The organism is Haloarchaeobius amylolyticus (genome assembly GCF_026616195.1).
Lineage (GTDB): Archaea > Halobacteriota > Halobacteria > Halobacteriales > Natrialbaceae > Haloarchaeobius > Haloarchaeobius amylolyticus.
In genome coordinates this window covers 2,153,129-2,204,591 of sequence record NZ_JANHDH010000001.1, presented here as the reverse complement: position 1 = coordinate 2,204,591, position 51,463 = coordinate 2,153,129, and the positions used below count along the sequence as shown (strand labels likewise).

Here is a 51,463-nt window from a genome sequence, read left to right as displayed (position 1 = left end):
CGGCGGTGACGCTCAGACCGTCAGCACCGGCCGGTCGGCCTCGGTGACGACGCGGTCCGCGACGCTCCCGATGCGCTTCCGGTGGCTCTGGCCCTGGTAGCCCATCACGACGAGGTCGGCGTCGACCACGTCGGCGTAGGAGAGGATCTCCTCGTGCGGGCGGCCGTGACAGAGCTTGCACTCGAAGTCGAGGCCGGCCTCGTGGGCCCTGCTGGCCATCTCGTTCAACAGCTCCGCCCCCCAGTCCTCGAGGTCGTCGATGACGAGTTCCGTACTGGAGAGTGCCGGTTCGTCGTAGACGGCGGTGTCGACGACGAACAGGGCGTGGACCGCCGAGTCGTAGCGCTCGGCGAGCTCGAGCGCGTACTCGGTGGCGCGTTCCGCGCCGGCACTGCCGTCGGTGGGGACGAGGATTCGCTGGTACATGCGAGATGTAGGACCCGAGAGAGGATAACCGCGTGGTTCGCCGGTCGGGGCCGGTCGAGGCCGGGATGCAGACAGGTAGAGACTCACGGGTCGGCGAGCGCTCAGGCGGGATGGAACTGGTGGTACTCCACGACGGTCTCGAACCCCATCGCCTCGTAGACCGGGTACCCCATCTCCGACGCCTGCAACACGCCGACCTCGGCGCCGTCCTCGCGGCCGGCCCGGAGCACGGCCCGGGTCATCGCCTCGCCGAACCCCCGGCGCCGGTACGGCTCGGTCACGCCGACGTTGTAGACGCCCGCCACGTCGTCGCTCCGGACGAGGAGCCCGCAGGCGACGGGCTCGCCGTCGAGCCGGCCGAGCAGGAGTTGCACCTGCTCGTCGGACAGCATCGACGCCGGGGCGACCTGCCGGGCGACGTCGACCGGCATCCCGAAGGCCGCCGCGGTGACCGTCACGAACCCGTCGATTCCGCCGGTGTCCGTCACCACCTCGATGTCGAGCGCGGACCCGGGCCGGGGGACGTCATCGAGCGACGGCAGCACCATCCCCGGTTGCGGGCTGTCGGCTCGCTCGAGCCCCAGGTCGCTCGCCACCGGTTCCGTCGCGCCCAGCGCGGAGTCGGCGACCACCACGCGGAGTGGGACGCCCTGGTCGGTCAGCCACGCGACCGCGCGGGACAGGTCGTCCCGGGTCGGCGGCTCGAAGACGAACACCGGGTTGAAGAAGGCGACCGGGACGTCGGTCGCGACGGCCGTCAGGTCGCCGAACGACCGGGACGTGCCAGACCCGGTGTGGTCCGAGAGGGCGACGAAGGCGGCCACCATGTTGGTGTCGACCGCGGTGGCGTGGGGACTGGTCATCGAGGACTAGTGACGGGATGGCGAGATAAATAGGTGACAGTGGGTGTGACAGTGAGTCCCGGTCGGAGCCGGTCGCGTACCCCCAGGCTCCCGTCAGTCGAACCGGCCCGTCTCCGCGCCGCAGTCGACACAGCGCGTGACGATGGCGTCCCGGGCCTCGGTCAACTCGATGTCCTGTTCGGTGCGCTCGCCGCAGTCGGGGCACTCCCGGACCATGTGCAGCTCGCCCGCGTCCTGTGGCGCACCCATGGCGAGGACGGTCGCGCGCTCGTCGCCCTCGTTCGTGCCGAGCTGGTGCTCGCCCGGCCCGAAGCGGATGACCTCGCCGGCGTCGACCGCCACGTCACCGTCCTCGGTCTCGAAGGTGACCGTCCCGGTCTGGACGTAGAACACCTCCTCCTGGGCGCCGTGGCTGTGGTAGCCGAAGCCCAGACTGTCGCCGGGTGCGAGTTCGTAGTAGTTCAGCGCCATGTCGGTCGCGCCGAGGGCGTCGGTCAGCCGGCGCTTGACCGCCGCGGGACCCATGCGCGAGTTCACGTCTGCAATGGTGACCTTCTCCATGGCGGAGGCGACGACGGGCGACGACAAAAACCCGGGCGACGATTTAGGTGGGCCGGTCCCGTCACCCTCTCCATGACCAGTCCGTTCGACGTGACCATCGAGGTCGCCGAGGTGCTGTCGGCCGAACCGTTCCCCGAGGCGAGAAAGCCCGAACTGTACAGACTCACGCTGGACCTGGGCGACCGCGAACTCCGGTCGGCCGCCCAGCTGGGCTACCACCACGACCCCGACGACCTCGTGGGCCAGCAGGTCCTGTGTGCCACCGACCTCGGGACCGTGACCATCGCGGGCTTCGAGTCCGAGGCGCTGACCGTGGGCGTCCCCGGCGACGACGGCAACCCGGTGCTCGTGACGCCGGCCGAGGACGTGCCACTCGGCGGCGAGCTGTACTGAGTCGGGTGGATGGAGCCGGGCGGTTTATCCCCTCCCCCGGTGAAGGTCCGTCCATGGCTATCGACCCGAACTTCCACGAGAACCGCGAGATCGTCGACGAGCACGACGGGCACAACGTCTGGGGCCCCGTCGACGAGCCCGAGAAACTGGGCATCCACGGCACCCACGTCGCGGTCGACTTCGACATCTGTCTGGCCGACGGGGCCTGCCTGGAGGACTGCCCGGTCGACGTGTTCTCCTGGGTCGACACCCCCGGGCACCCCGAGTCCGAGATCAAGGCCGACCCCGCCCGCGAGGCCCAGTGCATCGACTGCATGCTCTGTGTCGACGTCTGCCCGGTCGACGCCATCGACGTCGACGGCAGTCGGTCGGCCTGATATATCAGATAGAGGTACTTTATTGCTCCCGGCCGTCGGTCAGAACGGTCCATGAACCGCCTAGCCCTCCAGAGCCTCTGCTGTCTCGCACTCGTCGTCGTCGCGGCGGCGGGTGCCCCGGCCGTGACAGCAGACACGCAGGACGCATCGTTCGACAGTGACACCTACGAAACCACGATCGACGAGGAGGTGACGCTCACGCTCTCGCTGACCGACGCCGAGAACGCGACGGTCACGCTCGGGAGCGAGGACGCCGGCTACCAGATGAACGTCACCGTCCACGACAACGACACCGACGGCCAGGTCCAGCTCACGATATACACACAGCGACTCGGTATCCGGGCCCCGGCGAAGAGCGTCGCCGTGGCCGGGAACGACACCATCGTCTCGGCCGGTGGCGACACCCTCGGCGCGGCCATCGACCCCGGGAGCTACGGGCTCAGCCTGGCCGTGAACGGGACCGAGACGGACACCGCGACGCTGCAGGTCGACGAACCGGCGACGACGACGCAACCGCCGACCACGACGACCCAACCGCCGACCACCACGGCGCCACCGACCACCACGACCACCGCGGGTGGCGGCGGTGACGGCGACGGCGACGAAGGCGGAATCCCCGGCTTCGGCATCGGCGTCGCGGTCGTCGCGCTCGCGAGCGTGGCGCTCCTGGCGCACCGACAGCAGTAGAACGAGAGACGAGACGAAGACGACGACCGGCTCAGGTCCGGTCCACGTCGACCTGTTCTTTCAGCCGCTTCAGCTCGTCGGCCTCCGCGAGTTCCTCGAGCCGCTCGCGGAAGTGCTCCTCGCAGAGCCCGACCTTGATGCCGTCGGTTTCAGCGGCAAAGGCGGCAGTCCGGTCGCAGTAGTGGCACTTCATACCCGTCCTTTGGTCGTCAAGTGAGTTTAACCCTGCGTTCGAGGGTGTTCACCGACACGTTCCGGCTCGCGCCCCGGTTTCGGTCACTCGACGGCCGCGGCCACCGGCTCGTACTGGTCCGCGGAGAGCCCGGCGAGTCCGAGGTCGTAGTCGTGGGCGTCGCTGCCGCCCGTGACGAGCAGGTCGTACTCCCTGACGGCGCGCTCGACCGGGGTCGTGTCGACCTCGCGGCCGTAGTGGTAGTAGCGCTCGACCGCCGGGAGGTGCGCACAGAGTTCGAGGGCGGCGCCGGGGTCGGGGTACCGGAGCGGGTGCGCGAGCGAGACGAGGCCGCAGGCGTCGAGCAGCGCCTCGCGGCCGCGCTCGAACGTCGGCACGTCGCGGGCGACGTAGCACGGGCAGTCGTCGCCGATGAGGTGGTCGAAGGTCGCGGCGTAGTCGTAGTCGGCGTCGGGGTGGTCCGCGACGGCGCGGGCGATGTGCGGCCGGCCGAGGCCCTCACGGCCCTCGATGCCGAGCGAGACGTCGAGGCGGTCCTCCACGCAGTCGATGATGGCCTGCCCGCGCTCGATGCGGTCCTGCTGGATGTGCTCGACGAGCCCCGTCAGCGCGTGCGTCTCGCGGACGCCGTAGCCGAGCAGGTCGACGCGCTGGTCGCCCGCGTCGACCCGGAGTTCGATGCCGTGGAGGAGGGTCACGCCGTCGCGCTCCGTGACCGGCGCGTCGAGGGCGGGGCTGATCCGGTCGTGGTCCGTGATGGCGACGACCGAGACGCCCGCCTCGCGGGCGGCGGCCGGCACCTCGTCGAGTTCCAGCTGCCCGTCGGAGTTCGTCGTGTGGACGTGGAGGTCCGCATACACCATGCGCGGGGCTTCGAGAGGGGGGACCGAAACCTCTTCGACACGGTGTTTTATCACCATTAATGAGTCAAAGGTCCCTCCGAGACACCAAGGTCGATTATGGACAATGTTTATAATTATCTTTCATCCATGTACGCCCATGTTCCAGAACGGGACCGACGACCGCATCGACGCCCAGACCTACCCGATGACAGCCGGCGAACTCCGCGAGCGACTCGGCACGGAGGAGCTGGAGCTGTGTGAGGGGACCGAGACCGTCGAGGAGATCCTGGACCGCCTGCAGTGCGACGAGACGTTCGAGACGCCGGAGGACGTTCGCTTCACGCTGTACGGCGGCGTCTCCGAGCGTGCCATCGGCCGCAAGGGCTACTCCGACCGCGACCCGACGCCGACCGGCAGCCCGCACGCGCCGGACACGCTCTCCTTCTGAACTCGCCGCGGCTCACTCACTCGTCTCGGGGTTCTCACTCGCGCCGGGAGGTCTGCTTACACCCACTCGATAGCGTCGCCGAGGTCGAGTGGAACGTCGCCTTTCCGATAGCCCTCGACGTGCCCGCTGGGCCGGACGCGGTAGACGACCGCGGGCTTGTGCCGGACGTCCGGCTGCTCGCCGCGGACCGCCGCCCACTGGTCGTCGCGGAAGTTCGAGCAGTCGACGAACATGACGACGCCGCCGCCGTGGTTCGCGAGCTGGCCGCTCGTCTTCACCTGCGCCGTGTCCCGGACCGCCGCGACCGGCGTGTTCGCGCTCCGTCGCGAGGGCGAGCGGGGGCGGGTCACCTCGACGAGGACGTTCGTCCCGTCGGGGCCCTTCGCCCGGTAGTCGAGGAAGTGCCCGGTCGTCACCTCGATCTCGGGGGTGATGTCGTAGCCGGCGTCGGTGAGTATCTTCGCCGCGGCGAACTCCGAGATGGCCGAGGCCATCCGGGTCCGGTCGACGTGCTGGCTCGTCCCGAGTTTGCCCGCCATCTCGTGGCGGTAGTCGTCGAGGTCCCCCGGGTGCAGGACCGATTCGAGGTACGACAGCGCCTCGTCGGGGTCCGCGTCGGGGAAGCCACACGCGTACTCGCGGAGGAACTCGCGGGTGCTCTCGCGGCCGTCCTTTGACATGAGCACGGGCAGGAAGTACCAGGCCACGTGAGGGTAGTCGGCGAGCCACGGCTCCTCGACGCGGAGGTCGGCCAGCAGCTCGCGCTGGGCCCACCGGGCGATGAGGTAGGGGACCTCCTCCCAGTCGTACTTGTTCGTCCGCCAGAGCGCACTCGGCGTCTCGGTGTTGCCGAGCCAGTAGGCCTCGTCGTCGTTCCAGACGAACAGCGCGAAGTCGCCGTTGTCCATCTCGAACCTGACGCCCTCCCAGCCGTTCGGGGGTCTGTAGTGCGGTGTTCCCATCTCGGCCCCGATGTTCTGGTCGAGCGACGAGAGCAACTGCTGGCGAACGCGGTCGCGATGCCAGCGTTCGGGGGAGCGACGGAAACGGAGGGGTCGTGCCACGGCGTCGGCTACGAGGTCGTTTCTTAAACCTCGTTCGGGTCGCCAGACCGCGGTCCACCTCCCCTCTCATTTCAACCGACACCTGACAGGTCCGGGCGTTCGGGCCTCGTTTCGTGGTTCATCTCGCAGAGCGTGTTACGGAAACTACCGTATCTATCGGTAAGTGTCGTTTTCTGCGCCAGAATCACAGACATGCCCACAGTATCAACTATCGAGTCGAGACGTTCGTCCAGTAACCATCGAATCGGCGATACCTTCATATATGTCAATCACAAATTGTGGTTTCGAGTACCATGTCAATGGGTGCCTATGACGACGACGAGCACGAGCGGCGCGAGCAGAAGTCCACGCAGGTGGACACCGACTTCGACGACGAACGGACAGTCTACCACGGCAAGGTAGAGTACGACGCCGGCGACTCCACCGACGACCTGCTCGCGCAGTTCAAGGAGATCAAGGGCGACGATTAGGCGAACCTTCCGCGCAGACTCAGTCCTACCGAGAGCGACGTCGCGGCCGTGACGGCACAGACGTGTCCGACCAGTACTGCGGCCAGCACCGGCCGGTCCCAGACGAACGGGACGAGCACCAGCTGTGCGACCGCGAACCCGAGGTTCAGCAGGTCGGTCCGGGCGAACGCCCACGCGGTCCCGTGCGGGAAGTCGTAGACGTACGCCCGCCAGATGGCCGTGACGGCGGCCCACCAGCCGGTGCCGATGCGGTAGGCCACGTCCCAGAGGATGAGCAGCATCAGGTACACCGCCAGCACCGGCGGCTCCTGGCCGAACAGGTCGGTGAGGATGGGGTTCGCCGACCGGGCGGGGTCGAAGACGAACAGGTGCGTGACGAGCGCGATGAACGCGAGCACGCCGAGGACGACCTCGACGCTGGAGCCGAACAGCAGGCGCTGGTAGTGCGGCGGGGTCGGTAGCCGCCGGATGGAGTCGCCGAGGCGCAGCATCAGGGCGCTCCCGATGGCCGCGACGACGACCGCCGCGGTGCCCGGCAGGACGGCCTCCCAGAGGTCGTACAGCCACGCGATGAAGAGGAGCGACGCCTCGAAGACCAGTATCTGGATGGTGACCGCGGTCCGCTCGGAGATGTCGACGCCCGGCAGCGCCCCGACGATGCTCTCGTAGACCCACGTCTCGCCGAACTCCTCCGCCATCAGTTCGCCTCTGGCGCCGCGGCCTTCCGGGCCGCCGCGTCCTCGCCGAGTGCCTGTGCGACCGCCGCCTCGAAGGGCGTCAGCTCTACGTCGACGAACTCGTGGATGCGGTTCTCCGAGCAGACGACCGGGTTGCGCAGGCCGGTGATGAGCGGCCGCGCCACGCTCTTCGGGACGTCGGTGACGAGGTTGACCCAGTACGCCGAGAGCTCCGGCGAGAGCACCGGGATGGGGACGACCCGGAGACGCCGGCCCATCACCCGTGCGGTCTGCTCCAGCATCTCCTGGTAGGTGAGGATGTCCGGGCCGCCGATCTCGAAGGTCCGACCCTTCGTCTCCTCGGCGTCCAGGACGCCCACGAGGTACGCCACCACGTCGTCGATGGCGATGGGCTGGCAGGGGGTGCGGACCCACCGGGGCGTTATCATCACGGGGAGCCGGCTCACCAGCTGGCGGATCATGTCGAAACTGGCGCTCCCGGCCCCGACGATGATGGCCGCCCGCAGGGTCGTCAGGGCGTACGCCCCGCTCTCCAAGACGTGTTCGACCTCGCGACGCGACCGCAGGTGCTTCGAGAGGTGGTCGCGCTCCTCGCCCAGTCCGCCGAGGTAGACGACGCGCTCGACGTCCGCGCCGCTGGCGGCGTCGACGAAGTTCCTGGCCGCCCGCCGGTCGCGCTCCTCGAAGTCCTCGCCCGAGCGCATCGAGTGGACGAGGTAGTACGCCGCCTCGACGCCCTCGAACGCGGGAGGCAACGTCTCGTAGTCGAGCAGGTCGCCGACGACCACCTCGACGTCCGATGGCCCATCGTATCGGTCGGCGTCACGCACGAGGACGACCACGTCGTGGCCGGCGGCGACGAGTTCGGGGACCAGGCGGCTGCCGACGAACCCGGTCGCACCGGTGACGAGCACACGCATGTGCTAGCAAAGTTCACCGGGTGGTATAACAGTCACCCCCAACTGGACGGAGGGTCGGTGAGAGCCACGGTCGGCAACCCGGGACGGGATGACAGTCGGCCACGCTCGCCCGGCCGGGGGCGCCCGGCGGCCGGGTGACTGGTCACTCGACCGCGTCCCAGCCGGGGGTCGCCGGCGCGCCGCGGTCCTCCTCGACGGTGGTCCCGAGGACGCTGGTCGAGACGGGCGTGCCGACGCCGCCGGCGAGTGCCTCCCAGTCCCGGCTGGCCTGTCCGACCCAGGAGTCCGCGCCGAGGGCGAGGTCGCGGTAGCGTTCGTAGTGCGACTCGCTGCGCTCGGTGGTCCCCGGGGCGGATGCGGCGGCCGTCGCCACGAACTCGGCGCGGTCGGCCCGGGTCAGGCCCCGGGTGACGGCCCGCTGGACGACTCCGTCGAGGGAGTCGGGGTCGGGGTGGACGAACACCTTCTCCCCGAGTGCCTGCGGCCCGAGCAGCAGGCCCGCGGTCGATCCGGGTGGTTCGTCGTCGACGAGGCGGTCGCCACCGTAGGCGGCCTCGACGCGCTCGCACTCGGTCTCCCGATCCAGCACGAGGTTGTGCCCCGGGTACTCGGCGCACTCGGTCGGGTACAGCTCCGAGCCGTGGACGCGACACTGCAGGGTCGCCGGGTCGAGGAAGACGCAGGTGCGCAGCCAGCGCGCCCCGTCGATACCGAAGGGCGCGACGGGTTTCGGCGGCTTGCGCAGGCCGACGAAGAACGCCGGCTTCCCGCCGACCGCAGCGACCTGGTGCCCGTCGATGGTCACGGCGTGGTCGTCCTCGGCGAGCCACAGGCGAGGGACGAGCGCGTCGCCGAGCCCCTCCTCGCAGTACCGGCGCACCGTCTCGCGGGTCAGCGGGACCAGGTTGTACGTGTCGTCGAGCGGCCGGTGTGGCCCGCGTCGCTCGTGGTCCTGCCGGTCGGGTGCGGCCGCGAGCGGTCGCCAGTCGATGCAGCATCCGGCACACCCCTCGCAGTTCACCTCCATACCCCGTCGGTTCGGGCCGCCGGGGCAAAAGTCTCGACCCTGACCGGGGGGTGGCTCGACTCACCGATTCGAATGGTCCGTGGTCATTCTGCCGTCTCAGCCCGTCTGACGGCCGTCAGACGATGGGCGAATCGTATATAAATAGATTTCAATAGCCCTACGTTTTCGACCCAAAGACATTACTCAGTTGTGGAATAAGGGGGTGGTATGGTGGCGGCACGACCACGGACGGTGGACCCCCTGTTCAGCCGGGAGACGGTGGTGAGCTTCGCGCTGCTGGTGTCACTCATCGCCTTGGCACAGCTCACCACCGTCCAGGCACTCCAGGTTCCGGGTTCCCTGCTCATGGGTGGCTGGGAACTGCTGCAACAGGCATTGCCGACGTTCGAGTACGCGACGGTCACGGTCGCACTGCTGTTCGTGACCTACCTGTACGCGCTCGCGGTGGGGCTCGCCTGGTGCGTCCGCCGGGCCGGTCAGAAGGCCTAACCGGGTCGGGCACCTCGATTCGGGCGTGAGCAGAGACCCCTGCGACGGGTGTGGCAAGCCCGTCCCGATAAGCGGCGGTATCGCCAACCTCTGGAGTTTCTCCGGCGACGAGGCCGGCGGCATGACCCTCGAGTTCGACAGCGACGGCTCCGAGCACTTCCTCTGTTTCGACTGCATCGAACGCCTGCCCGACGACCCGAGCGCCGCGGACGTGGCGGCGCTGTCCGAGGCCGAGGCCCGCGACGACGACTGATTTTCGGGATGGCGCGTGCTGGCGAGTGTGCCGAGCACGAGGCGACGGAGTCGCCTCGCAATGTTAGGCCACGAGTCAGCGTCGCGCGAGGCCCGCACGAGCCTGCGAGTGCTGGCTCGTGAGAGCTTGCTCTCACGGTGGACGACCGGAGTGAAACGGAACGAGGTGAAGTGGAACGAGGGGAGTCGGCTGGGGAGGGTGAGGTGCGGGCGGTCCTGGGCGGGGTGCTGTGCGGGGCGGTCTCCTTGCCGCCAGCGCGAGTGAACTGCTCGTCGGCACAGACCACCGAAACGCAAAGTCAACCAACTCACCAGCCACAGCCCGCGACGTCCACCAGCCACGCCCACTGCACCCATCCAGCAGATTCCACGACCGACCGATGATTTTACACCCGTCCCACGGCTTCCACAGGACAGTGGACCCGTCCCGTATCTTCGAGGAGTTCCCCGCACCCTCCTACCGCGGCAACCAGGAGCAGGCGCTCGGCGACATCCGTGACGCCTTCGAGGCGGGGAACGACGTGGTGCTCGTGCGCGCGCCGACCGGCAGCGGCAAGTCCCTCCTCGCGCGGGCGGTCGCCGGCTGTGCCGCGAAGGCGGACGCGGTCGCCCCGAGCGAGGCCAGCGGCGCCTACTACACGACGCCGCAGGTCTCACAGCTCGACGACGTGGCGGGCGACGCGTTGCTGGACGACCTGAACATCATCCGCGGGAAGTCGAACTACAAGTGCATCCTGCCGGGCGAGCGCGATACCCCCGTGAACCGGGCGCCGTGCGTACGCGAGAAGGGGTACGACTGCTCGGTGCAGCACCGGTGTCCGTACTTCTCCGACCGGGCCATCGCCTCCAACCGGAACATCGCGGCGATGACGCTCGCGTACTTCATGCAGACCGCCGGGAGCGAGGTGTTCCGCAAGCGGGACGTGGTCGTCATCGACGAGGCCCACGGGCTGGCGGAGTGGGCGGAGATGTACGCGACCATCGAGCTGGGCCCGAGAACCGTCCCGGTGTGGGACGACCTGCAGGTGCCCGACCTCGATTCGGTCGAGCGCACCGCCAAGTACGCCGAGAACGTGATGCAGGCGCTGGTCCGCCGGAAGGACGAACTGCTCACGAAGCAGGCGCTCACCGCCGAGGAGGTGCACGTCCGGGACCGGCTGCAAGAGCGCATCGGTGAGCTGGACTGGTTCGTCTCGGACTACCGCGACCCCGGGTCGGCGACGGAGTGGCTGGTCGACCAGCCCGACGGCGAGGGCGGGGCGGTCACCATCAAGCCGATGAACCCCGAGAAGTACCTCCAGCACACGGTCTACGACCGCGGGAACAAGTTCGTCCTGCTGTCGGCGACCATCCTCAACAAGGACGCCTTCTGCCGGCAGGTCGGCCTCCCGCCCGAGCAGACCGCCCTGGTCGACGTCGAACACACCTTCCCCGTCGAGAACCGGCCGCTGTACGACGTGACCCAGGGGAAGATGACCTACGAGCACCGCGACGAGACCCTGCCGAAGATCGCCCGGGTCACGACGCGCATCATGCAGCAGCATCCCGACGAGAAGGGGCTCATCCACTGCCATTCGTACGGTATCCAGGAGCGCCTCGCCGACCTCCTCCGTGACTTCGGCGTCGGCGAGCGCCTGCGCATCCACGGCCGGGAGAATCGCGACGCCGAACTGGAGTCGTGGAAGGCCTGTGACGACCCGGAGGTGTTCCTCTCGGTGAAGATGGAGGAGGCACTCGACCTCGAGGGCGACCTCTGTCGCTGGCAGGTGCTCTGTAAGGCGCCGTTCCTGAACACCGGGGATTCGCGGGTCGCCCACCGACTGGAGCAGGGCCAGTGGGCGTGGTACTACCGCTCCGCGCTCCGGACCGTCATCCAGGCCTGCGGGCGGGTCATCCGCGCCCCCGACGACTACGGCGACACCTACCTCGCCGACACCAGCCTGCTCGACCTGTTCGAGCGCGCGAAGACCGACACGCCGCCGTGGTTCGCCGAGCAGGTCACCCGGCTCTCGGAGCCGGACCTCCCGGAGTTCCAGCCGACGGAGGCGCTCACGGCGTTCGACGGCGGCTCCATCCGCGGGAGTCGCCGCCAGGAGACGTGGCGCGAGAGCGGGGCTGGCGGCGGGAGCGGGAACAGTAGCAGCAGTACGAGTAGTAGCGGCGGCAGCAGCAGTGGCGCGAGTGCCAGCGCGGGCGGTGATGGAGACGGCGGTGACAGCAGTGGCGGCTCCTCGCGGCGGTCGCGCCGGCGTCGCTCGAAGCGGTCGCCGATGGCCGACGTGTGGGACACCGACGGCTGACCGGCGGTCAGAACGCGCCGATGACGCCCACGGCCGAGGAGAGGATCATCAGGCCGACGAAGACGATGGCGATGATCTGCTGGCGGGTGAGTCCGAACATTCGATTCTCTCTTTCGCCTCCGAGGGCTTCAACCCCTCGGCTGTGCGCCGGTGGGCGCACCCGGCGACCGGTTTCCGACCGTTTTTGCGCCGGCGACCCGAAGCCGCGAGCATGACAGACCGCCCGTCTGTACTCGAGATCTGGTCCAGCCTGGCCCGCCCGCTCGGGGCGGTGCTCACGCTGGCCGGGGTCGCCCATCTGGTGAAGGCTGACACCCTGCTCTCGCTCGCCAGCCGGAGCTACGACCTGCTACTGGACGTGGAGTTCGAGCCCCGCGACGGGGCGACGAACCGTGTTCGACTGCTCGGTCTGTTCTTCGTTGCAGCCGGTGCACACCTGCTGTACTACGGCGGCGTGCTGCCGAGCAGGGACTGAGCCGCGTCGCTCGAATTCAGTCCTGCGACCCCGACCGGGCCGCCCGGCGGACCACGTAGCCCAGCACGGCCAGCAGCCCGGTCCACTTCACGACCGTCCCGAGGAAGTCCGCGAACGCGGACACCTCGTCGGCGAGCGCGAAGATGGAGCCCCCATCGAGTGTGTGCCCGAGGGGGCGCAGGAACAGGTCGACGAACACGAGGTCGAGCGCGAAGTGGACGAGCCACGACGCGAACAGCACCAGTAGCACGCCCACGAGCATACGGGGAATCTCCGCACGGACCCAGTCGATGTCGTCTTGCGGGAGGGACATATCGCTCCCTGCGGTCGACGCCAGCAAAAACCCCGCCTCTCGTTCAGTTGCGTCCCGACGGTTCAGGACCGTTCAGCCGTCGTTCAATCGATTCGCGCGTCGACGACGACGTGCCAGACGCCCTCGCTGTGGCTCTTGACGCGCCGTCTGTCGAGTATCTCGACCGTGCGCCCGCGGGCGGCCGCGGCCTCGCGGATGCGCGAGACGGGGCGGTCCCAGAGCCGGTCCTCGGGCGTGGCCTCGTGCAGGTGCAGGATACCGCCCGGTTCGAGCGCGTCCAGGGCCGCGTCGAGGTACTCGTGGGCGTCGTAGTAGCCCATCACGACCCGGTCCGCGGTGGCCTCGACCTCCCGGCAGTCGCCGAGGACCAGCGAGACGCGGTCGAGGACCCCGTTGAGGTTCGCGTTCTCGCCGAGGAACCGGAACGACTCGGGGTTCTTCTCGACGGCCGTGACCTGCGCGCCGGCGCGGGCCATCGGGAGCGTGAAGTAGCCGATGCCGGCGAACATGTCCAGCACTTCCTCGTCCTCCGCCACGACGTCGCCCATCCGGGCGCGCTCGGCCTGATTGCCGGGCGAGAACATGACCTTCGCGAGGTCGAGCGAGTACCTCGTCCCGTGTTCGGTGTGGACCGTCTCGGTGTCGCCCAGGCCAGCCACGACCCGGGTGTCTGGCTGGCGGAGTTCGCCCGAGACGCCGCCGTGGGCACAGACGGTGTCGGCCTCGCCGTGGAGTTCCAGCAGGGCCTCGCCGATGTCCTGCTCTTGCTCGTCGGTCCAGTCGTCGAGCGAGACCAGGATGACGGAGCCGACGACCGCCCACGACGCCGGGGCGGCCGCGACCGCCTCGTCGTCCCATCCCTTCTCTCGAAGCAAGGTCTCGAGGTCGGGCGCCCGCGCCTCGGGGTCGGTCTGGCGCACCACGTCTAGCACGTCGGTCGACTGCGGCGGGTCGGTGACGGGAAGTGCCACCGTCTCCGCGCCGTACGCCTGCACCCGGCGCTCGTCGTCGTATATGCCCTCATCGCGGAGGCTCGCGATGGCGACCTCGGTGCCGGGCTTGGGGACGATGGCGGCGAGGTCGTCGGCGTCCTCGGCCGGGTCGCCGGTGGCGACCGGCAGGTCCCCGTCCGCGTCCGACGGTTCCTCACTCATCGGGCAGGACGTGGAGGCCGGCGCGGCTCTTGAACACCCGGACCGACTCCCCGTCGGGGTCGAAGTAGTCCGGGCGCGAGATGGTCTTCGCCTCGTAGGTCTCCGGGTCGAGCACCTGTACCGCGTGCTCGTCCTCGACCGTCACGAGCGAGGTCTCGACGCCGTCCTCGATGCTGCCGAGCTTGCGGGCGTTTGGCGCGTCGCCCTCCGAGTAACTGGCCTCGTAGCGCTCGCCGGTGGTGAGCCGGACGCCCTTGAGGTTCCCGTGGGCGCTCCGGACGAGGATGGGGCCGTCGGTGTCGTCGTCGTCGCGCAACTCGATGATGTCGCCGGGGATGAACGGCGGGAGCCGGACCGCGTAGGTGACGCGGTAGACCTCGTTGCCGTCCTCGTCCTCGGTGACGAGGGTCTCGTGGTCCTCCCACGAGCCGCCGAACTCCTCGGTGACCTTGTTGGCGATCTTCTTCCCGATGTTGTTCGTCGAGACCTTGATGTCGAGGCCGTCCTTCTCCTCGCCCATCTCCGTGATGAAGGCGTTGCGGTCGCCCGTCGCCTCCATGTCCGCGACGATCTTGTTGGCGATCTCCTTCGAGCGCTCTATCTCCTCGCTGGTGGGCTTGCGGTCCGCCGCCCGGACCTGCACGATGGAGGCGTAGTAGTCGCCGGAGATGCGCCCACACCGGGTGCAGGTCTGCCGGGAGATGAGGACCGGGACGGTCGCCTCGGCCTCGCGGAACTGCCCGCGGACGATGCCGGAGAAGAAACAGTGCATCCGGATGGTGTTCTGGTCTACCTGCTCGGGGTCGACCTGCCAGGACACGTCCTCGGCGTCGACGTGTACCGCCAGCGCCTCGGCCACCTCGTCGATGGCCACGTCGGTGTAGTCCTTCGCGCCCACGTCGACCCACCGGTTGCCCCGGTGGACCGCGCCGCAGGTCGCACAGACCATCACCTCGATGCGGTCGGGCGCGTCGACGAGTTCGAACTGCTCGAAGTAGCAGTCGTCGCAGACGCCCACGTCGGACTTGCCCAGCGGGTCGTTCGCGGCGACGTCGGACATCGGGTCGCCACAGCGTGGACAGAACGTTCGCTGGTCGCTCATTTGACGGGTGTTCGCCGTTCACGCGTAAAAGGAACGCGGGTCCGGGGTCGGGCGCGAGCCGGCCGTTTCGATGGAGCGGTCCAGGATGGGCCCACAATCGATTACGTTCACGGCGAACGTGCCCAAATCCAGTTACTGGAAACGTACTTCTGTGATGACTCGTTACTGCGGATAATGGGTTACGAAGGGGTCACTCTCGACGGTTCTCGTGTCGATTTCGCGTGGCACGAGGTCACGGGGGCGATAGGGGATTCGGTTACGGTGCTGCCGCTGGTCGTCGCCATCGCGGTGCTGACCGACCTCTCGCTGGCGCTGATGCTCGTCTGGTTCGGCCTCGCACAGGCGGTCTGGGGGCTCTACTACGGCGCGCCCATCTCGGTCGAGCCGATGAAGGCGCTGGCGGCGCTACTGCTCGCCGGGACCGTCACCACCGGCGAGTTCCTGCTCGCGGGACTCCTCCTCGGCGGCGTGTTGCTGGTCGTCGGCACGACCGGGACGCTCGACCGACTCGGGCAGTACATCGGTGCCCCCGTCGTCCGCGGCGTCCAGTTCGGGGTCGCACTCGTCCTCCTGGAGACGGGGGTCGGCCTCGGCGTCGGCGACCCGCGACTGGCCGCCGTCGCCGCCGCTCTCGCCGTCGTCCCCATCGCGCTGGGCTACTGGAACCTCTCCGGCATGGTGGTCCTGCTCGGCGGTGGGGTCGTCGCCGTGGCCTCCGGGGCCACTCCCGCGCTGGCGATGCCCTCGTTCGACGGGCTGTTCGCGGTCGCCAGCGTCGGTCTCACGGGCGCGACGGCCGAAGCCATGCTCGCCCAGCTCGCGATGACCGTCGGGAACGCGGCGCTGGCGGCCTCGGTGCTCATGGCCGACTACTTCGACCGCGACGTCTCGGCCGACGACCTCTCGACCAGCATGGGCGTGATGAACCTCGTGTCGGTCCCCCTCGGCGGCATCCCGATGTGCCACGGGAGCGGCGGCATCGCCGGGAAGTACGCCTTCGGCGCGCGGACCGCCGGCGCGAACCTCGTCCTCGGGGCCGGCTACGTCGGCCTCGCGCTGGTCGGCGTCGGCTTCCTCGCGGTCTACCCGGTCGCCATGCTCGGGGTCGTGCTGGCCCTCGTCGCGCTCCAGCTGGCCCGCACGAGCCTCGAACAGACGGGGTTCTACCCTCTCACCATCGGCATCGGCGTCGTCGGGGTGGCAGTCGATCTCGGCGTGGCTTTCCTCGGCGGTGCGGTCGTCTATCTGGCGATAGAACGGTGGGGCTAGGCTCCAGCGAGGAACTGCAGGGCCCGGGGGCGGTTGGTCCCGGGCACGAGGAACTCACACCCCAGCGAACAACCGGGCACTCAACAGCGCCCCGCCGATACCCGCCGCGACCGTCAGGACCGGCCCCAGCACCAGCGACACCAGTAGCGCCGCGACGGTCCCGACGAGGTACATGTCGAACAGCGGCGGGTCGCCGCCGGTGACCTGCTGCTGGTACGACCCCGGCTGCTGGTAGCCGCCACCGCCTCCCGACGGTGCGTACATCACGCCACTCTGCGTCTGCGGGCGGTGGGTCTGCTGGAGCCGGTAGACGCGGTAGACGAGGAAGGCGGTGAAGGCGCTGACGAGCACGCCGATGAACACGCCGAGGAAGACGCCGGCGTAGAAGTTCCCGGCCACGTCGCTGACGGCGACGATGACCGCGGTGAGGATGGGTGGGCCGAGGACGACGGTGATGCCGCTCACCGTCCCGACGAGACAGGCGAGGACGACGGTGAACCCGGTCGTGACCAGCGGCGAGTCCGCGGCCGACATTCGTCTGTAACTCACGGAACGGGTATACAAGCCCTTCGGCTGACACACCGCCGCATGGCGGTGGGCTTTAGCCCACGCGTTACCTCACTGATACCATGCAATGGAAAGCGGACAGGGGACTCCAGTTCCGGATGTTCCTCACGATGTTCCTCCTCGCGGGGCTCTACATCGTGTTCATCGCCGCGCTCTGGCTGTACTCGGGCGGGTCGCTCCTCGCCATCGCCCTCATGTTCGGCATGTTCAGCCTCGGGCAGTGGTACTTCAGCGACAAGCTCACGCTGTGGAGCATGGGCGCGAGAGAGGTCAGCGAAGAGGAGGAGCCGAAGCTCCACGCGATGGTCCAGCGCCTCTCCCAGCAGGCCGACGTGCCCAAGCCGAAGATCGCCGTCGTGGACTCGCGCAACCCCAACGCGTTCGCGACCGGGCGCTCGCAGAAACACGCCGCCGTCGCGGTGACGACCGAGCTGCTGCGCATCCTCGACGACGAGGAGTTAGAGGGCGTCATCGCGCACGAGCTCGCCCACGTGAAGAACCGCGACGTGATGGTCATGACCATCGCGTCGTTCCTCTCGACCATCGCGTTCCTCATCGTCCGGTGGGGCGCGTTCTTCGGGGGCGGGCGCAACCGCAACAACGGGGGCGTCATCGTCGCCATCCTCGTCTCGCTGGTGGTGTGGATCGTCTCGTACCTGCTCATCCGGGCGCTCTCGCGCTACCGCGAGTTCGCCGCCGACCGCGGAGCCGCCGTCATCACGGGCAAACCCCGGGCGCTGGCGTCCGCCCTGCAGACCATCTCTGGGGACATGCACCGGGTGCCCAAGGAGGACATCCGCGAGCAGGCGGAGATGAACGCGTTCTTCATCATCCCCATCTCGGGCAGCGCCATCACGCGCCTGTTCAGCACCCATCCCTCGACCGAGCGCCGCATCGAACGACTCCAGCAACTCGAACGCGAGATGGAAAGCTTCTGATGGGCGCGCCTGGTTGGTGTGGAGCATGAACCGCCGCGACGTCGCCCTCCTCGCGCTCGTCCTCGGCCTGCTCGCCGCCGCCCACCCGGTCTACCTCGACGTCCACCCCGGCGAGTCGAAGGTCCTCGTGGAGGTCGACCCGACCGAACAGACCCCGCCCGCCGACGAGGTGGTGAACTTCACCGACCTGCCGCCGCGGGCGCAGGCAGCCGTCGAGCAGGCGGGCACCGGCGGCGAGGCGACCCTCTGGATCGGGAGCGAAGCAGACGCCATCGAACCGCTGGCAGTCCACGACTACCTCCGGTGGGAGGGCGACCTCTACCGGGTGCGGGTCGTCCCGCGCGAGGGGCTGTTCGACCGGGTCGACACCGTCGTCTCACCGCTGGTGTCGCTCGTCGGCGTGCTGCTGGCCGTCATCAGCGTGCGGACGCTCTGGGACGTCCGACAGAAGGGCCGCGATTGATACTGTCGGACGTAACTTTGTGAAGATATTCGACACCGGGGGGTGTCGAATTCCTTCGTCGGCTTACGTCCGACAGTATAAGACACCCCCGTCCCACGTTCCTCCCATGGGCCTGCTGGATTCGATACGCGAAGTGCTCGGCCTCCGGGCCGAGGCCGACGCTGCCCGCGACGCCGACCCCGACGACCTCTTCGGGATGAGTACGGCCTACATCACCATGGAGGCCGAACTCGGTTTCGCCAGCACGGGCGACGGCGCGCTCTGTTTCTCCAGCGTCGACAGCACCGACTTCGAGGACACCGTCCGCGAGGTCGAGGACATCCTCACCGCCGGCGAGTCCGAGACGGGCACCGCCTTCGAGGTGCGCGAGGACGACCACGGCTACCACTGGGTCGTGCTCCACGACGACGACCCTGAGGACCTCATCACGAGCCTGCACTTCGCCGCGGACACGTTCATCGAGCGCGACTACGGCTCGCGCCTGCTCAACGCCTTCTTCGCCTTCGAGAAGGACGACCGCCTCGCCTACTGGGTGTACTCCTTCCGCCGGGGCGCGTACTACCCCTTCGTCCCGAAGCGCGGCGAGAAGGACCGCGACAGCGGCACGGAGTTCAAACTCGAGAGCAACCTGGACGGCGAACTCGACCTCGAGGCGGACAAGGAGTACTGGTACCCGATGTACCCGAGCAGTTCGGGGACCCACCCGTGGGAGTGAGGCCGGTATAACACGAACGACCGTCCTAGATTCCGCCGCGTTTTTAATACGGTGGGTCACACCTCACAGACGGCAATGAGGGGTGTCCACACGCGACGATGAGTCGCTGGAACTACTTCGCGAAGCGCGTGCTGTTGATGGTGCCCGTCGTCTGGTTCGGCGTGACGGTGACGTTCGTCACCATCCGGATGGGGCCACTCGACCCCGTCGCCGCCATCCTCGGCCCGCAGGTCCCGCCCTCGCAGTACGAGAAGATCGAGCGCCAGCTCGGGCTCACCCGCCCCCTGTGGGAGCAGTACCTCGACTACCTCGTCGGGCTCCTCCGGTTCAACCTCGGCGAGTCCTACGTCGTCAAGGAGGGCGCGAGCGCGATGGACCTCATCGTCCTGCTCACCCCGCGGTCGCTCTGGCTCGGCTTCTGGTCGGTCCTCATCCCGCTGTTCGTCGGCATCCCTCTCGGCTTCTACGCCGGCCTCCACCCGAACACCTACGCCGACTACGTCGCCTCCTTCGGCGGCATCATCTGGCGGGCGATGCCGAACTTCTGGCTCGGCATCATGCTCATGGCCGCCCTGAGCCAGTCCGACCGCCTGTTCTTCGGCTTCGAGTGGACCACGTTCATCGTGGACGCGAACGTCATCGGGCCGCCCCCGCTCGGGTTCTACGACCACGACGGGGCGTTCCCGGTCGCCGTCGGCGGCCGCACCCTGTTCCGCCTCCCGTTCGGGTTCGACGTGACCACCTTCCTCGAGGCCGTCAAGATGGTCGTCGCCCCGGCCGTCGTCATGGGGTCGGCGTCGATGGGCAACGAGATGCGCCTCGGCCGGACCGCGGTGCTGGAGACCATCAACTCGAAGTACGTCGACACCGCCCGGATGAAGGGGCTCCCGCGCCGGGTCATCGTCTGGAAGCACGTCTTCCGGAACGCGCTCATCCCCCTCGTCCCTATCATCCTGAACGAGGCGTTCCTGCTCATCGGCGGCTCGGTCATCATGGAGACCATCTTCAGCATCAACGGCATCGGCTACCTGTTCTTCCAGGCGGCCGTGCAGGGCGACATGCCCCTCGTCGGGTCGCTGATGTACATCTTCATCCTCATCATCGTCTTCATGAACATCTTCCAGGACTTCCTCTACACCGTCATCGATCCGCGGGTCGGGTACGAATAGCGCGGCGCCACGCGCCGCGGAATACAGCGCGGCGCCCCTCTCGTTCCCACTTCAACCCTCGCAAACCGACCGACTGCATCCCCGCCACGCCCATCACTTTCACTTTCACTCTCCTGTTAACGAGGGTTTATGGGGGAACCCGCCCCAGCCATAGATATGGCAGACGTAGACCTCGAGAAGCTCCCCGGTGTCGGTCCCGCAACCGCAGACAAGCTCAAGGACGCAGGCTTCGACTCGTTCGAAGGCATCGCCGTGGCCTCTCCCTCCGAACTCTCCAACACGGCCGACGTCGGCGAGTCGAGCGCGGCCGACATCGTGCAGGCGGCCCGGGAGCACGCCGACATCGGCGGCTTCGAGACCGGCGCGCAGGTGCTCGAACGACGCAACCAGATCGGCAAGCTCAGCTGGCAGATCGACGAGGTCGACGACCTCCTCGGCGGGGGCGTCGAGACACAGTCCATCACCGAGGTGTACGGTGAGTTCGGGGCCGGCAAGTCCCAGGTGACCCACCAGCTCGCCGTCAACGTCCAGCTCCCCAAGGAGGTCGGCGGCCTGCGTGGCTCCGTCATCTTCATCGACTCCGAGGACACCTTCCGCCCGGAGCGTATCGACGACATGGTCCGTGGCCTCCCGGACGAGGCGCTCGAGGCGACCCTCGAGGACCGCGGCATCGAGGGCGACATCGACGACGACGAGACGATGAAGGAACTCGTCGACGACTTCCTCGACAAGACCCACGTCGCGAAGGGCTTCAACTCCAACCACCAGATGCTCCTGGCCGAGAAGGCGAAGGAACTCGCCAGCGAGCACGAGGACTCCGAGTGGCCCGTCCGCCTGCTCTGTGTCGACTCGCTGACGGCCCACTTCCGCGCCGAGTACGTCGGTCGTGGTGAACTCGCCGAGCGCCAGCAGAAGCTCAACAAGCACCTCCACGACCTCGACAAGGTCGGGAACCTGTTCAACTGCGCCGTGCTCGTCACGAACCAGGTCGCCTCGAACCCCGACTCGTTCTTCGGCGACCCGACCCAGCCCATCGGTGGGAACATCCTCGGGCACAAGTCGACGTTCCGCATCTACCTCCGCAAGTCCAAGGGCGACAAGCGTATCGTCCGCCTCGTGGACGCGCCGAACCTCGCCGACGGTGAGGCCGTGATGCGCGTGCAGGACGGCGGCCTGAAGCCCGAATAGGCGGGCTATCCGGTTCCGTTTTCTCCCGTGAGGGAGCCTGCGACCGAACGGGCCGACGAGCGAAGCGAGGAGGCTTTTGGTCCAGCTTTTGCCGAGCGAGGCCACGCAGTGGCCGAGCGCAGCGCAAAAGGTGGGCGGGTACAGGACGGCGGCCTGAAGCCCGAATAGGCGGTCGATCCAGTTCCGTTTTCTCTCGTCTCTACCCGAATCGCTCGTTCCAGAGCCGGTCGGCCGGCGAGTGGACTGACGCCGGCAGCGTGTCCCACCACGCCACCTCGGAGATCTCCTCCGGTTGCCGGGTTGGCTCACCGCGGACGTACTCGGCGACGAACGCGACCGCGAACTCCTCGAATGAGGGTGCCTCGCCCTCGGCGTGTCGTCTGGTGACCCGGTAGACGTAGGACACGTCGACGATGGTGCACTCGACGCCCGTCTCCTCGCGGACCTCGCGTTCACCCGCCGCCGGCGCCGACTCGCCGGGGTCGATGAGGCCACCGGGGACGCCCCACGAGTCGGGGCGGGACTGCTCGCGCACCAGAAGCGCCTCGTCGTCGCGCTCGACCCAGACCCGGGCGGCACCCGGGACACCCCGGTCGTGGAGGCGCCGCGCCCGCTGGTACTGCGAGTCCGACAGGTCGGTGACCGCCGTCTCGACCGGGACGTCGCCGTACTCGGCCGCGAGTGCGTCTATCCGGGCGTCGATGTCGTCTGCGTCAGCCATCGCGCCAGATTCGCACACCGCCCGGAAGAGCGTTCCGTCGGGCGGGACGACCGCGCTACCTCGTATCACTGGACAAATATCTTCTCCGGCGAGCGCGTACTATCTGGCATGGACATCCGACGCCTCCTGCTGGCCCTCGGCTCCGGCGCGACCACGTTCCTGCTCGTCGGCGCGCTCCTCGCGTCACAGATTCCCGACATCCCGGGCGGCATCATCGGCTTCTTCGGCGGCCTGTTCGCCGGCCTCCTCGCGGTCGTCGGCGTCTGGGTCGTGCTCGGAAGCGCCAGCAGCACGCTCACCCGGCTCGTGACGGCCTACGCGGTCTTCGGCTACGCCTTCCTCGCCATCTGGTTCCTGCGGTACGCCCACGTCGCCGGCCTCCGGTCGTCGGTCGACGTCTCGCTGCAGGTCGTCCTCAGCGTGGCTATCGCGGTACTGGTCGCACTGGGCGACTGGGTGGGGAGACGACGGGAGACGGGACAGTAACCATTTTATTGTGCCCAGTCTACAATCTTGTCGCCTTCGTATCGACTCGTTTGTTCAGACATTCACGGTGCCAAAGCAATCAAGCCCGGCTTTTTTGGCCCCTACCGTCGAACAGTGAGGCGAGATAGCACAGAGGTATGTTCCCATAATCTTGGAAATTGAGTACAAGACTATATCCGTCTCGCACCAACTACCATCTGTGAACTCACCATGAACGGCTATGCAATCGTCATCGCGACGGACGAATTCGAGAAGATCACGGCGGCGAGCATCATCAGCTCCATCGCGGCAGCCTCGGACATCCCGGTCGACATCTTCGTGACGATGAACGGGCTCCGCCCGTTCGAACACGAGGTCGTCGAGACGCAGGACTTCAACGTCGGCCCCCTCGGGGAGGCCATGCTGACCAGCGAGGAGACCGAGATCCCCCTGTTCACGGAGCAGTTCCGTGACGCCAAGGAGATGGGCCCGATGAACCTCTACGCCTGCACGATGGCGATGGAGATGTGGGGCCGCGAGCTCTCCGACTACGTCGACATCTTCGACGGGGAACTCGGCGTCTCCGGCTTCCTGAGCAAGGCCGCCGACAAGCAGGTCATCTTCATCTGAGCCTGCCGGCCCGCCACCGCACCGCCCACCGACCACCAACGACACCCCAATCACGAGCAATCCACCCATGTCCGAACAACTCACTGCTGACGTAACGATCGACGCACGCGGCTCCGGCTGCCCCGGCCCCCTGATGGACCTCATCGGGAAGATAAAGAAGGTCGACCCCGGCACGGTCATCGAACTCCAGACGTCCGACCGCGGCTCGGTCTCGGACGTCCCCGAGTGGGTCGAGAAGGCCGGCCACGACCTGCTGGAGACCGTCGAGCACGACGACTACTGGAGCATGTACGTCGAGAAGGCCTGAACCATGACCGACATCGTCATCGTCGGGGGAGGCACCGGCGGCACCGTCCTCGCCAACCGGCTCGTCGAGGACCTCGAGCGCGAGGTCGCGGCCGGCGAGGTCGAGGTGACGCTCGTCAACGACTCCCCCGACCACGTCTACAAGCCGACGTTCCTGTACGTCCCGTTCGGCAAGAAGACCGCCGACGACGCGGTCCGGCCCCTGGCCGACCTCGTCGACCGGCGGGTCAACCTGGAGATCAACCGCGTCGTCGGTATCGACACCGACGCGAAGACCCTCGACCTGCAGGACGGCGCCGGCACGCTGTCCTACGACTACCTCGTCGTCGCGACCGGCGCGAAACTGGTTCCCGAGGAGGTGCCCGGCCTCGTGGAGGGCGGCCACCACTTCTACGGCGGCGAGGGCGCAGAGCGGCTCCGCGACGCGCTCGCGGACTTCGAGGAGGGCCACCTCGTGCTGAGCGTCGTCGGCGTCCCGCACATGTGCCCGGCCGCGCCGGTCGAGTTCGTGCTCATGGCCGACGAGTGGTTCAGGGAGCGCGGTATCCGCGACCAGGTGGACATCACGTACACCTACCCCATCCAGCGCCTGCACGGCCTCGAATCCGTGTCGAACTGGATGGAGCCCCGGTTCGCCGAGCGCGACATCGACGCGATGACCTTCTTCAACGCGGAGGAGGTCGACCCCGAGGCGAAGGTCCTCCGGTCGATGGAGGGCGAGGAGCTGGACTACGACCTGCTCGTGGCCATCCCGCCCCACGACGGCGACGACCTCATCGCGGGCTCGGGCCTCGGCGACGACGGCTGGGTCGAGGTGGACAAGCACACCCTCGAGGCCGACCACGCCGAGGACGTCTTCGCCATGGGCGACGCCGCGGACGTGCCGACCAGCAAGGCCGGCTCCGTCGCCCACTACGAGGCCGACGTCATCGCGGACCGCATCACCAGCAAGGTGCGGGGCCAGCTCCCGACCGCGACGTTCGACGGGAAGACCGTCTGCTTCATCGAGGCAGGCATGAACGAGGCGACGTTCGTCGAGTTCGACTACGAGCACCCGCCGGAACTCCGCGACGAATCGCGCCCCGTCCACTGGGCGAAGCTCGCGTACAACGAGTCCTACTGGCTCACCGCCAGGGGGCTGCTCTGAGGTGAGCGAGATGGCGGAAGCACCCCAGCAGATCGAACCCGAGGAACTCACGGCGGCCATCGAGGAGAACCCCGAGGCCGTCGCCGAGTTCGTCTCGCGGCTCGACGCGGTGAACGAGTTGCTCGACGTGCTCGAACTCGGCACGAGCGCGATGGACGACGAGATGGTGATGCGCCTCGCGAAGACCGGCTCCACGCTGGCGGAGTCGGCCGACGCGGTGGCGACCCCGGAGACGGTCCGGCTCGCCGAGGCGGTCGGCCGCGACGGCGAGGACCTCGCCGCCGCCGTCGAGACCATCTCCGAACTCCAGCGCAACGGCACCCTCGACGACCTCGCGGCGATGGCCGACCTGCTCGCGCTCATGAACGGCGCAGTCGACGACGACATGGTCATGCGCCTCGCGAAGACCGGCAGCAGCCTCGGCGAACTCGCCGACACCGCCGCCGAGCCCGACACGGTCCGCGGGCTGGAACGCATGCTCGACGCGGTCGGTGACGCCAGCGTCGAGGAGTCAGAGCCCGTGGGGGTCATCGGCCTCGCGAAGGCCACCAGGGACCCCGAGGTCAAGCAGGGCCTGGGCTACCTGCTCGCCCTGGCGAAGGCACTCGGCCGCGGGAGCGGCCACGAGAACGCCGTCCACGAATGACGGCCCACGCCACGGACCCCCCTCTTCTGCGCGGCTGACGGCCGGGCCTGCTTCGACGGCGAATCATCGCTTCGGCGTCTCTCGAAAGCGCGGCAGCGCTCCTGAGCCCAACAGCAGAACAGAACAACAGAACAGAAAGAGACGCTCAGTCGTCGTCTTCTTCGGTCGTCGTCTTGTCCAGATCTTTCTCACCGAGGTAGATCTCGGCCCCGTCCTGTGCGACCTTCTCGGCGAGGACGGCGCACTTGATGCGCATCGGCGAGATGTCCACGCCGAGCATGTCGACCACGTCGTCGCGGTCCATCTCGGCGAGTTCGTCGAGGGTCTTCCCGCGGAGCTTGCCCGAGAGCATGCTCGCGGAGGCCTGGGAGATGGCACAGCCGTCGCCCCTGAACGCCACCGCGGCGATGGTCTCCTCGTCCTCGTCGAGTTTCACGTCCATCCGGATCTCGTCACCGCACATCGGGTTCTCCCCGACGTGGGTGAACGTCGCATCCTCGAGTTCCCCGTAGTTGCGCGGGTTCTTGTAGTGGTCGAGGATCTGCTGTCTGTACATGTCCGAGCCCATTCCCATTGTTGTGGGCTGGTAGGGTAGTCCGCCGGAAAAACGTTCCGCAGGGGTGTGAGACTCCGTCGCATCGGCTGTGTCGGGTGGGCCGGGGGGCTGAGCTAACTAAAACAGGTCTTTGATAAATACCTATGAGGAGTGATACTGTCACTTTTCGGTATGGTCCTCCACAACCCGGGCGGTCCCGCCCTGGACCGCCGCACCCTCCTCACCGGCGTCGTCGGCACCGCAGCGACCGCCATCGCCGGGAACCCGGCCGCCGCGAGCCCCGCGGCGAGCACCCGGTCCGGCCCGACCGACCCGCCCACGCTCGAACCGACCGCGACCCTCGACCTCCCCGGCCTCGCCGAGGCCGTCACCGACGAGGCGGGCGAGACCGTCTTCTGTGCCGTCCGCGACGGCTTCGCCATCGTCGACGTGAGCGACCCCGCGAACCCCGAACTGCTCGCCGAGGAACGCGACCTCACCCACGAGGACGCGGGGCCGATGCAGCGGATCTACGACGTGAAGTACGACGACGACCGGCTCGTCGTCGCCGGGCCGAACGCCGGCGGGAGCGACGACCTCGTCGGGTTCTTCCTCTACGACGTGTCGGACCCCGCGACGCCGGAGCGCCTCGCCTTCCAGGGGACGAGCCACGCCATCCACAACTGCCATCTCGATGGCGACCGGGTGTACCTCACCGGCGGGACCACCCCGGGCTCGCCGGCGGTCATCTACGACATCGCCGGCGACGACCCCGAGAAGGTCGGAGCGTGGTCCGCGACGCAGGAGGCGGACATCTGGACCCGCGTCGGCTCGAACTACCTCTCCTGTCACGACCTCTACGCCCGGGGCGACACCCTCTACGTCGCGTACTGGGACGCCGGGACGTGGGTCGTCGACGTGAGCGACCCCGCGACCCCGACCGCGCTGGCCCGGCTGGGCGGGCTCGACCCGAACTACCTCGCCGAGCTGGACCGTGGCTCCATCGCGGAGTTCATCGAACTCCCCGGGAACAGCCACTACGTCCAGCCGAACGCCGATTCGGACGCGGTCTTCGTCGGCAAGGAGGCCTGGGACCGCCCGGACACCGACCTCGACGGCGGCCCGGGCGGTATCGAGTGCTGGTCGATGGGCGAGGAGCCGACCAGAGAGAGCATCATCCAGAGCCCCGCCGGGCCGGACTCGAACGCCACCTCGCACAACTTCGGCCTCCGGAACGACCGCCTCTACGCCTCGTGGTACGCGGGCGGGGTCGCGGTGTACGACGTGTCCGACCGGGCCGCCCCGCAGGTGCTCGGCGCGTGGCGCGACGACACCGCGGCGTCGTTCTGGACCGCGAAACCGCTCCACGAGGGGTTCCTCGGGGCGAGTCACGCGAACCCCAGCAACGACCAGGAGGCCCGCCGAACCGGGGAGGGGGCGGCCCTGTATCTCTTCCCCGAGCCCGAAAGCGGCGGCGAGCCCGCGCCCCTCATGGAGCCACGGCCGAGTCCCGCCACGAAGGCGACTGGCGAAGACGGGGACGGAGACCCTGGCGGCGGCGGGACCGACCAGTCCGGCGGGTCAGGCGCCGGGACGACCGTCAGTGCCGGCGGCGAAACGACGACCGGTCCCGACGACTCGACCGACGGCGAGAGCGCCGTCCCCGGCTTCGGCGTCGGCGCGGCGGTCACGGCCGTCGGCGCGTCGCTGGGGCTGGCGCGGTTGTTCGGTCGCCAGCAGGAGTAGTCCGGGGCGGCTCAGACCGGGTCCTCGTCGGGCCGCGTCGCCGGGTCGATGGTCGCTCGCCCGACCGGGTCGTACTGTGAGGTCGCCGCCGGGTCGATCTCGGTGGTCGGAATCAGCTCCGACTTCGTCTGTCGCTCCGCGTCGTCGGCCCGTCGGCGGGGCCGGATACCGGGCTCTGCCAGTGGTTCCCGCCGCGACCGGACCGGCGTCCGGTCGGCCGTCGCTGGCTCCGCAGCCGTCGGCTCCGCAGTCGCCGGTTCGCCGACCTGCTCGGCCCGCGGCTCCGCCGCCGCTGTCCCGGCCTCCGGGTCCGGTGTGCCTGTCACGTCGGCCGCGTCGCCTGTTTCGATATCCGACCCGCCGTCACCCTGCACGGTCTCCCCTGCAGGCTCCGCGTCTTCTTGGTCTTCCTCCCCTCGCCAGTGCGCCCCCAGCATGCCGGCCACCCCGACGACCGCCCCGATGAACGCGAGCGCGTCGACCGCCCCGAACCCCGCGGTCGACAGGCCCTCGACGAACCGGGCGAACGTGATGACGAGCAGTCCCAGCAGCAGGAACTGCACCGCCATGAGGTGTCGTTCGAGCGTGTCGTCCATACCCTAGAGAAGTGATGCAAACGGGTATTGCTTTCGCAGCGCTGAGGTATCAGCGCTCGCCAGCGACCTCGGCCTCGAAGCGGTCGACGAAGGTCTCCAGGAAGTCGTGACGGTCTGCAGCGGCCGTCTTCCCGGCGTCCGTGTACATCCGCGATTCGAGTTCGAGGAGCTTCTTGTGGACGTGGTTGAGGGCCGTCTGGCCGGCCGCGGAATCGTCCTGTTCTGGTGATAGGTCCGGGTCGTGGATGGGCTGGGCGAGTTCGCCGGTGTGGGCGAAGGTCCGGGCGAGCCCGACCGCGCCGATGGCGTCGAGGTTGTCGGCGTCGGAGAGGAGTCTGGCCTCGAGACTCGCTGGTTCGACGTCGTTCGAGAACCGGTGGGCGCGGATGCAGTGGGCGACGGCGTCCCGGGTCGCCTCGGGAACCTCGAACTCGGCGAGGATGTCGCGTGCTTCCGCGGCACCCCACTCGGCGTGACAGTCGATATCCCCCTGTGCCTCGCGCTTGCGGCCGATGTCGTGGAGCCAGGCGGCTGCCAGAAGCACGTCCTCGTCCACCGGCTGCTCGGCGTCTTCGGCGAGTCGCTCGGCGTTGGCGACGACGCGCTGGACGTGGTGCCAGTCGTGGGTCGGCGAGAGCCCGCCGAAGTAGGTGCGGGCGCGGTCGCGGAGGGCGGTCTGGTCCATGTGGTGTCGAGTACGACCGACCGGAAAAACGGTTGTGGTGTCCCTAGGCGAACAGCTGGCGCGCCTCGTCGAGGGACTCGACCAGCGCGTCGACCTCTTCGCGGGTGTTGTAGATGTAGAACGAGGCGCGGGCGCTGGCGGCGACGCCGAGCTTGTCGTGCAGGGGCTGGGTGCAGTGGTCGCCGGCCCGGATGGCCACGCCGTAGTCGTTCACGATGGAGGAGAGGTCGTGGGCGTGGACCGTGTCGAGGTTGAACGCGACGAGGCCGCCGCGGCCCTGCTCGGGCGTCGGGCCGTAGATCTCGACGTCGTCGTACTCGGAGAGGCGGTCGTAGGCGTACTCGGCCAGCATCTCCTCGTGGGCCTGCACGCGCTCCATCCCGATGTCGTCGAGGTAGTCGATGGCGGCGTGGAGGGCGATGCCCTGCGAGATGTTGGGCGTGCCGGCCTCGAACTTCCAGGGCAGGTCGTTCCACTTCGACTCCTCGTAGGTGACCTTCTTGATCATCTCGCCGCCGTAGAGGTACGGCTCCATCTCCTCGAGGAGGTGCTTCTTGCCGTAGAGGACGCCGATGCCGGTCGGGCCGCACATCTTGTGGCCGGAGAAGGCGTAGAAGTCGGCGTCGATGGCCTCGACGTCGACCGGGCGCGTCGGGACGGCCTGTGCACCGTCGATGAACGCGAGGGCGTCGTGGTCGTGGGCGAGGTCGGCGAGGTCGGCGACGGGGTTGACGGTCCCGAGCGTGTTCGAGACGTGGACGACCGAGACCATCTCGGTGTCGTCGGTGATGAGGTCGGCCGCCGCGTCCATGTCGAGCTGGCCGGACTCGTCGATGGGGATGTACTTCACCTCGGCGCCGGTCTTCTTCGCGACCTGCTGCCAGGTGACCAGCGAGGCGTGGTGTTCCATCTCGGTCAGCACGACCTCGTCGCCGGGACCGAGTTCGTTCAGGCCCCAGGCGTAGGCGACGAGGTTCATGCTCTCGGTCGTGTTCTTCGTGAAGACGACCTCCTCGCGCTCGCCGGAGGCACCGATGAACTCGGCGACGCGGTCGTGGGCGTCCTCGTAGGCGATGGAGGCCTCCTGGCTCAGGGTGTGGATGCCGCGGTGGACGTTCGCGTTGTAGCCGTGGTAGTAGTCGACGATGGTGTCGACGACCGGCTCGGGGGTCTGGGTCGTCGCCGCGTTGTCGAGGTAGACGAGGTCCGTCCCGTCGAACTCCCGCTGGAGGATGGGGAAGTCCTGCCGGATGCGCTCGACGTCGAGGGGGTCGGTCGTCTGTGTACTCATTGCTGGTCCCTCGGGGCCAGAGCCCCAACTGTCCTTCGGTACAGGACGTGCCTGTCGGTGGTATCACAGGAGGGTCGGCGGTGGTCGAGGAACCGGGCACGGCCGGGTGCCGCGGCCCCCGGAACGGACCACGGTTAATGTCTCCGTGCGACAACAGGTCGGTGATGGTCGGAGTGTACGAGTTCACAGGCGGTGGCCGCGACGGCGTGTTGGGACGGGTGCTTGGGGCGCTCACGGGAGGTGAGAGCCCAGCGCCCGAGACGGCGCGGCCCGACCGCAGAGCAGAGACGACGACGGAGAACTCCCGGGTCCGGGAGCCCCAGGTCGCCATCGTCCCCCTCGGTGACGTGTCGACCCGGGCCAGACGGGGAGCAGTCGAGGTGATCCAGGCGGTCTACGACTGCGACGTGGGCGTCACCGAACCGCGGCCGCTCCCCGAGGACGGGTACGACCCGGAACGCGACCAGTACGAGGCCGAGGAACTGGTGCACCTCGCGTGGACGGTCGGCCCCGGCAGCAAGAACCTCGCGCTGACCGACGTGGACCTGTACCTCCGACAGCGGAACTACGTCTTCACCGCGAGCGCCAGCGACGGCGGGGGCTCGGTGCTCTCTACGAACCGACTGCGCGAGGACATCGACGATGACCTCGGCCCCGGCGCGACCAGGGCAGTCTTCGAAGACCGTGTCCGGAAAGAGGCCATCCACGCCGTCGGCGGGATGTTCGGTCTCGACCGGTGCAAGACCGACGGCTGTCCGATGGGCGCAGCTCCCACCCCGACCGATATCGACAGGAAGCGGACGTTACTGTGTGGGACCTGTCGGACAGCTATCGTGCGCTGAGAAGAGACGGCGGATTTTTATCGACCGGGTGAGTCACGTCCCCCCATGCGCCGACTCTTCGACGCGTGGCTCGTCACGGTCGTCGTGTTCACGGTACTCGTGGCACCGACCGTGCTGTTCACCACGGCTCACTCCGCCGACTCGCTGCTCGTCGAGTCGGAGTTCCTCCTGAGCCTCGCCGTCGGCTACCTGGTGGTGTTCCGCAAGCAGGCGGAGGACCCCGCCGACGACGTGTTCGAGAAACGGCCGCGCCGGCAGTAACAGACCGGGTGCGCTCAGCCGAGTCGCAAGAGCTGTGCGTGGAGCGTGTCCTCGACCGCGAGGACGGCCTCCTCGTCGATGATACCCGCCTCGACGGCCACGTCCACCGAGCGCTTGCCGACGATGTTCGCGACGGTCGCGCGTCGAAGACTGTCGAGGACCGCGTCCTCGTCGCGGTCTTCGCCGCCGTAGAACTCCTCGGAGACCGTGAGCGACACCGGGCCCTCCTCGAACGTCTCGCCCATGACGTCCGGGTCGCAGACGGAGACGAGCAGGCCCTCCTCGGTCTGTCGCTCGTTAACGATCATCGACCAGTTCCTCTTCGCGTCGCTTGCGGATCTCCTCGGCCTCCTCGGCGACCTCCTCGGCCTCCTCGTCACGCCCGAGTTCCTCGAGCGCACGGGCCTTCTCGCCGAGCACGTCGGCGGTGCGCATCCCGAGGCGGATGGCGTTGTCGAGCGCGTTGAGCGCGTCCTCGGCGAGGCCGCGTTCGAGCAGGAAGAACCCGCGGTTGTACCACGCCTGGGCCGAGCGTGCGTCGAGTTCGACGGCGCGCTCGGCGTGTTCGAGCGCCCGGGAGACGTCGCCGGACTCCCAGAGCGCGTACGCGAGGTTCGTCTCGGCGTCGGCGGCGAACTGCCCCTCGTCGTCGATGTGGAGCGCCTCCTGGTAGGCGCCGATGGCCTCGTCCCACTCCTCCATCTCGGCGTGGGCGACGCCCTTGTTCACCCAGCCCTCCTGCTTCGTGCCCTCGTCCTCGGCGAACCGGGCGGCACGCTCGAAGGTGTCGGCGGCCTGTTCGTGGCGGTTGATACCCATGTAGTTCAGGCCGACGTCGATGAGTTCGTCGGCGTCGACCGAGTCCGCGTCGACGTTACGCTGGTCCAGCATGTCCGTCAGGACGCGCGAGTCGACGGGGTCGACCTTCGTCGGGTCGACGCCGAGTTCGGGCGGGTCGAGGTCGAACTCGTCGTACGGGTCCGAGAACCCCTGGCCCTCCGAGAACTTGTGGTCTCGCTCGCGGTCAGTCATAGGTCGCGCTTGGCCGTGAACACGGGTAAGGGTTGCGACACCCGGAAACGTCATATACCGCCCCCGCCAGCACCCGGGCCGGCCGGGGTGCCATCCGCGTCCCTGAGCAGGCAATGAACCCTGCGCTGTCTGTCGGTTTGAACGGAAGGTACATTCAAGTTCCAGAGTACCGTCACCAATAGCATGCGACTGTTTGTCAGTATCGACCTCCCCGACGACATCGCCGAGGACGTCGAGGCGCTCCAGGACTGCTTCGAGGAGGCGACGGGACTGAAGTTCGTCGACCCGACGCAGGCCCACGTCACGCTGAAGTTCCTCGGGGAGGTGAGCAAGGCCCGCCTGCCGGCCGTCGAGGAGGCCGTCGAGGCGGGCGTGCGAGACGCCGAAGTCCCCCCGTTCGAGGCGACCTTCGGCGGCCTCGGCGTCTTCCCCTCGCTCGATTACATCAACGTCCTGTGGCTCGGCGTCCGCGACGGCGCCGACGAGATGACGACCCTGCACGAGGGCATCGAGGCCGAGACGACCGCCATCGGGTTCTCCCCGGAGTCACACGAGTTCACCCCCCACGTCACGCTCGCCCGGATGGAGCACGCCGGCGGCAAGGAGACGGTCCAGGCGTGTGTCAGGGACAACGACCCCGAGGCGGGGTCGATGCAGGTCGAGGAGGTCCGCCTGACCGAGAGCGTCCTCACACCCGACGGCCCGGAGTACCGGACCGTCGAGCGGTTCCGGCTCTGAGTACGCCCGCGTCAGTCCTCGGCCCGCCACCTGGCGAGGGCGAGCAGGCTCGCGATGCCGGCCACGGCACCGGGGGTCTCGAAGCCGGGGAGCGCGCTCCCGCTCTCGTCGCCCGACGGCGGGGCGGTCGTCTCCGTCCCCTCGGGGATGCGCGCCTCGGAGACGGCCTCGGTGTCGACGCCGACGTACCCGTTCCCGCAGGTCTCGGCGTCGCTGACGATGAAGACGGAACCGGCCTCGAGGTGGTCCTTCTCGCCGTTCGTGAGAATCCGGACCTCGGCACCCGGCGGGTCGGTGGCGAGTTTCTTCGAGAGCACCGCCTCGTAGACGACGGTGTTCGACGGGTCCCACGAGGTGAGCCCGCACTGCTCGACCGCGCTCGTGTCCACCTCGCTCGTGACCTCGTCGGCGATCACGAGGTAGTTCCCGACGTAGTCCCCCTCGAAGTCCTCGGGCGCCTCGAACGCCATCTCGCGACGGATCCCCGACCCGCCACCGGACGTGGACCCGGTGGTGGTCGTCTCGGCGCCGCTGCCGCCCGTCGCGGCGGCGGTCCCGACGGCGGCCGACCCGAGTGTCGCGGCCACGCTCGTCAGGACGGTTCGACGCGTCCGCTGGTCGTGACGGCTGGCTTCGGTCATCGTGGGCGGCGGTACGAACAGGAGACGGGAAACCCTCTGGCCAAGACAGCTAGTGCCAGCCCCGAGCGACAGAAAAGAACAACATTTTAAACTCGGCAGAGGTACTTCCGGCCACTATGGGTAAGAAATCGAAGGCCAAGAAAAAGCGCCTCGCCAAGCTCGAGCGACAGAACAGTCGCGTGCCGGCGTGGGTCATGCTCAAGACCGACATGGAAGTCCAGCGGAACTACAAGCGCCGCAACTGGCGACGTAACGACACCGACGAATAATGAGTTCCAGTGATTTCGAGGAGCGCGTCGTCACCGTCCCGCTCCGCGACGTGAACGCAGAAGCGAAGCACAAGCGTGCAGACAAGGCGATGACGCTCATCCGCGAGCACCTCGCACAGCACTTCAAGGTCGACGAGGACGCGGTCCGACTCGACCCCTCCATCAACGAAGCGGTCTGGTCGCGCGGCCGGAAGAAGCCCCCGAGCAAGCTCCGCGTCCGTGCCGCCCGCTTCGACGAGGAAGGCGAGGCCGTCGTGGAAGCCGAACACGCGGAGTAACGTTGCTCCGTACCGCGTTCGCCGGGTCACCGTACGTCGGCGTCTTCGCGCGGGCGACGAACGAATGTCTCCTCTGCCGTCCAGACATCGAATCGTCCGTCCAGGAGGCCATGGCCGACGAACTCGAGGTGCCCGCAATCCCGACGACGATCGCCGGTTCGTCCACCGTCGGCGCGCTAGCCGCCGGTAACTCCAACGGGCTCGTCGTGTCGAGCCGCGTCACGCAGCGCGAGCGCGACCGCATCGCCGAGGTCGTCGACCTCCCCATCGGCGAACTCCCCGGGCGGCGCAACGCCGCCGGCAACATCGTGCTCGCCAACGACACCGGGGCGTACGTCCACCCGGAACTCTCCGACGAGGCCGTCGCCGTCGTCGAGGACACCCTCGGGGTGCCCACCGAACGCGGCGACCTCGCCGGGGTCCGCACGGTCGGGACCGCCGCCGTCGCGACGAACAACGGGGTGCTCTGTCACCCCAAGTCGACCGACGCCGAACTCGACTACCTCGAGGACCTCCTCGGCGTCCCCGCCGACGTGGGCACCATCAACTACGGTGCGCCGCTCGTCGGCTCCGGGCTGGTCGTCAACGACAACGGCTACGTCGCCGGCGAGGACACGACCGGGCCCGAGCTGGGTCGCATCGAGGACGCACTCGGTCTCATCGACTGAGTCCCGTATCCGGTCGACCTGTCTTCTTCACGACCGTCACGCCGTACAGTCAGGTGTCACGGCAGAGCCATGTGTGAACCGGTCACGAGCCGTGGCAGTCCAGAAGGGAAGATTCTTCCATCTCGCTCCCGCACTCTCGGGCATGAGTCAGTTTACTATCCGCGGGACGTTCGAGACGCGTCACGGGCCGAGCCCGTTCGAGACGACAATCGAGGCAGCGAACGAGAACGTCGCACGCGAGCACACCTACGCGAACTTCGGGAGCAAGCACAACGTCAAGCGTACGCAGGTCGAGATCTCGGAGGTCGAGGCACAATGATGGGCGGTGGTGGCGGGCAGGCCCAGCAGCTCCAGCAGGAGATGCAGGCGATCCAGGCCGAGATCGAGGAGATCGAAGAGGAGATCGAGGAGGTCCGCGAGGAGAAGACGGAGATCGACGAGGCCATCGAGGCGCTGAACACCCTCGAGTCCGAGTCCATCGTGCAGGTCCCCCTCGGCGGCGACGCCTACGTCCGCGCCGAGGTCCAGGACATCGACGAGATCATCGTCGGCCTCGGCGGCGGCTACGCCGCAGAGCGCGACCGCGACGGTGCCATCGAGACCCTCGAGAACAAGCAGGAGTCGCTCGACGACTACATCGACGAGCTCGAAGAGGAGATCGACGAGCTCGAGGACGAGAGCGACGAGATCGAGGCCCAGGTCCAGCAGATGCAGCAACAGCAGATGCAACAGCAGATGCAGCAGATGCAACAGCAGGCGGAAGAGGAAGAAGGCGACGACGAGTAACCGATATCGATGTTCGACAACCTGAAGGAGAAACTGGGTAGCTTCCGCAAGGACGTCGAGGAGACGGCCGACGAGAAGGCCGAAGCGGCCGAGGCGGAGGAACCCGAAGCCGAGGCGGAGGCGGCAGCCGCGGAGGACGTGGCTGCGGCCCGACCCGAGGCGTCAACCGACCCGGCGGCTGCGGAGGCGTCCGCCGCAGTCGACAGCGACCCCGAGGCCGAACCCGAGGAGCCGGCCGCCGAGCCCGTCGACGACGCCGGCGACGCCGAGGAGTCGGTCCCCGAGGCCGACCCCCGCGAGGCGGAGCAGGAAGCGTCGGGCAACAACTCGACCGGCTTCGGCTCCAAACTGAAGGCGGCCGCCACGGGCAAGTTCGTCATCGAGGAGGAGGACCTCGAGGACCCGCTCTGGGAGCTCGAGATGGCGCTGCTCGAATCCGACGTGGAGATGAGCGTCGCCGAGGAGATCCTCGAGAACATCAAGGAGGAGCTCGTCGGCGAGCGCCGGAAGTTCACCGAGTCGACGGGCGACATCGTCGAGGAGGCCCTCGCCGACGCCCTGTACGACGTCATCTCGGTCGGGCAGTTCGACTTCGATGCGCGCGTCGCCGAGGCCGACAAGCCCGTCGTCATCATCTTCACCGGCGTCAACGGCGTCGGGAAGACGACGAGCATCGCGAAGCTCTCGCAGTACTTCGAGGAGCGCGGGCTCTCGTCGGTCATGGCGAACGGCGACACCTACCGTGCCGGCGCGAACGAGCAGATACAGCAGCACGCCGACAACCTCGACACGAAGCTCATCGCCCACGAACAGGGCGGCGACCCGGCGGCGGTCATCTACGACGCCGTCGAGTACGCCGAGGCCCACGACATCGACGTGGTGCTGGGCGACACCGCCGGTCGCCTGCACACGAACGAGGGGCTGATGGACCAGCTCGAGAAGATCGACCGTGTCGTCGGCCCGGACATGACCCTCTTCGTCGACGAGGCCGTCGCCGGTCAGGACGCGGTCCAGCGCGCGAAGAAGTTCAACGAGGCGGCCGCCATCGACGGCGCCATCCTCACGAAGGCCGACGCCGACTCCAACGGCGGCGCGGCCATCTCCATCGCCCACGTCACGGGCAAGCCCATCCTCTTCCTCGGGGTGGGCCAGGACTACGACGACCTCGAACGGTTCGACCCCGACGAGATGGTCGCGCGCCTGCTCGAGGAGGACGAGGCGTAGCTGCAGTCGAAGCCAACCGGAACCTCTTCTTCAGGGTCGTTCTCGACGCCGGAACCGCGGACTCGGACCAGCCACGGCAAGGCTCCCGTTTCGGGTGCGGCATTCGTCGTCAGGGTCGGTTCGTCGACCGACCCCTACGTCCGGACGGACTCCTCGGTGGGCCGCAGGTCGAGTTCGAACGTCCGGGCGTCCGGCGGTTGCTCGGCGAGGTGCCAGTACTCCTGTGCGACGTGGCGAGGGTCGAGGGCCCCGCTCGCGGTCCCGATGCCGCCGTCGACGACGGCGTAGGCGACGTGGACCGCCGGGGCGAGGTCGCGCGCCAGCGAGCCGGCGAGCCCGTGGACCGCGGGGGTGGTCGAGTCCCAGGCGAGGCTGTCCCCGGTCGGGCGGTGGGCGTACGGCGACCCGGTGAACACGACGGTCCCCCGCCGGTCCGCGAGGTCGTCCAGGCAGGCCTTCACGCAGGCGACCGCGCCGTAGACGTTCACCTCCCAGTCGCCGACGAGGGTGTCGAGGTCGACCTCGCGGACGCCACCGGGACGGGTATCGGTGAAGAAGGCGTTCAGGACGAGGCACTCGACCGGGCCGGCCGCGTCGTGGAAGTCGGCGACCGCGGCCGCGACCGCCTCGGGGTCCGTGATGTCCGCGGGCAACGGGACCACGCCGTCGACCTCGTCCGCGAGGTCGTGCAGGTAGTCGGTCGAGCGGGCGATGGCGCCGACGGTGCAGCCGCGGTCGGCGAACTCGCGGACGACGGCCTCGCCGAGGGAGGGACCGACGCCGGCGACGATGGCTGTCTCGGGCATGCTCGGGGCGTGGGCCCGGACGGGCAAAAGCGCCCGCTGCAACGAGTTCCTGTAGCCGACGCGATGGGTCGAGAGCGCCCCCTGCCGGGGCGGTCGCTCTGACGGCGGTGAGTGACTGCGGAAGTGGGATGACAGCTCGTGGTGTGCTACGCAGTCACAGCACGTGATACACGGTGCCACAGCATAAAGCTCTGCAGCAACCAGTTACCGTCGCTGGACCAACACGAACGGTTTCCTGTCGTGCGAGCGGCGAGAAAAAGGCTTTAACGCGCGACGCGACTAGCGGACAGTAAATGGTACTCGATGACCTCGGGAGTTCGTTGCGGGGCACGCTCGACAAGCTCCGCGGGAAGTCCCGTCTCTCCGAAGAAGACGTCGAGGAGATCGTCAAGGAGATCCAGCGCTCGCTCCTGCAGGCCGACGTCGACGTCTCCCTCGTGATGGACCTCTCGGACAACATCAAGACGCGCGCCCTGGAGGAGGAGCCTCCGAAGGGGACGCCGGCGCGGGACTTCGTGCTCCGCATCGTGTACGAGGAGCTGGTCGGCCTCGTCGGCGACTCCACGGAGCTGCCACTGGAGAACCAGACCATCCTCCTCGCCGGGCTGTACGGGTCCGGGAAGACCACGAGCGCGGCGAAGATCGCGTGGTGGTTCTCGAAGAAGGGGATGCGCCCGGCCATCATCCAGACCGACACGGACCGCCCCGGTGCCTACGACCAGTCCAAGGAGATGGCCCGGCGCGCCGAGGTCGACTTCTACGGCGACGAGGACGCCGACGACCCGGTCCAGATCGTCCGCGACGGGATGGCGGCCACCGAGGACGCCGACATCCGCATCGTCGACACGGCGGGTCGTGACGGCCTGAACCAGGAGCTCATCGACCAGATCGAGCGCATCGAGAACGAGGCGAACCCCGACCGGAACCTGCTCGTCATCGACGCCGCGATGGGCCAGTCCGCCAAGGAGCAGGCCCAGAAGTTCGAGGAGTCCATCGGTATCGACGGGGTCGTCATCACGAAGCTCGACGGGACCGCGAAGGGTGGTGGCGCCCTCGCGGCCGTCAACGAGACCGGCTCGTCCATCGCGTTCCTCGGGACCGGCGAGGAGGTCAAGGACGTCGAGCGCTTCGAGCCCGACGGCTTCATCTCGCGCCTGCTCGGCATGGGCGACCTCAAGCAGCTCACCGAGCGCGTCGAGCGCGCCATGCAGGAGACCCAGGCCGAGGACGACGAGGACTGGGACCCCGAGGACATGCTGAAGGGGAACTTCACCCTGAAGGACATGAAGAAGCAGATGGACGCGATGAACAAGATGGGGCCCCTCGACCAGATCATGGACATGATCCCGGGCTTCGGCGGCGGCATCAAGGACCAGCTGCCCGACGACGCCATGGACGTGACCCAGGAGCGCATGCGGAGCTTCGAGGTCATCATGGACTCCATGACCGACAAGGAGATGGAGAACCCCCGGGGCATCGGGCAGAAGCAGGTCGAACGCATCGCCCGCGGCTCCGGCCAGCCCGAGGAGAAGGTGCGCGAACTCCTCCAGCAGCACAAGATGATGGAGCGCACCCTGAAGCAGTTCCAGGGCGGCATGGACGGCGACATGCAGCGCATGATGAAGAAGATGCAACAGCAGGGCGGCGGTGGCGGCATGGGCGGCCTCGGCGGCGGTGGTGGCGGCCCGTTCGGATAGAGTGGCCCGCCTCCGCGACCTCGCCAGCTACGACGCGCTCGTCCTGACAGCGTGCATCTGGTTCCTCGCGAAGTTCCTTCGATACGCGTTCCCACCGCTGTTCGGGACGCTCCAGAGTACCTACGGCGTCTCGAACGCGGTGGTCGGGAGCGCCTTCACCGCGCTGATGCTGGCCTACGCCGCGATGCAATTTCCCTCGGGGCTGCTCGCGGACCGGGTCGGCGGCGTCCGGGTCGTGACTGCTGGGGCCATCGTCGCAGCCGTCGCCGCGCTCGCGCTCTCGATATCGCTCCCCTTCGCCGCCCTCGTCGGCGTGATGGTGTTCGTCGGGCTCGGCACGGGCGCGCACAAGACGGTCGCGGTCCGCCTGCTCTCGCGGGTGTACCCCAGCAGGACGGGACGGGCCCTCGGCGTGATGGACACCTTCGGGGCCTTCGGCGGCGTGGTCGCCCCGGCCGCCGTGGTCTGGGCGCTGGCCGGCGGCGGCCCGGACTGGCACGTCGTGTTCCTCGGTGGCGGCGTCGTCGGGCTCGCCCTCGCGGGCCTGTTCCAGTGGCGCGTCCCGCGGCGGCTGCCCGACGAGCCGGACCGCGATAGTGGCGGTGGCGGTGCGAGCGCCTACCGCGCCCTCTTCTCGGACCGCTGGTTCCTCGTCTTCGTCGCCGTCACGGTCCTGTTCTCGTTCACCTACAACGGCGCGGTGGCGTTCCTGCCCCTGTACCTCGAGGAGGCGGCCGGGCTGTCGCCGGCGACCGCCGGGACCCTCTACTCGGGCCTGTTCCTCGTGAGCCTCGTGCAGGTCGTCACCGGCGACCTGAGCGACCGCCTCGGCCGGCTGACGGTCATCGGCGGGACGCTGGCGCTGGCGACCGCGGGACTGGCACTGGTCGTCGCGGTGCCGGAGAGTCCCCTGCCGGTCGTCGCCGCGAGCGTCGTCGCCTTCGGCCTCGGCAGCCACGGCTTCCGGCCGGTCCGGGGCGCCTACCTCGTCGAGTTGATCCCCGAGTCCGTCGCGGGCGGGGGCCTCGGCGTGGTCCGGACCGCCCTCATGGGCGTCGGGGCGGTCGCGCCCGCGGTCGTCGGCATCGTCTCCGACCTCGCGGGGTTCCAGCTCGCCTTCGCGGTGTTGCTGGCGTCGCTGGCCGCCGGGCTGGCGCTGGTCGGGGTGCTCGCGGTCGGGCAGTGACGGGTGGGTGAAGGACTCCCGCCCGACGGCCACCGTTCCCATCGGCTGGGAGTCGACTGCGACGGTTTTAGCCGCGACGCCGTAGCCAGCGTATGCGCAGTCGAACCGGGTACCTGCTGCTGGCGGTCGGGGCGGTGACGTCCGCCGCGCTGGCGCTGGTGTCGTTCCTCGGTGGGCTCGACGGGCTGACGGCCGCGAACCTCGCGTCGCTCTCGCTGCTCGTCGTCGTCGCCGGGCTGGTGGTGTCGCTCCCCTGGTACGTCGCGACCGCGGCCGAGGAAGGTGGGGACGCCTGACTGTCGGGACAGGTTGCGACGGTGGGAACCCCGCGCCAGGTCGGCGACGCTAGGTGTTACCACATTTCATTACAGATTTTTGTAATGTGGGCAGTGTTAGCTAGACTGATGGACGGAGACCCACTGGGGGCCGCCATGCTGGACTACCAGCGCGGCGGCCTCCGCGGCGAGTGTCGATACGTCGACGGCCCGGAGACCGCCGACGGCCACATCCAGGCGAACTACTTCCGCGACATGCGCGACATGGACGAGGCATGGGAACAGGCACTCCTGGCGCTCGGGGAGCCGGTCCTCGACGTGGGCTGTGGCAGCGGCCAGTACGCCCTGTGGCTGCAGGGCCACGGCAGGGACGTCGTCCCCTTCGACGTGAGCCCCGGCGCGGTCGAGGCGGCCCGCGACCGCGGGGTCGAGGACGCCCACGTCGCGGACATGTTCGACATGCCCTACCCCGAGAGCGCGTTCCCCGGCCTGCTGGCGAACGGGACCCAGCTCGGCCTCGGCGGCTCCATCCCAGGAATCCGGGACCTGCTCTGTGAGTTCGCCCGCGTCACGACCAGCGACGCGACCGCGTGGGTCGACGAGTACGACCCCGCGAAGCTCGACGACACCGGCGAGATGTTCGGCTACCGGCCCGACCCACGCGAGGGCGTGGCCCACCGGACGTTCCACTTCGAGTACGACCGCGACGGCGAGCGACTGGTCGGCGAGACGCTGCACTTCCTGCTGGTCGCCCCCGACCGACTGCGGGACGCCTGCGTCGGGACGCCGTGGTCGGTGACCGACGTGGACGAGGGCGAGGTGTACTACAAGGCGAAACTGGAGAAGTAGTCGAGACGGGTGGGTGGAGCCGGTCAGCCGCCGAGGAACTGCCGGCGCACCTCGTCGTCGCCGAGGAGTTCGTCGCCCCGGCCCTCGTAGCGGTTCTCGCCCTGTGCGAGCACGTAGCCGCGGTCGCAGCGCCGCAGCGCCTCCTTGGCGTTCTGCTCGACCATGAGGACGGCCGTCCCGGCGTCGTTCACCTGGTCGATGCGGTCGAACATGTCCGCGACGAGGTCGGGCGCGAGCCCGGCCGACGGCTCGTCGAGCAGGAGCAGGTCGGGGTCGAGCATGAGCGCACAGCCCATCGCGAGCATCTGCTGTTGCCCGCCGGAGAGGGTGCCGGCGTCCTGGTCGACGCGCTCTTCGAGGACCGGGAAGCGGTCGAACACCGCCTGCCGGCGGGCCTCGGGCACCTCGTCGAGGATGTACGCCCCGATGCGGAGGTTCTCCCCGACCGTGAGCGACGGGAAGACGTTCTCGGTCTGGGGGACGTAGCTCATCCCGACCGAGATGACGTCCTCGGGCGGGAGGTCGGTGATATCGGTCCCGTCGAAGGTGATGCTGCCGCCCATGCGGTCGGCGAGCCCGAAGACCGACTTCATCACCGTCGACTTGCCGGCCCCGTTCGGGCCGACGACCGCGACGTACTCGCCCTCGTCGACGTGCAGGTCGACCCCGGAGAGGACCTGCAGGTCGCCGTAGCCCGCGTCGAGGGCAGAGACGTCGAGCAGGTGGTCGGTGCGGCTGTCTGCGTCCGTGTCGTCGTCGTGTGTCGTCGTCTGTTCCATGGTCAACTTCCGAGGTAGGCGTCGATGACGCGCTCGTCGTTCAATACCGTCTCCGGGTCGCCCTCCACGAGCAGGCTGCCCTGCTGGAGCACGACCAGCCGGTCGACGAGGTCGGTCAGCGTCTCGAGTTCGTGCTCGATGACGACCACGGTCATCCCGTCGTCGTTCAGGTCGCGGATGTGGGCCGCGATCTCGTTCGTGAGCGTGGGGTTCACGCCGGCGAAGGGCTCGTCGAGCAACAGCAGGTCGGGCTCGAGCATCAGCACGCGGGCCAGTTCGAGCAGTTTGCGCTGGCCGCCCGAGAGGCTGCTCGCGTACTCGTCGGCGAGCCGTGTCAGCTCGAACGTCTCGATGAGGTCGTCGGCCCGGGCGGCCACCTCGGCCTCCGTGGCCTGCATCTCGTCGGTCCGGAGCAGTGCCGAGAGCGTCTGCTCGCCGGGCTGGTCCGGCGCGGCGAGCCTGACGTTCTCCCGGACGGTCATCGTGTCGAGCTGGCGGGTGTGCTGGAACGTCCGGACCAGCCCCTCGCGGGCGAGCGTGGCGGTGTCCGCGCCGGTCACGTCCTCGCCGTCGAAGCGGACCGTCCCGCCGTCGGGCTGGACGACGCCGCTCACGCAGTTGAAGAACGTCGACTTGCCGGCGCCGTTCGGACCCATGACGCCGACCAGCTCGCCCGCCTCGACCGAGAGCGAGAGGTCGTCGATGGCGACGAGCCCCCCGAACTCCTTGTCGAGGCCGTCGACGTCGAGCAGGCTCACGAGTCCACCTCCAGTTCGCGTTCGTCGCCCCAGATGCCGGCCGGCCGGTACCGGATGACGAGCACGAGGATGAGGCCGACGACGATGAGCCGGATGGACGCGAACTCGCCGGCGCTGACGGGGGCGGCGCCCTGTGCGAACCGCGAGAACAGCCGCAGCCCCATGATGATGGCGAGGCCGCCGAGCACCGCCCGGTGCTTCGACGCGCCGCCGAGCAACATCCCGATCCAGACGGTCACGGTCACCTGGAGCTCGAAGAAGTCCGGCGAGATGGCCCCGTTGTACATCGCGAAGATGCCGCCCGCGAAGCCGGCGAGGGCGGCGCCGTAGACGAACGACTGCATCTTGTAGCTGAACGTCGTCTTGCCGACCGACCGGGTGACCAGCTCGTCGGCCCGGATGGCGCGCAGCACCCGGCCGTAGGGTGCCTCGGTGAGCCGGGCGACGACGGCGAACGTCAGCGCCGCGAAGCCGCCGAACACCAGCAGCGTCGCCACCAGCGTCGCGTCGCGGCTACCCGCGAGGTCGCCGAGGGGCGTCGGGACGCCGAAGATGCCGGTCGACCCGCCGAAGACGTCGGTGAAGTTGATGAACAGCGAGTGGAAGATCTCGGCGGTCGCGAGCGTCGCGATGGCGAGGAAGTCCCCGCGCAGGCGCAGCGAGGTCGCTCCGACGAACGCGCCGAGGAGCGCGGCGACGAGGACGCCCGCGAGGAGGCCGAGCGGCCACGGGTAACCCAGCGCGATACCCTCGAAGGAGTCGACCGCCGAGAGCATCGCCACCGTGTACGCGCCGGCCGCGAAGAACACGACGTGCCCGAAGTTCACGAGCCCCGTGTGGCCGTACTGGAGGTCGAGCCCCAGCACGAGGATGCCGTAGACGACGAACAGGATGCCGACCTCGAAGAACACGTAGAGGTCACCCGGAATCGTCACCGTGACCGGGGTGGCCGCGATGGCGAGCCCCAGCACGATGGCGACGACGCCGATGACCAGTGCCCGGTCGGAGTCGTGGTCGGGGAGCGAGTCGCGGAGGCTCATGCCTTACGCACCTCCCGGCCGGCGATACCGCTCGGTCTGACGAGCAGGACGACGACGAGGATGACGAAGGCCACCGCCGACGAGATGCCGGTCATCCCCGAGGGGAGGAACGCCGTCGAGAGCGCGAGTACGACCCCGATGACGTACGAGCCGGCGATGGCGCCGTAGGGGCTGCCCGCCCCGCCGAGGATGGCGGCCGAGAGTATCTGGAGTATCTGGCTGAACCCCGTCGTGACGCTGACGTTCGTCTGGATGCCGAGCAACACGCCGGCCAGTCCCGCCAGTACGCCGGCGAGCACCCAGACGCTGTTGCGGATGAACTGGGTGTCGACGCCCCGGACGCGGGCGAGCGCCTCGTCGTCGCTCATCGCCCGCATCGCGATGCCGACGTCGGTCCGGGTCAGGACCGCGTGCAGGACGAGGAACACGGCGAGGGCACAGCCGACGACGACGAGCTGCTGGGAGGTCACGAAGAAGCTCCCGAGCAGGTCGACCGGCCCGACCGCGAGGTCGGGCACGCCCTGGAACCGCCACGTCGCCGTCTCGGTGTCGTAGTACCGGGCGCTCCGCCCCGCGAACAGCCGGATGGCGTTGCGGAGGATGAGCCCGAGCCCGATGGACGTCAGCAGCATCGGGATGGGGCCGGTGTGATTGATGGGCGTGAAGAAGACCTTCGCGAGCAGGAGGCTCGCGATGCCCCCGCCGGCCATCGCGACGAGCACCGCCACCGGCAGCGGGAGCGGGAGCGCACTCGCCGTGAGCAGCCCGATGAACGCCCCGACGGTGATGTACTCGCCGTAGGCGAAGTTGATCATGTCCACGATGCCGTAGATGAGGGTGAACCCGATGGCCGCGATGGCGATGTACGAGCCGGTGACCAGCCCGAAGATGAGGTTCTGTGCGAGCCCCATCGATCAGTACTCGCCCTCCGGCACGAACTCCCGGAGGTCCTCCGCCGGGATGGTCTCGACCTGGCCGAACTGGCCGTTCTGGACCTCGTTGATGACGACCGACCCGACGACGTTGCCGAACTGGGTGAACGTCACGGGCGTCGCGGCACCCATGTACTTGATCTCGTCGCCGTTGTCGAGGGCCTCCTTCCCCTCGGCGAAGGTCGAGACCTCCGTCCCGGGGCCGCGCGACACCGGGCCGAGGTTCTGTTCGATGGCCTCCGGCGTCGCCTCGCCGGCGCGTTCGAGCGCCAGCGCGGTGACCATCGTGGCGTCCCACGCTGGCGGCGTCCAGGCGTTGATCTCGGCGTCGCCCTCGGCGCTGTTGTAGGCGCTCTCGAAGGTGCCGTAGCTCGGGCCGGACTCGCCCGGGCTGGCCGCCCACGCCCCGTTCAGGTCGCTCCCGACCTGCTCGGCGAGGTCGTTCTGGGCCAGTGGGTCCGAGAGGATGGGCTGGCGCCCGTAGCCGCCGTCGGACCAGTCGCTCATGAGCGTGATGGCGTCCTCCAGCGGGAGGCTCACCGCGAACGCGCTGAATTCGGCCTGGAACAGCCGGTCGAGCGCGGACTGGTAGTTCGACTCGCCCTGGGCCACCTCGACCTGCTCGGCGACGGTGCCGCCGTTGGCCTCGTAGGCGCTCGTGAACCCGCTCGCCCAGCTCCGTGCGCCGGAGGTGGTGCCGTTGATGACGCCGACCGTGTCGTGGCCCTGGTCGAGCGCGCGCAGCGCCGCACCCGCGGTGTGGACGGTGTCGCTGATGACGGTCCGCCAGATCCACTCGTCGTCGCTCACGTCGTCCGGCGTGCCGTGGTCGCCGCCGCGGGTGTCGAGGAAGTTCGACCCCGGCCACGGCGTCACCACCGGCGTCTCCTGCTCCTGCAGGAACTCGAACAGCGGTTCGAGTTCGCTCGAGAACAGCCCGAGCAACGCGATGGCGTCCTCGTTCTCCGTGAGTTGCGTGACGACGGTGCGTGCCTGCTGTGGGTTCACCGCCGTGTCGGAGCGTTCGAGCACGAGTTCGCGTCCGAGTGGTCCACCCGCGTCGTTGATCTGCTGTACCGCGACGTCGGTCGCCTTCGAGACGCCCGGCTGCAGGAAGTCCCACTGGCCGGTCTGTGCCGCCGGTTGCCCGAAGGTGATGGCGCCACCACCGCCACCACCACCGAGTCCGAGACACCCCGCAGTCGCCGCGAGACTGCCCGCGCCGCCGATCTTCAGGAACGTTCTCCGGTCCACCGACCGCTTGCCATTTCCAACCATGGGACAAGGTTACACTGGTCGTTCAAATAGCTTTCCCGCATTTTTTAATCGATTCCTTTCATTTTGGGCCACTCAGCGGTTATCGCGGCCGGTTACACATCGGCGACCTTTACCGGTATCAGGTGAGGTTCAGCTGCTCGACGATGGCGTCGAGTTTCTCGTGGTGGGTGGCCTCGCGGGGCGCGGTCAGGGGCGAGACGCTGACCTCGCCGTCGGCGACGGCCCGCCGGTCGCTCCCGACGGGGTAGCGCTCGCGCACCTCGTCGATGTCCGGGAAGGGGTTCTCGTAGCCCTCGACGTGGGGCCAGAACTTGTCGCGCAGGGCGATGACCTCGCCGTCCTCGCCGACCTCGACCGGGAGGTCGGCGTCCGCGGGGTCGACCTGGTTGTGTTCGACGCGCACGTCGAAGTCGCCGTGGGGGTGGGTGACCCGGATGCGCGGGTCGGTCGCGTCGACCGGCCCGTTCACGTTGAGGATGTCGACCGCCTCGAAGACGTCCGCGTCGAGGCAGTCCTCGACGAGCTCGCGGGTGATGCGCGCGGGGGTGGAGAAGTCGTACTCCTCGGGCGGGTGGGTGTAGAACTCGACGTTGTGGTACGCCGAGGCGGCCACCGCGGGGGTGCCGAGGAAGGCGGCCTCCATCGCCGCACCGACCGTCCCCGAGCGCCCGAGGACGTACGCGCCCATGTTCGGGCCGTGGTTGATGCCGGAGACGACGAGGTCGAAGTCGGTGTCGAGGCCGCGAAGCCCGTAGGCCACGCAGTCCGCCGGGGTGCCGGCGATGGCGTAGCCCCACTCGTGCTCGGTCCGGGTGGTGTACGTCGTCCGCTTCCGGCCGACGCCGGACTGGTTGTCGGCGGGCGCGACGACCGTCACGTCGCCGAGTTCGGTCAGTTCGCGGCGGATGGCGGCCAGCCCCGCGCCCGTGATGCCGTCGTCGTTCGTCAGGAGGATATCGAGGTCGCGCACGGTGGTTGCGGATTCGCTCGGGGGAGAGTAAGTCTTCGGGAGTCCGGGCGTGTCGCGTTATCGGTCGTCCTCGCCGTCGTGCTCGACGAGCAGGTCACGGATCCGCTCCCTGTCGAGCATGTTCTCGGGCAGCTCCTCTGGCCCGAACCAGTCCACGTCGGTGATCTCGGGTTCACCACTGGGCACCTTGTGAGCCGGCGCGGCCCGCCGCCCACCGACCTTCCGGCCGGTGTACACCACGAGTGGGATGCGGATCAGTTCGTCGTGGCCGTAGTCGTAGGCGAAGTCGCGGTGGTAGAAGATTCCCGTTATCTCGGCCTCGATGTTCGTCTCCTCGTAGACCTCCCGGACCGCGGTCTCGGCCAGCGTCTCGCCGGGGTCCTGTGCCCCGCCGGGGGTCATCCAGCCGTCCTTGTAGCCGATCTCGGTACAGAGCACCTGCCCGTCGTCGACGACGACGATGCCCGCGGAGCCAGCGAGGCGGTCCAGTTGCTCCTCGATGGAGCCGGGGAACGAGTCGGGCTGGTAGTACGCCGGTTCGGTGACGAGGGGGTCCAGTTCGGGCGCCTCGTCGAACCCCTCGCAGGCGTCCTCGCGCATGCCGCGAGCACGCTCTCGGAGGGCGTCGGCGATGGCGCGGCGGTCGACAGCGTCCATACCCGAACGTTCGTGGGTCGTGCCAAAAATCATGTGCCGGTGTGCCACGGTGTCGGGTCCGCCGTCCGGCTCGCGGCATTCGCCGCGTGACCTGTTTTTATGCCGCCGGCCTGCAACTCGACAGACATGAGTGTCCGCGAGGTCGCGCTGGAAGCCTACCGCGAGGCGGTGCCCGCACTCGCCGCCAGCATCGTGGGCGGGCTGTTCGCGGGCGTCGTGCTGGGCGGCATGCGCAGCGAGCTCGAGGCCGTGCAGGGCCTGCTCGTGCTCGTCCCTGCCCTGCTGGCGACCCGCGGGAACGTGTTCGGGTCGCTCGGCGCGCGCCTCTCGACCGGCCTCCACCAGGGGCTGGTCGACCCCTACGTCGACCTCTCGGACGACCGGCTCCGGGGCGCGGTCGCGGCCGCGCTCTCGAACGGCATCTTCGTCAGCATGTTCTCCGCGACCGCGGTGTTCGTCGTCCTCACGCTGCTCTCGGCCCCGGTCGCGCCGCTGCCGACGCTCCTGGCCATCGCCACCCTCGCCGGCCTGTTCTCGGGGACCGCCCTGACCATCGCGGTCGTCGGCGTCGTCTTCGCCGGCTACCGCCGGGGGCGCAACCCCGACACGCTCGTCGGCCCGCTCGTGACGACCACGGGCGACGTCTTCGGCGTCGCCTTCCTCCTGCTCGCCGTGCGAATCGTCCTCGGACTGGGAGGGGGATAGATGCCGGAGCAATGGACCGTCCGGGACATCTCGCGGGCGATGCTCCCCCTGCTGCTCGCGCTCTCGACCGTGGAGATCGCCTCCGGGCTCGTGCTGGGCAGCATCGAGGACATCCTGCTCGCGAAACCCGCGTTGCTGGTGCTGGTGCCCGTCACCATCGGGACCGCCGGGAACCTCGGCTCCATCCTCGCGGCCCGGCTCTCGACCGCGGTCCACCTCGGGACCGTCGAGTTCGAACCGACCGACGACACCCTCGCGGGGAACGCCCTCGCCACGGTCGCACTGGCGCTCTCGGTCTTCCCCATCGTGGGCGCGGGAGCCTGGGTGCTGACGGAGCTGACGGTCGGAGCGGTGCTGGGCCCGCTGGACGTGGTGCTCGTCGCGTTCTCCGCCGGGGCGGTGCTGGCCGTCCTCGCCATCGCGGTCACGCTGACCGCGACCTACGCCGCCTACCGGCTCGGGCTCGACCCCGACGACGTGGTCATCCCCGTCGTGACGAACACCTGTGACGTGCTCGGGGTGCTCGTCCTCTTCGGGGTCGTCGCCGTCCTCCTCTAGCCATGGAGCCCAAAAGGTCAAGTCCGGTCACCGGAAGTACCGAACATGAATCGACGTTCGTACCTCCGCTCGCTCGCGGTGACCGCGACGGCGCTCTCCCCTGTCCTCGCCGGATGTAACGAGAACGACATCTCCGGCGGCGACGAGGCCGGCGGCGGTGGCGGCGGAGACGACGACGGTGGCGGCGAGTCGACCGAGACGGCGACACAGACGCCCGAGGAACGCGCCGAGACCCACATCAAGGAGGCCGTCGGCGCCCTGAACAAGGTCGGGTTCAAGCTCCAGGAACTGGAGGACCAGCTGCAGGAGGACCCCTCGAGCGTCGAGTTCGACGTCGAGGCGACCCGCGCGATGGTCGAGTCCGCCCGGAGCGACCTCGACGCGGCAGCCGACCTCGCGACCGCCGAGCAGACGAAGGACGTGCAGGCGCTGCGCCACCTCGCGACCATCATCGCCGCGATGGCGAACGCGGTCGAGACGCTGCAGAGCACCGACCCGAACGCCCGCCTCGAGGAGATACAGAGCACCATCGAGAACGAGGAGTACGAGACGGCGCTGACGATGCTCCGGGAGTCGAAGGAGACGCTCCAGACGACCGCCGACCACGTCGACGAGGCGCTCGCGGCCGCGGCCGAGGTCGACGGCGAGCGCCTGAAGGCGCTGAACGCGGTCGAGCTCTCGCAGGTCCGGCCGCCCCTCGAGACCATCGACCGGCAGGTGGACGCGTTCATCACGCTCGCGACCGGCTTCGAGCAGATGCTGCTCGGGCGCGAGGACCTCGCGGCCGCCGAGGCACACCTGGAGAACAAGGAGGCCGCCGCGGCCGAGGAGGACCTCCAGAAGGCCAAGACGCACTTCACGTCCTCGCAGTCGACGTTCGACAGCATGGGGAGCGACGCCCCCGAGGACATCAGCGGCCACCTCGAACGTGCGCGCTGTCAGGCCGGCCACCTCGTCGCGGCGACCGAGCACTTCCAGCAGGCCGCCGAGGCGTTCCAGGACAACGACCCCCTCACCGCCAGCCAGGAGCGCGACGCCGGCAAGGCGGACCTCCAGAAGGTCAACGACTGCTGACGGCCGGGACAGGAGCGGGCAAGCGACCCCGAACCCGACGGGGCTTTTTCCCTGCGGTACGAACGCGGCGACGTGAACCTCCCGGTCGACCTGCTGGTGACGGTCCTGCGCCGCGTGCTCTACATCGCGGTGTTCCTCGGCATCGGCGTGACGCTGGCGAACCTCGCCGTCGAGTTCGGCGCGGTGGACGCCATCGCCCGGTTCGCCCGGCCGCTGACCCGCCCGGCGAACCTCCCCGACGAGGTCGGGACGGCCATCCTCGCGACGACCGCCTCCCCGACCGCCGGGTACGGCATGCTCGCGGAGTTCCGCGAGGCCGGCACCCTCGACGACCGGGCGACCCTCGTCGCGGTCACCGTCAACACCTTCTTCGGCTTCGCCCAGCACATCGTGACGTTCTACGCCCCGGTCCTGATTCCCATCCTCGGCCTGAAGGTGGGCCTGCTGTACGTCGGTGCCCGGGCGGCCATCTCGCTCGCCATCACCCTGACGGGCGTCGCGGCGGGTGCGCTCTTGCTCTCGCCGGACAACGTCGACCCCGACTCCATGCCCAGCGACGTGGCCTCCGACGGCGGCGAGGAGGCGGTCAAACCCCGCCGCGAGAAGGTCACCGACGCGCTCGCCAGCACGAAGGACAAGATACTGGACATCCTCCCGCGCCTGCTCGTCGTCTACACCCTCGTCGCCGTCGTGACCGAGACGACCGACCTGACGGCCGTGACCGGGGTGGCGGAGCCGGTGACCTCGCTGATCGGGTTGCCGGGGGCGGCCGCGGCCGTCATCGCCGTCTTCGCCATCGACACCACCAGCGGCGCGCTGGTCATCGCACCCATGCTCGAGGACGTGTTCACGCCCCAGACCGCCGTTGCGACCATGCTCGTCGGCGGTATCGTCTCCTTCGCGGTGTCGACGTTCAAGCGCTCCATCCCCTTCCAGTTCGGCATCTGGGGCGCCGAGTTCGGGACGAAGGTCGTGGTCGTGAACACCGTGCTGAAGGTGGTGTTCATCGCGGTGGCGCTGGTGTTCCTG

67 protein-coding genes and 1 pseudogene (2 of these 68 cut by a window edge) are annotated in these 51,463 nt (G+C 68.6%); 39 read left to right on the top strand and 29 right to left on the bottom strand.

The features are described from left to right. Positions 1-9: the 3' portion of a phosphotransferase family protein gene (locus NOV86_RS11450; protein ID WP_267641527.1), read on the top strand. 939 nt of this gene lie to the left of the window's left edge; 9 of the gene's 948 nt are visible here — the last part of the coding sequence; its start codon lies off the left edge, out of view; its stop codon occupies positions 7-9. Positions 10-12: 3 nt separating this feature from the next. On the opposite strand, the gene NOV86_RS11445 is transcribed toward NOV86_RS11450, so the two are convergent. The 3 genes from NOV86_RS11445 to NOV86_RS11435 all read right to left on the bottom strand — a co-directional run bounded on the left by NOV86_RS11445 (position 13) and on the right by NOV86_RS11435 (position 1,850). Continuing rightward, positions 13-426: a universal stress protein gene (locus NOV86_RS11445; protein ID WP_267641526.1), complete on the bottom strand. Its 414-nt coding sequence runs from the start codon at positions 424-426 to the stop codon at positions 13-15. Between the two features lie 101 nt (positions 427-527). Then, a complete protein-coding gene (locus NOV86_RS11440; protein ID WP_267641525.1) occupies positions 528-1,289 on the bottom strand; it encodes a GNAT family N-acetyltransferase in 762 nt (253 codons plus the stop codon). A 93-nt stretch (positions 1,290-1,382) separates the two neighbouring features. Further along, positions 1,383-1,850, bottom strand: coding sequence for a cupin domain-containing protein (locus NOV86_RS11435; protein WP_267641524.1), 468 nt, complete (start codon positions 1,848-1,850; stop codon positions 1,383-1,385). A 72-nt stretch (positions 1,851-1,922) separates the two neighbouring features. Here NOV86_RS11435 and NOV86_RS11430 point away from each other — a divergent pair, with 72 nt between their 5' ends. From NOV86_RS11430 to NOV86_RS11420, 3 genes are read left to right on the top strand one after another with little or no spacing between them, the layout of a single operon-like run. Further along, positions 1,923-2,243, top strand: coding sequence for a tRNA-binding protein (locus NOV86_RS11430; RefSeq protein WP_267641522.1), 321 nt, complete (start codon positions 1,923-1,925; stop codon positions 2,241-2,243). 53 nt (positions 2,244-2,296) lie between these two features. Next, positions 2,297-2,620, top strand: coding sequence for a 4Fe-4S dicluster domain-containing protein (locus NOV86_RS11425; protein ID WP_267641521.1), 324 nt, complete (start codon positions 2,297-2,299; stop codon positions 2,618-2,620). 51 nt (positions 2,621-2,671) lie between these two features. Further along, on the top strand, positions 2,672-3,307 hold the full coding sequence (locus NOV86_RS11420) for a DUF7827 domain-containing protein (RefSeq protein ID WP_267641520.1): 636 nt from the start codon (positions 2,672-2,674) through the stop codon (positions 3,305-3,307). Between the two features lie 31 nt (positions 3,308-3,338). On the opposite strand, the gene NOV86_RS11415 is transcribed toward NOV86_RS11420, so the two are convergent. Together NOV86_RS11415 and NOV86_RS11410 are read right to left on the bottom strand one after the other, a co-directional pair. Next, positions 3,339-3,500 carry a DUF6757 family protein gene (locus tag NOV86_RS11415; RefSeq protein WP_267641519.1) on the bottom strand — a complete coding sequence of 54 codons (162 nt, stop codon included), beginning with the start codon at positions 3,498-3,500 and terminating at the stop codon, positions 3,339-3,341. A gap of 83 nt (positions 3,501-3,583) precedes the next feature. Then, a complete protein-coding gene (locus tag NOV86_RS11410) occupies positions 3,584-4,363 on the bottom strand; it encodes a PHP domain-containing protein (RefSeq protein ID WP_267641518.1) in 780 nt (259 codons plus the stop codon). 136 nt (positions 4,364-4,499) lie between these two features. Between NOV86_RS11410 and NOV86_RS11405 the strand changes: the two genes are divergently transcribed. Next, positions 4,500-4,790 (top strand): DUF5789 family protein, encoded by a 291-nt coding sequence (locus NOV86_RS11405; protein ID WP_267641517.1) that lies wholly within the window; start codon positions 4,500-4,502, stop codon positions 4,788-4,790. A 56-nt stretch (positions 4,791-4,846) separates the two neighbouring features. Here the strand turns inward: NOV86_RS11405 and NOV86_RS11400 are convergent, their stop codons facing one another. Beyond that, complete coding sequence (locus tag NOV86_RS11400) at positions 4,847-5,854, bottom strand: DUF5784 family protein (RefSeq protein WP_267641516.1); 1,008 nt, start codon at positions 5,852-5,854, stop codon at positions 4,847-4,849. 293 nt (positions 5,855-6,147) lie between these two features. Between NOV86_RS11400 and NOV86_RS11395 the strand changes: the two genes are divergently transcribed. Further along, the gene (locus tag NOV86_RS11395) at positions 6,148-6,324 is read left to right on the top strand and encodes a DUF5786 family protein (protein WP_267641514.1); all 177 of its coding nucleotides are present in this window, start codon (positions 6,148-6,150) and stop codon (positions 6,322-6,324) included. On the opposite strand, the gene NOV86_RS11390 is transcribed toward NOV86_RS11395, so the two are convergent. The 3 genes from NOV86_RS11390 to NOV86_RS11380 all read right to left on the bottom strand — a co-directional run bounded on the left by NOV86_RS11390 (position 6,321) and on the right by NOV86_RS11380 (position 8,969). Beyond that, on the bottom strand, positions 6,321-7,022 hold the full coding sequence (locus NOV86_RS11390) for a DUF7530 family protein (protein WP_267641513.1): 702 nt from the start codon (positions 7,020-7,022) through the stop codon (positions 6,321-6,323). The two genes, NOV86_RS11395 and NOV86_RS11390, sit on opposite strands and share 4 nt — an antisense overlap. Further along, positions 7,022-7,942, bottom strand: a complete 921-nt coding sequence (locus tag NOV86_RS11385; protein ID WP_267641512.1) for an NAD(P)H-binding protein — start codon at positions 7,940-7,942, stop codon at positions 7,022-7,024. The genes NOV86_RS11390 and NOV86_RS11385 overlap by 1 nt, the downstream gene beginning before the upstream one ends. 142 nt (positions 7,943-8,084) lie before the next feature. Beyond that, entirely contained in the window at positions 8,085-8,969 is an 885-nt protein-coding gene (locus NOV86_RS11380; protein WP_267641511.1) for a YkgJ family cysteine cluster protein, read from the bottom strand. Positions 8,970-9,176: 207 nt separating this feature from the next. Here NOV86_RS11380 and NOV86_RS11375 point away from each other — a divergent pair, with 207 nt between their 5' ends. From NOV86_RS11375 to NOV86_RS11360, 4 genes are all read left to right on the top strand, one after another. Further along, entirely contained in the window at positions 9,177-9,458 is a 282-nt protein-coding gene (locus NOV86_RS11375; RefSeq protein ID WP_267641510.1) for a hypothetical protein, read from the top strand. 25 nt (positions 9,459-9,483) lie between these two features. Continuing rightward, positions 9,484-9,711 carry a DUF7561 family protein gene (locus NOV86_RS11370; protein WP_267641509.1) on the top strand — a complete coding sequence of 76 codons (228 nt, stop codon included), beginning with the start codon at positions 9,484-9,486 and terminating at the stop codon, positions 9,709-9,711. Positions 9,712-10,126: 415 nt separating this feature from the next. Then, complete coding sequence (locus NOV86_RS11365; protein WP_267641508.1) at positions 10,127-12,010, top strand: helicase C-terminal domain-containing protein; 1,884 nt, start codon at positions 10,127-10,129, stop codon at positions 12,008-12,010. A 211-nt stretch (positions 12,011-12,221) separates the two neighbouring features. After that, positions 12,222-12,485, top strand: coding sequence for a hypothetical protein (locus tag NOV86_RS11360; RefSeq protein WP_267641507.1), 264 nt, complete (start codon positions 12,222-12,224; stop codon positions 12,483-12,485). A gap of 16 nt (positions 12,486-12,501) precedes the next feature. On the opposite strand, the gene NOV86_RS11355 is transcribed toward NOV86_RS11360, so the two are convergent. From NOV86_RS11355 to NOV86_RS11345, 3 genes are all read right to left on the bottom strand, one after another. After that, complete coding sequence (locus NOV86_RS11355; RefSeq protein WP_267641506.1) at positions 12,502-12,798, bottom strand: hypothetical protein; 297 nt, start codon at positions 12,796-12,798, stop codon at positions 12,502-12,504. Between the two features lie 83 nt (positions 12,799-12,881). Then, complete coding sequence (locus NOV86_RS11350; protein WP_267641505.1) at positions 12,882-13,952, bottom strand: class I SAM-dependent methyltransferase; 1,071 nt, start codon at positions 13,950-13,952, stop codon at positions 12,882-12,884. Further along, complete coding sequence (locus NOV86_RS11345; RefSeq protein WP_267641504.1) at positions 13,945-15,054, bottom strand: 60S ribosomal export protein NMD3; 1,110 nt, start codon at positions 15,052-15,054, stop codon at positions 13,945-13,947. The genes NOV86_RS11350 and NOV86_RS11345 overlap by 8 nt, the downstream gene beginning before the upstream one ends. 174 nt (positions 15,055-15,228) lie before the next feature. Here NOV86_RS11345 and NOV86_RS11340 point away from each other — a divergent pair, with 174 nt between their 5' ends. Further along, the gene (locus NOV86_RS11340) at positions 15,229-16,323 is read left to right on the top strand and encodes a putative sulfate/molybdate transporter (protein WP_267641503.1); all 1,095 of its coding nucleotides are present in this window, start codon (positions 15,229-15,231) and stop codon (positions 16,321-16,323) included. Positions 16,324-16,377: 54 nt separating this feature from the next. Here the strand turns inward: NOV86_RS11340 and NOV86_RS11335 are convergent, their stop codons facing one another. Further along, positions 16,378-16,857, bottom strand: coding sequence for a hypothetical protein (locus tag NOV86_RS11335; RefSeq protein ID WP_267641502.1), 480 nt, complete (start codon positions 16,855-16,857; stop codon positions 16,378-16,380). 95 nt (positions 16,858-16,952) lie between these two features. Here NOV86_RS11335 and htpX point away from each other — a divergent pair, with 95 nt between their 5' ends. The 5 genes from htpX to radA all read left to right on the top strand — a co-directional run bounded on the left by htpX (position 16,953) and on the right by radA (position 21,363). Next, positions 16,953-17,828: a zinc metalloprotease HtpX gene (gene htpX / locus NOV86_RS11330; protein WP_267641501.1), complete on the top strand. Its 876-nt coding sequence runs from the start codon at positions 16,953-16,955 to the stop codon at positions 17,826-17,828. A 25-nt stretch (positions 17,829-17,853) separates the two neighbouring features. Continuing rightward, positions 17,854-18,291: a DUF7979 domain-containing protein gene (locus NOV86_RS11325; protein ID WP_267641500.1), complete on the top strand. Its 438-nt coding sequence runs from the start codon at positions 17,854-17,856 to the stop codon at positions 18,289-18,291. Positions 18,292-18,397: 106 nt separating this feature from the next. Then, the gene (gene pspAB, locus NOV86_RS11320) at positions 18,398-19,006 is read left to right on the top strand and encodes a PspA-associated protein PspAB (protein WP_267641499.1); all 609 of its coding nucleotides are present in this window, start codon (positions 18,398-18,400) and stop codon (positions 19,004-19,006) included. 98 nt (positions 19,007-19,104) lie between these two features. Further along, on the top strand, positions 19,105-20,175 hold the full coding sequence (locus NOV86_RS11315; protein ID WP_267641498.1) for an ABC transporter permease: 1,071 nt from the start codon (positions 19,105-19,107) through the stop codon (positions 20,173-20,175). Between the two features lie 156 nt (positions 20,176-20,331). Beyond that, a complete protein-coding gene (gene radA / locus NOV86_RS11310; protein ID WP_267641497.1) occupies positions 20,332-21,363 on the top strand; it encodes a DNA repair and recombination protein RadA in 1,032 nt (343 codons plus the stop codon). Between the two features lie 199 nt (positions 21,364-21,562). Here radA and NOV86_RS11305 read toward each other — a convergent pair whose 3' ends face one another. Beyond that, complete coding sequence (locus NOV86_RS11305) at positions 21,563-22,084, bottom strand: NUDIX hydrolase (RefSeq protein WP_267641495.1); 522 nt, start codon at positions 22,082-22,084, stop codon at positions 21,563-21,565. 108 nt (positions 22,085-22,192) lie between these two features. On the opposite strand from NOV86_RS11305, the gene NOV86_RS11300 reads away from it, so the two are divergent. The 5 genes from NOV86_RS11300 (at position 22,193) to NOV86_RS11280 (ending at position 25,278) form a co-directional block, all read left to right on the top strand. Continuing rightward, a complete protein-coding gene (locus NOV86_RS11300; RefSeq protein WP_267641494.1) occupies positions 22,193-22,570 on the top strand; it encodes a DUF8147 domain-containing protein in 378 nt (125 codons plus the stop codon). A gap of 210 nt (positions 22,571-22,780) precedes the next feature. Further along, positions 22,781-23,179 carry a hypothetical protein gene (locus NOV86_RS11295; RefSeq protein WP_267641493.1) on the top strand — a complete coding sequence of 133 codons (399 nt, stop codon included), beginning with the start codon at positions 22,781-22,783 and terminating at the stop codon, positions 23,177-23,179. Between the two features lie 67 nt (positions 23,180-23,246). After that, positions 23,247-23,486, top strand: coding sequence for a sulfurtransferase TusA family protein (locus NOV86_RS11290; RefSeq protein ID WP_267641492.1), 240 nt, complete (start codon positions 23,247-23,249; stop codon positions 23,484-23,486). A gap of 3 nt (positions 23,487-23,489) precedes the next feature. After that, entirely contained in the window at positions 23,490-24,632 is a 1,143-nt protein-coding gene (locus NOV86_RS11285) for an NAD(P)/FAD-dependent oxidoreductase (protein ID WP_267641491.1), read from the top strand. 10 nt (positions 24,633-24,642) lie between these two features. Next, complete coding sequence (locus NOV86_RS11280) at positions 24,643-25,278, top strand: helical membrane plugin domain-containing protein (protein WP_267641490.1); 636 nt, start codon at positions 24,643-24,645, stop codon at positions 25,276-25,278. A gap of 145 nt (positions 25,279-25,423) precedes the next feature. Here NOV86_RS11280 and sufU read toward each other — a convergent pair whose 3' ends face one another. After that, positions 25,424-25,852 (bottom strand): Fe-S cluster assembly sulfur transfer protein SufU, encoded by a 429-nt coding sequence (gene sufU, locus NOV86_RS11275; RefSeq protein WP_267641489.1) that lies wholly within the window; start codon positions 25,850-25,852, stop codon positions 25,424-25,426. Positions 25,853-26,005: 153 nt separating this feature from the next. On the opposite strand from sufU, the gene NOV86_RS11270 reads away from it, so the two are divergent. Continuing rightward, positions 26,006-27,559: an LVIVD repeat-containing protein gene (locus NOV86_RS11270; protein ID WP_267641488.1), complete on the top strand. Its 1,554-nt coding sequence runs from the start codon at positions 26,006-26,008 to the stop codon at positions 27,557-27,559. Positions 27,560-27,570: 11 nt separating this feature from the next. Here the strand turns inward: NOV86_RS11270 and NOV86_RS11265 are convergent, their stop codons facing one another. From NOV86_RS11265 to NOV86_RS11255, 3 genes are read right to left on the bottom strand one after another with little or no spacing between them, the layout of a single operon-like run. Further along, the gene (locus tag NOV86_RS11265) at positions 27,571-28,155 is read right to left on the bottom strand and encodes a hypothetical protein (RefSeq protein WP_267641487.1); all 585 of its coding nucleotides are present in this window, start codon (positions 28,153-28,155) and stop codon (positions 27,571-27,573) included. A 49-nt stretch (positions 28,156-28,204) separates the two neighbouring features. Further along, the gene (locus NOV86_RS11260) at positions 28,205-28,840 is read right to left on the bottom strand and encodes an HD domain-containing protein (RefSeq protein ID WP_267641486.1); all 636 of its coding nucleotides are present in this window, start codon (positions 28,838-28,840) and stop codon (positions 28,205-28,207) included. A gap of 43 nt (positions 28,841-28,883) precedes the next feature. Beyond that, entirely contained in the window at positions 28,884-30,131 is a 1,248-nt protein-coding gene (locus tag NOV86_RS11255) for an aminotransferase class V-fold PLP-dependent enzyme (RefSeq protein WP_267641485.1), read from the bottom strand. Between the two features lie 164 nt (positions 30,132-30,295). Here NOV86_RS11255 and NOV86_RS11250 point away from each other — a divergent pair, with 164 nt between their 5' ends. Beyond that, entirely contained in the window at positions 30,296-30,973 is a 678-nt protein-coding gene (locus NOV86_RS11250) for a zinc metalloprotease (RefSeq protein ID WP_267641484.1), read from the top strand. 45 nt (positions 30,974-31,018) lie between these two features. After that, on the top strand, positions 31,019-31,234 hold the full coding sequence (locus tag NOV86_RS11245; RefSeq protein WP_267641483.1) for a hypothetical protein: 216 nt from the start codon (positions 31,019-31,021) through the stop codon (positions 31,232-31,234). Between the two features lie 14 nt (positions 31,235-31,248). On the opposite strand, the gene NOV86_RS11240 is transcribed toward NOV86_RS11245, so the two are convergent. Together NOV86_RS11240 and NOV86_RS11235 are read right to left on the bottom strand one after the other, a co-directional pair. Further along, positions 31,249-31,542, bottom strand: coding sequence for a DUF424 domain-containing protein (locus NOV86_RS11240; protein WP_267641482.1), 294 nt, complete (start codon positions 31,540-31,542; stop codon positions 31,249-31,251). Beyond that, positions 31,535-32,266: pseudogene (locus NOV86_RS11235) on the bottom strand (tetratricopeptide repeat protein); the annotation flags it as partial. The gene NOV86_RS11240 and the pseudogene NOV86_RS11235, both read right to left, overlap by 8 nt. Positions 32,267-32,449: 183 nt before the next feature. Between NOV86_RS11235 and thpR the strand changes: the two are divergent. Next, positions 32,450-33,004 (top strand): RNA 2',3'-cyclic phosphodiesterase, encoded by a 555-nt coding sequence (gene thpR / locus NOV86_RS11230; protein ID WP_267641480.1) that lies wholly within the window; start codon positions 32,450-32,452, stop codon positions 33,002-33,004. 11 nt (positions 33,005-33,015) lie between these two features. Here thpR and NOV86_RS11225 read toward each other — a convergent pair whose 3' ends face one another. Further along, the gene (locus NOV86_RS11225; protein ID WP_267641479.1) at positions 33,016-33,645 is read right to left on the bottom strand and encodes a hypothetical protein; all 630 of its coding nucleotides are present in this window, start codon (positions 33,643-33,645) and stop codon (positions 33,016-33,018) included. Positions 33,646-33,761: 116 nt separating this feature from the next. Between NOV86_RS11225 and NOV86_RS11220 the strand changes: the two genes are divergently transcribed. From NOV86_RS11220 to ftsY, 6 genes are all read left to right on the top strand, one after another. After that, positions 33,762-33,914 carry a 50S ribosomal protein L39e gene (locus NOV86_RS11220; protein ID WP_261649254.1) on the top strand — a complete coding sequence of 51 codons (153 nt, stop codon included), beginning with the start codon at positions 33,762-33,764 and terminating at the stop codon, positions 33,912-33,914. Next, entirely contained in the window at positions 33,914-34,192 is a 279-nt protein-coding gene (locus NOV86_RS11215) for a 50S ribosomal protein L31e (RefSeq protein ID WP_267641478.1), read from the top strand. Before NOV86_RS11220 ends, NOV86_RS11215 begins: the two co-directional genes overlap by 1 nt. Before the next feature lie 2 nt (positions 34,193-34,194). Continuing rightward, positions 34,195-34,860 (top strand): translation initiation factor IF-6, encoded by a 666-nt coding sequence (locus NOV86_RS11210; RefSeq protein WP_267641477.1) that lies wholly within the window; start codon positions 34,195-34,197, stop codon positions 34,858-34,860. A gap of 142 nt (positions 34,861-35,002) precedes the next feature. Continuing rightward, the gene (rpl18a, locus tag NOV86_RS11205; protein ID WP_267641476.1) at positions 35,003-35,179 is read left to right on the top strand and encodes a 50S ribosomal protein L18Ae; all 177 of its coding nucleotides are present in this window, start codon (positions 35,003-35,005) and stop codon (positions 35,177-35,179) included. After that, positions 35,179-35,646 (top strand): prefoldin subunit alpha, encoded by a 468-nt coding sequence (pfdA, locus tag NOV86_RS11200; protein ID WP_368408765.1) that lies wholly within the window; start codon positions 35,179-35,181, stop codon positions 35,644-35,646. Before rpl18a ends, pfdA begins: the two co-directional genes overlap by 1 nt. Before the next feature lie 9 nt (positions 35,647-35,655). After that, positions 35,656-36,870, top strand: a complete 1,215-nt coding sequence (ftsY, locus tag NOV86_RS11195) for a signal recognition particle-docking protein FtsY (protein WP_267641474.1) — start codon at positions 35,656-35,658, stop codon at positions 36,868-36,870. Between the two features lie 134 nt (positions 36,871-37,004). On the opposite strand, the gene NOV86_RS11190 is transcribed toward ftsY, so the two are convergent. Next, the gene (locus NOV86_RS11190; RefSeq protein WP_267641473.1) at positions 37,005-37,676 is read right to left on the bottom strand and encodes an SDR family NAD(P)-dependent oxidoreductase; all 672 of its coding nucleotides are present in this window, start codon (positions 37,674-37,676) and stop codon (positions 37,005-37,007) included. A 293-nt stretch (positions 37,677-37,969) separates the two neighbouring features. Between NOV86_RS11190 and NOV86_RS11185 the strand changes: the two genes are divergently transcribed. The 4 genes from NOV86_RS11185 to NOV86_RS11170 all read left to right on the top strand — a co-directional run bounded on the left by NOV86_RS11185 (position 37,970) and on the right by NOV86_RS11170 (position 41,683). Beyond that, positions 37,970-39,373: a signal recognition particle protein Srp54 gene (locus NOV86_RS11185; protein WP_267641472.1), complete on the top strand. Its 1,404-nt coding sequence runs from the start codon at positions 37,970-37,972 to the stop codon at positions 39,371-39,373. Between the two features lies 1 nt (position 39,374). Beyond that, positions 39,375-40,559, top strand: coding sequence for an MFS transporter (locus tag NOV86_RS11180; RefSeq protein WP_368408742.1), 1,185 nt, complete (start codon positions 39,375-39,377; stop codon positions 40,557-40,559). A gap of 92 nt (positions 40,560-40,651) precedes the next feature. Continuing rightward, complete coding sequence (locus NOV86_RS11175; RefSeq protein ID WP_267641470.1) at positions 40,652-40,855, top strand: hypothetical protein; 204 nt, start codon at positions 40,652-40,654, stop codon at positions 40,853-40,855. A gap of 108 nt (positions 40,856-40,963) precedes the next feature. Beyond that, positions 40,964-41,683, top strand: coding sequence for a class I SAM-dependent methyltransferase (locus NOV86_RS11170; protein ID WP_267641469.1), 720 nt, complete (start codon positions 40,964-40,966; stop codon positions 41,681-41,683). A gap of 23 nt (positions 41,684-41,706) precedes the next feature. Here NOV86_RS11170 and NOV86_RS11165 read toward each other — a convergent pair whose 3' ends face one another. The 7 genes from NOV86_RS11165 to NOV86_RS11135 form a co-directional block, all read right to left on the bottom strand. Next, positions 41,707-42,462 carry an ABC transporter ATP-binding protein gene (locus tag NOV86_RS11165; protein WP_267641468.1) on the bottom strand — a complete coding sequence of 252 codons (756 nt, stop codon included), beginning with the start codon at positions 42,460-42,462 and terminating at the stop codon, positions 41,707-41,709. A 2-nt stretch (positions 42,463-42,464) separates the two neighbouring features. Next, positions 42,465-43,220, bottom strand: coding sequence for an ABC transporter ATP-binding protein (locus NOV86_RS11160; protein ID WP_267641467.1), 756 nt, complete (start codon positions 43,218-43,220; stop codon positions 42,465-42,467). Beyond that, on the bottom strand, positions 43,217-44,260 hold the full coding sequence (locus NOV86_RS11155; protein WP_267641466.1) for a branched-chain amino acid ABC transporter permease: 1,044 nt from the start codon (positions 44,258-44,260) through the stop codon (positions 43,217-43,219). Before NOV86_RS11155 ends, NOV86_RS11160 begins: the two co-directional genes overlap by 4 nt. Continuing rightward, entirely contained in the window at positions 44,257-45,171 is a 915-nt protein-coding gene (locus NOV86_RS11150; RefSeq protein WP_267641465.1) for a branched-chain amino acid ABC transporter permease, read from the bottom strand. Before NOV86_RS11150 ends, NOV86_RS11155 begins: the two co-directional genes overlap by 4 nt. A 3-nt stretch (positions 45,172-45,174) precedes the next feature. Then, positions 45,175-46,470 (bottom strand): ABC transporter substrate-binding protein, encoded by a 1,296-nt coding sequence (locus tag NOV86_RS11145; protein ID WP_267641464.1) that lies wholly within the window; start codon positions 46,468-46,470, stop codon positions 45,175-45,177. A gap of 118 nt (positions 46,471-46,588) precedes the next feature. Further along, the gene (gene surE / locus NOV86_RS11140; protein ID WP_267641463.1) at positions 46,589-47,440 is read right to left on the bottom strand and encodes a 5'/3'-nucleotidase SurE; all 852 of its coding nucleotides are present in this window, start codon (positions 47,438-47,440) and stop codon (positions 46,589-46,591) included. 57 nt (positions 47,441-47,497) lie between these two features. Then, positions 47,498-48,097, bottom strand: coding sequence for an NUDIX domain-containing protein (locus tag NOV86_RS11135; RefSeq protein WP_267641462.1), 600 nt, complete (start codon positions 48,095-48,097; stop codon positions 47,498-47,500). Positions 48,098-48,223: 126 nt separating this feature from the next. On the opposite strand from NOV86_RS11135, the gene NOV86_RS11130 reads away from it, so the two are divergent. The 4 genes from NOV86_RS11130 to NOV86_RS11115 all read left to right on the top strand — a co-directional run. After that, entirely contained in the window at positions 48,224-48,802 is a 579-nt protein-coding gene (locus tag NOV86_RS11130; protein WP_267641461.1) for a magnesium transporter, read from the top strand. Beyond that, positions 48,803-49,360, top strand: a complete 558-nt coding sequence (locus NOV86_RS11125) for a magnesium transporter (protein ID WP_267641460.1) — start codon at positions 48,803-48,805, stop codon at positions 49,358-49,360. Between the two features lie 45 nt (positions 49,361-49,405). Beyond that, positions 49,406-50,434 (top strand): hypothetical protein, encoded by a 1,029-nt coding sequence (locus tag NOV86_RS11120; protein ID WP_267641459.1) that lies wholly within the window; start codon positions 49,406-49,408, stop codon positions 50,432-50,434. Between the two features lie 72 nt (positions 50,435-50,506). Further along, on the top strand, positions 50,507-51,463 hold the 5' portion of the coding sequence (locus tag NOV86_RS11115) for a hypothetical protein (RefSeq protein WP_267641458.1). The gene runs 12 nt beyond the window's last position; the window shows 957 of its 969 coding nt (coding positions 1-957); the start codon lies at positions 50,507-50,509; its stop codon lies beyond the right edge, outside the window.

What these genes read in the sequence shown, in the direction of transcription:
- NOV86_RS11445 (WP_267641526.1), bottom strand. Translation starts at nt 426, where the DNA reads ATGTACCAGCGAATCCTCGTCCCCACCGACGGCAGTGCCGGCGCGGAA.
- NOV86_RS11440 (WP_267641525.1), bottom strand. Translation starts at nt 1,289, where the DNA reads ATGACCAGTCCCCACGCCACCGCGGTCGACACCAACATGGTGGCCGCC.
- NOV86_RS11435 (WP_267641524.1), bottom strand. Translation starts at nt 1,850, where the DNA reads ATGGAGAAGGTCACCATTGCAGACGTGAACTCGCGCATGGGTCCCGCG.
- NOV86_RS11430 (WP_267641522.1), top strand. Translation starts at nt 1,923, where the DNA reads ATGACCAGTCCGTTCGACGTGACCATCGAGGTCGCCGAGGTGCTGTCG.
- NOV86_RS11425 (WP_267641521.1), top strand. Translation starts at nt 2,297, where the DNA reads ATGGCTATCGACCCGAACTTCCACGAGAACCGCGAGATCGTCGACGAG.
- NOV86_RS11420 (WP_267641520.1), top strand. Translation starts at nt 2,672, where the DNA reads ATGAACCGCCTAGCCCTCCAGAGCCTCTGCTGTCTCGCACTCGTCGTC.
- NOV86_RS11415 (WP_267641519.1), bottom strand. Translation starts at nt 3,500, where the DNA reads ATGAAGTGCCACTACTGCGACCGGACTGCCGCCTTTGCCGCTGAAACC.
- NOV86_RS11410 (WP_267641518.1), bottom strand. Translation starts at nt 4,363, where the DNA reads ATGGTGTATGCGGACCTCCACGTCCACACGACGAACTCCGACGGGCAG.
- NOV86_RS11405 (WP_267641517.1), top strand. Translation starts at nt 4,500, where the DNA reads ATGTTCCAGAACGGGACCGACGACCGCATCGACGCCCAGACCTACCCG.
- NOV86_RS11395 (WP_267641514.1), top strand. Translation starts at nt 6,148, where the DNA reads ATGTCAATGGGTGCCTATGACGACGACGAGCACGAGCGGCGCGAGCAG.
- NOV86_RS11390 (WP_267641513.1), bottom strand. Translation starts at nt 7,022, where the DNA reads ATGGCGGAGGAGTTCGGCGAGACGTGGGTCTACGAGAGCATCGTCGGG.
- NOV86_RS11385 (WP_267641512.1), bottom strand. Translation starts at nt 7,942, where the DNA reads ATGCGTGTGCTCGTCACCGGTGCGACCGGGTTCGTCGGCAGCCGCCTG.
- NOV86_RS11380 (WP_267641511.1), bottom strand. Translation starts at nt 8,969, where the DNA reads ATGGAGGTGAACTGCGAGGGGTGTGCCGGATGCTGCATCGACTGGCGA.
- NOV86_RS11375 (WP_267641510.1), top strand. Translation starts at nt 9,177, where the DNA reads ATGGTGGCGGCACGACCACGGACGGTGGACCCCCTGTTCAGCCGGGAG.
- NOV86_RS11360 (WP_267641507.1), top strand. Translation starts at nt 12,222, where the DNA reads ATGACAGACCGCCCGTCTGTACTCGAGATCTGGTCCAGCCTGGCCCGC.
- NOV86_RS11355 (WP_267641506.1), bottom strand. Translation starts at nt 12,798, where the DNA reads ATGTCCCTCCCGCAAGACGACATCGACTGGGTCCGTGCGGAGATTCCC.
- NOV86_RS11350 (WP_267641505.1), bottom strand. Translation starts at nt 13,952, where the DNA reads ATGAGTGAGGAACCGTCGGACGCGGACGGGGACCTGCCGGTCGCCACC.
- NOV86_RS11345 (WP_267641504.1), bottom strand. Translation starts at nt 15,054, where the DNA reads ATGAGCGACCAGCGAACGTTCTGTCCACGCTGTGGCGACCCGATGTCC.
- NOV86_RS11340 (WP_267641503.1), top strand. Translation starts at nt 15,229, where the DNA reads ATGGGTTACGAAGGGGTCACTCTCGACGGTTCTCGTGTCGATTTCGCG.
- NOV86_RS11335 (WP_267641502.1), bottom strand. Translation starts at nt 16,857, where the DNA reads ATGTCGGCCGCGGACTCGCCGCTGGTCACGACCGGGTTCACCGTCGTC.
- htpX (WP_267641501.1), top strand. Translation starts at nt 16,953, where the DNA reads ATGCAATGGAAAGCGGACAGGGGACTCCAGTTCCGGATGTTCCTCACG.
- NOV86_RS11325 (WP_267641500.1), top strand. Translation starts at nt 17,854, where the DNA reads ATGAACCGCCGCGACGTCGCCCTCCTCGCGCTCGTCCTCGGCCTGCTC.
- pspAB (WP_267641499.1), top strand. Translation starts at nt 18,398, where the DNA reads ATGGGCCTGCTGGATTCGATACGCGAAGTGCTCGGCCTCCGGGCCGAG.
- NOV86_RS11315 (WP_267641498.1), top strand. Translation starts at nt 19,105, where the DNA reads ATGAGTCGCTGGAACTACTTCGCGAAGCGCGTGCTGTTGATGGTGCCC.
- radA (WP_267641497.1), top strand. Translation starts at nt 20,332, where the DNA reads ATGGCAGACGTAGACCTCGAGAAGCTCCCCGGTGTCGGTCCCGCAACC.
- NOV86_RS11305 (WP_267641495.1), bottom strand. Translation starts at nt 22,084, where the DNA reads ATGGCTGACGCAGACGACATCGACGCCCGGATAGACGCACTCGCGGCC.
- NOV86_RS11300 (WP_267641494.1), top strand. Translation starts at nt 22,193, where the DNA reads ATGGACATCCGACGCCTCCTGCTGGCCCTCGGCTCCGGCGCGACCACG.
- NOV86_RS11295 (WP_267641493.1), top strand. Translation starts at nt 22,781, where the DNA reads ATGAACGGCTATGCAATCGTCATCGCGACGGACGAATTCGAGAAGATC.
- NOV86_RS11290 (WP_267641492.1), top strand. Translation starts at nt 23,247, where the DNA reads ATGTCCGAACAACTCACTGCTGACGTAACGATCGACGCACGCGGCTCC.
- NOV86_RS11285 (WP_267641491.1), top strand. Translation starts at nt 23,490, where the DNA reads ATGACCGACATCGTCATCGTCGGGGGAGGCACCGGCGGCACCGTCCTC.
- NOV86_RS11280 (WP_267641490.1), top strand. Translation starts at nt 24,643, where the DNA reads ATGGCGGAAGCACCCCAGCAGATCGAACCCGAGGAACTCACGGCGGCC.
- sufU (WP_267641489.1), bottom strand. Translation starts at nt 25,852, where the DNA reads ATGGGAATGGGCTCGGACATGTACAGACAGCAGATCCTCGACCACTAC.
- NOV86_RS11270 (WP_267641488.1), top strand. Translation starts at nt 26,006, where the DNA reads ATGGTCCTCCACAACCCGGGCGGTCCCGCCCTGGACCGCCGCACCCTC.
- NOV86_RS11265 (WP_267641487.1), bottom strand. Translation starts at nt 28,155, where the DNA reads ATGGACGACACGCTCGAACGACACCTCATGGCGGTGCAGTTCCTGCTG.
- NOV86_RS11260 (WP_267641486.1), bottom strand. Translation starts at nt 28,840, where the DNA reads ATGGACCAGACCGCCCTCCGCGACCGCGCCCGCACCTACTTCGGCGGG.
- NOV86_RS11255 (WP_267641485.1), bottom strand. Translation starts at nt 30,131, where the DNA reads ATGAGTACACAGACGACCGACCCCCTCGACGTCGAGCGCATCCGGCAG.
- NOV86_RS11250 (WP_267641484.1), top strand. Translation starts at nt 30,296, where the DNA reads ATGGTCGGAGTGTACGAGTTCACAGGCGGTGGCCGCGACGGCGTGTTG.
- NOV86_RS11245 (WP_267641483.1), top strand. Translation starts at nt 31,019, where the DNA reads ATGCGCCGACTCTTCGACGCGTGGCTCGTCACGGTCGTCGTGTTCACG.
- NOV86_RS11240 (WP_267641482.1), bottom strand. Translation starts at nt 31,542, where the DNA reads ATGATCGTTAACGAGCGACAGACCGAGGAGGGCCTGCTCGTCTCCGTC.
- thpR (WP_267641480.1), top strand. Translation starts at nt 32,450, where the DNA reads ATGCGACTGTTTGTCAGTATCGACCTCCCCGACGACATCGCCGAGGAC.
- NOV86_RS11225 (WP_267641479.1), bottom strand. Translation starts at nt 33,645, where the DNA reads ATGACCGAAGCCAGCCGTCACGACCAGCGGACGCGTCGAACCGTCCTG.
- NOV86_RS11220 (WP_261649254.1), top strand. Translation starts at nt 33,762, where the DNA reads ATGGGTAAGAAATCGAAGGCCAAGAAAAAGCGCCTCGCCAAGCTCGAG.
- NOV86_RS11215 (WP_267641478.1), top strand. Translation starts at nt 33,914, where the DNA reads ATGAGTTCCAGTGATTTCGAGGAGCGCGTCGTCACCGTCCCGCTCCGC.
- rpl18a (WP_267641476.1), top strand. Translation starts at nt 35,003, where the DNA reads ATGAGTCAGTTTACTATCCGCGGGACGTTCGAGACGCGTCACGGGCCG.
- pfdA (WP_368408765.1), top strand. Translation starts at nt 35,179, where the DNA reads ATGGGCGGTGGTGGCGGGCAGGCCCAGCAGCTCCAGCAGGAGATGCAG.
- ftsY (WP_267641474.1), top strand. Translation starts at nt 35,656, where the DNA reads ATGTTCGACAACCTGAAGGAGAAACTGGGTAGCTTCCGCAAGGACGTC.
- NOV86_RS11190 (WP_267641473.1), bottom strand. Translation starts at nt 37,676, where the DNA reads ATGCCCGAGACAGCCATCGTCGCCGGCGTCGGTCCCTCCCTCGGCGAG.
- NOV86_RS11185 (WP_267641472.1), top strand. Translation starts at nt 37,970, where the DNA reads ATGGTACTCGATGACCTCGGGAGTTCGTTGCGGGGCACGCTCGACAAG.
- NOV86_RS11175 (WP_267641470.1), top strand. Translation starts at nt 40,652, where the DNA reads ATGCGCAGTCGAACCGGGTACCTGCTGCTGGCGGTCGGGGCGGTGACG.
- NOV86_RS11170 (WP_267641469.1), top strand. Translation starts at nt 40,964, where the DNA reads ATGGACGGAGACCCACTGGGGGCCGCCATGCTGGACTACCAGCGCGGC.
- NOV86_RS11165 (WP_267641468.1), bottom strand. Translation starts at nt 42,462, where the DNA reads ATGGAACAGACGACGACACACGACGACGACACGGACGCAGACAGCCGC.
- NOV86_RS11155 (WP_267641466.1), bottom strand. Translation starts at nt 44,260, where the DNA reads ATGAGCCTCCGCGACTCGCTCCCCGACCACGACTCCGACCGGGCACTG.
- NOV86_RS11150 (WP_267641465.1), bottom strand. Translation starts at nt 45,171, where the DNA reads ATGGGGCTCGCACAGAACCTCATCTTCGGGCTGGTCACCGGCTCGTAC.
- NOV86_RS11145 (WP_267641464.1), bottom strand. Translation starts at nt 46,470, where the DNA reads ATGGTTGGAAATGGCAAGCGGTCGGTGGACCGGAGAACGTTCCTGAAG.
- NOV86_RS11135 (WP_267641462.1), bottom strand. Translation starts at nt 48,097, where the DNA reads ATGGACGCTGTCGACCGCCGCGCCATCGCCGACGCCCTCCGAGAGCGT.
- NOV86_RS11130 (WP_267641461.1), top strand. Translation starts at nt 48,224, where the DNA reads ATGAGTGTCCGCGAGGTCGCGCTGGAAGCCTACCGCGAGGCGGTGCCC.
- NOV86_RS11125 (WP_267641460.1), top strand. Translation starts at nt 48,803, where the DNA reads ATGCCGGAGCAATGGACCGTCCGGGACATCTCGCGGGCGATGCTCCCC.
- NOV86_RS11120 (WP_267641459.1), top strand. Translation starts at nt 49,406, where the DNA reads ATGAATCGACGTTCGTACCTCCGCTCGCTCGCGGTGACCGCGACGGCG.